A 55,773-nucleotide genomic window follows, 5' to 3' on the forward strand; every position below is an offset into this window, starting at 1 on the left:
GAGGCCGCACAAAAAAATACCCCATATCGAGCCTCACTCCCGCTCGGCCAATTAAGCAAAGCCCTCGCAAGCGGGAGCGGTAAGAACCGCCGCAGCCATCCGGTTGTTATCCGGCCTTATTTTTCCTGCTCTGGACGGAGCCGGCGACCGATGGTTAATCGCGTCTTAACCTCGCCCTATCTATGGTGAACTGAACCGCTTCCCGTCGGCGCCTTGCTGCGACCGGCTGTTCCAAGAGTGCTGGCGTCCAGAATGGCTATGACCGCTTCATCCCGTGCGCCGCAGGACAGTGGAAGCTCCGATAGCGAACGCTCTCCCTTCGTCCGGCTGAACGAGCTGCTGGCACCCCATCAGCCCGGCAAGCCGTTGATTTCGCTTGCCGTCGGCGAGCCGCAGCATCCCGTGCCCGACTTCGTCGGCCCGGTACTGGCCAAGCACATCGCCGATTTCGGCCGTTACCCCGCGAACAAGGGCACCGACCCGTTCCGCAAGGCTGCCGGCGCCTGGCTGTCGTCGCGGTTCAAGCTGCCGCGCACCCTCGATCCCGAGAGCGAGATTCTCGTCCTCAATGGCAGCCGCGAAGGCCTGTTCCTCGCCGCGATCGCGGCTGCGCGCTATGTCGGCCCGCGCCCCGGCAAGCCGGCGATCTTGATGCCGAACCCGTTCTATCCGGTCTATGGCGCCGGCGCCCGCGCCGCCGCTTGCGAGCCGGTCTACCTGCCGACCACCGCCGAGAACGGCTTCCTGCCCGATCTCGACGCCATCGACGAGGCGACGCTGGCGCGCACGGTGGCGTTCTATCTGGCTTCGCCCGCCAACCCGCAGGGCTCGGTCGCCTCGCGCGATTATTTCACGCGCCTGAAGCAGCTCGCCGACCGCTACGGCTTCGTGATCCTCAGCGACGAGTGCTATTCGGAGATCTACACCCGCGAAGCGCCCGGCAGCGCGCTCGAATGCGCCGGCCCTGATTTCACCCGCGTGGTTGCGTTCCAGTCGCTGTCGAAGCGCTCCAACCTGCCGGGCCTGCGCGTCGGCTTCGCCGCCGGCGACAAAAAACTCATCGGCATGTTCCTCGAGCTGCGCAATATCTCGGCGCCGCAGGTGCCGGTGCCGCTCCAGCATGTTGCGACCGCTGCTTACGGCGACGAAGCGCATGTCGAGGAGAACCGCAGGCTCTACCGGATCAAGTTCGATCTCGCCGACCAGATCATCGGCAATCGTTACGGCTATCGCCGGCCCGATGCCGGCTTCTGCGTCTGGCTCAACACGTCCGAAATCGGCGATGACGTGTCTGTGTGCCTGAAACTCTTCAAGGAAGCAGGCGTGCGCGTGGTGCCCGGCAGCTATCTGGCGCGGCTCCAGCCCGACGGCTTCAATCCCGGCGCAGGCTACATTCGCCTTGCGCTGGTGCAGGATGGCGAGACTACGGCGCAGGCGCTGCACCGCCTGGTCGAGACTCTGGGTTAGGCGGGGCCCGTGAGCATGTCGACAATCGAACGTGTCATTCCCTTGGTCGGCCATCTGCCGCCCTCGATCCGCGAGGGGTTGGCGCGGCGCGTGCGCGAGCTCAGCGGTCTCGGCCTGATCGCATTGTCGGGCGTCGCCTCGGCGGCGCTGATGACCTGGTCGGTGCAGGATCCCAGCCTCAGCCACGCAACGTCGCGGCCGATCCGCAACATTCTCGGCTATGCCGGCGCAATCGGCGCCGACCTTGCGATGCAGATCCTCGGGCTCGGCGCGATCATGCTGGTCCTGACGATCGCGGTCTGGGGGTGGCGCATGCTGACCCATCGCCCGTTCGACCGCGAGGCGCTGCGGCTCGGCTCCTGGATTCTCTGCACGGTGATCGCGGCGGGCTTCGTCAGCTGCTGGCCACATGGCGGCGCCTGGCCGCTGCCGACAGGCCTCGGCGGCGTGGTCGGCGATGCCTTGGTTCGCGCGCCCGCGGTGATCTTCGGACCGCCGGGCATGATCTATCGCATCGTGCTCGGCACGATCCTGTTCGCGGCGATGGCGGCGACCTTCCTGATCGCCTGCGGCCTCGGCGCACGCGAGCATGACGACGAACTCGCGGACATCGAGGACGACGACAAGCCGCTCGAACAGGACGAGGACAGCGATCGCGGTTCGGTGTCGCTGGGCTGGCTGTTCCATGCCTTGATGAGCACGAAGGCGCGACTGACCTGGTTGCTTGGTGCGGCCTACCGCTCGCTGGTCTCGAGCGGACCGAAGACCAAGGCCGTTGCATTCAGCCGCCAGGAGCCGAAGCTCGGTGGCGGCCGCACCGCGCCGTCGATCTCGCCCCAATCCGAAGACGAGCACGACGAGGACGAACACGAGGACGACGAGGAGGAGGAAGAGGAGGAGGAGCCGGCCGCGCGCGCGCCACGCAAGAAGGCTGCGCCCAAGGCCGCTTCCAAGAAATCCTCCGACAAGTTCGAGCTTCCGTCCGTGTCGGTGCTGGCCGCGCCGAAGGCCGGCGATCGTCAGCCGCTCAGCAAGGCCGAGCTGGAAGCCAATTCGCGCGCGCTCGAAGGCGTGCTGCAGGATTTCGGCGTTCGCGGCGAGATCGTGAAGGCCCATCCGGGTCCCGTGGTCACGCTGTACGAGCTGGAGCCGGCGCCGGGCATCAAATCGTCGCGCGTGATCGGATTGTCCGACGACATCGCGCGTTCGATGAGCGCGCTGTCGGCGCGCGTCGCCGTCGTGCCCGGCCGCAACGCCATCGGCATCGAGCTGCCGAACGCCCATCGCGAAAAGGTCTATCTGCGCGAGCTGCTGGTCGCCAAGGAGACCGTCGATTCGGTTGCGAAGCTGCCGCTCTGCCTCGGCAAGACCATCGGCGGCGATCCCGTCATCATCGACCTCGCACGCACGCCGCACATGCTGATCGCCGGTACCACCGGCTCCGGCAAATCGGTCGCCATCAACACCATGATCCTCAGCCTGGTCTACCGGCTGCGCCCGGACCAGTGCCGCCTCATCATGGTCGATCCGAAGATGCTCGAACTCTCCGTCTATGACGGCATTCCCCATCTGCTCACGCCCGTCGTGACCGACCCGAAGAAAGCGGTGGTCGCGCTGAAATGGGCCGTGCGCGAGATGGAAGAGCGCTACAAGAACATGGCCAAGCTCGGTGTGCGCAACATCGACGGTTACAACACGCGCTTGCTCGAATTGAAGGCCAAGGGCGAAGAGCCAACGCGCACGGTGCACACCGGCTTCGACAAGGAAACCGGCAAGGCGATCTACGAGGAAGAGAAGCTCTCGCTCGACCCGCTGCCCTACATCGTCATCATCGTCGACGAAATGGCCGACCTGATGATGGTTGCCGGCAAGGACATCGAAGGCGCGGTGCAGCGTCTGGCGCAGATGGCGCGCGCCGCCGGCCTGCACGTGATCCTCGCAACGCAGCGTCCATCGGTCGATGTCATCACCGGCACCATCAAGGCGAACTTCCCGACCCGCATCGCCTTCCAGGTCACGTCCAAGATCGACAGCCGCACGATTCTCGGCGAGATGGGCGCCGAGCAGCTGCTCGGCCAGGGCGACATGCTCTACATGGCCGGCGGCGGTCGCATCAGCCGCGTGCACGGACCGTTCGCGTCGGACGACGAAGTCGAGAAGGTGGTGCGCCACCTCAAGACGCAGGGACAGCCGGAATATCTCGAAGCCGTCACGGCCGAAGAACCCAGCGAGGACGAGGACGGCGCGGTGTTCGACGCCTCCGCCATGGGCGCGGATGGCGGCGGCGATTTGTTCTCGCAGGCCGTTGCGATCGTCAAACGCGACCGCAAGGCCTCGACCAGCTACATCCAGCGCCGCCTGCAGATCGGCTATAACCGCGCCGCATCGCTGATGGAGCGCATGGAACTGGAGGGCATCGTCGGACCCGCCAACCACGCCGGCAAACGCGAGATTCTGGTCGAGGAAGAAGACAGCCATATGTGAGGCGAGCCGCCTCGGACCACCATTTCACGCAAAAACGTTATCTGCTTTTGGCCGAAATCACGCTAAAAGGGCGCCCAGCCACACAGGACGACGCGTTGATCAGACATCCGGACATTCGATTCGCTGCCATCGTCGCCGCGCGAAGCGCGCGCATGGCAGGCGTGATTCTCGTCACCGCCGCGATGGTGAGTGCGGCGTCGTTCGCGCAGACCGTTCCCGTGCCGAAGCCCGCACCGAAGGGCCGCGATGGCAGTCCGGCCGGTGGAGGACCCGCTGTCACCGGCGCGACCCAGACGCCGCCGAATCCAGTGATTCCGGATCCGCGCCGCAACGTGCCGAGCAGCATCTTCCAGACCTTCGATGCGAACCAGAAGGCCCAGGCCGCCAAGGTCAGCGCCTATTTGTCGTCATTGTCGACGCTGGTCGGGAATTTCGTCCAGGTCGGTCCCGACGGCAGCAAGACGCAAGGCGACTTCTACATCCAGAAGCCGGGCAAGGTGCGCTTCGAATATGACGCGCCGAGCCCGATCGACATCGTCGCCGACGGATCGTCGCTGGTGGTGCGCGACCGCAAGCTGGCGACGCAGGACGTCTATCCGCTGTCGCAGACACCGCTGCGTTTCCTGCTGTCCGACCGCATCGACCTGATGAAGGACACCAACGTCGTCAACGTCTCGGCCGACGACGTCTTCGTCAGCGTCACCATCGAGGAGAAGCAGGCGCTGGTCGGCACCAGCCGCCTCTTGCTGATGTTCGGCGCCAAGGACGGTCAGTTGAAGCAGTGGACCGTCACAGATCCGCAGGGCTACGACACCACGATCGCCGTTTATAATCTGGACACGAGCAAGAAGCTCGATCCCGGCATGTTCAAGATCGATTTTACCAATTACGGCCCGTCGCCGGGCTAGGTGCCGTAGGGTGGGTTAGCCGAAGGCGTAACCCACCATCTCGGTCCGCAAATTTGGAAGCATGGTGGGTTACGCTGCGCTAACCCACCCTACGATTCCGCTGCTGTGGACAAGCATTTTCCTCGCGCAAATCCATGCTAAGACGCATCCCTCATGCGTTTTTCCCTGACAACCTGGAACATCAATTCGGTGCGGCTGCGCATCGATCTGGTCGCAAAATTTCTCAAGAGCTCGCGGCCGGACGTGCTGTGTCTCCAGGAGACCAAGTGCATCGACGACGCCTTTCCACTGAAGCGCTTCAAGCGGCTCGGCTACGAGCATGTCGCGCTGAACGGGCAGAAGGGTTATCACGGCGTCGCCATCGTCTCGAAGATTCCGTTCGAGTCGAAGGACATCCGCACCTTCTGCGACAAGGTTGATTCACGCCATATCTCAGTATCGTTCGGTGAGAAGGCCGGGATCGCGAAGCCCCTGGTGGTACATAATTTCTACGTGCCGGCCGGCGGCGACATTCCCGATCCCGCGCTGAACGAGAAGTTCGATCACAAGCTCCGCTTCCTCGACGAGATGAAAGCGTGCGAGCCGTTGCATCCGCGCGGCGAGGATCGCCACATCCTGGTCGGCGATCTCAACGTCGCTCCGCATGAGAACGACGTCTGGTCGCACAAGCAGCTTCTGAAGGTGGTGTCGCACACGCCCATCGAAACCGAGAAGCTGCAAGCCGCGCTCGCCGCCGGCGAATGGGTCGACGTCGCGCGCGACCGCATTCCGATGTCGGAAAAGGTCTACACCTGGTGGAGCTACCGCTCCGCCGATTGGACCCTCGGCGACCGCGGCCGCAGGCTCGACCACATCTGGGTCTCGCGCGCGCTGAAAGACGCGGTCGGCGATTTCAAGATTTTACGCGACGCGCGGAGCTGGGAGCGTCCGTCGGACCATGTGCCCGTGACGGTGACGCTCGAGGTGTGATCTTGTAGCCCGGATGGAGCGTAGCGAAATCCGGGGCAGCTTTTCCGGAGGCACGAATCCCGGATTGCGCTTCGCTCCATCCGGGCTACGGCACTGCTAGCTGGTCAGCTTCGCACCCGCCATCAATATATCGCTGGCGATCTGGCTGGAGCGCACCGCGAATTCATCGCGAAGGCGGACGGCCGCGGCGGGGTCGCTTTCGAGCACACGCTGAAACAGGCTGCGCGCGACGCGGATGACGGAGGCGTGCTCGATCGCGATCGCGCTCGACGGCCGCTTCATCGGCACGATCAGCGCGAGCTCGCCGATCAGCGCACCGGGACTTGCGATCATCTCCGCGCCGGCGCCGTCGTCGACCCGGAAGGCGCCGCGCTGGACCACGAAGCCGGCATCGGCATCGTCGCCGAGATTGAACAAGACGTCGCCGCGGACGAAGTCACGCTGCTCGGAGCCGATCGCCAGCATGCGCAACGAAGTGTCTCCCAACAGGCGCAGTGTCGGGACACGCTCGAGAAGCGCTACATCGTCGTCGATTGACATTCAGGTCCGGGGCTCAAGGGCATGCAATCTAAAACGATTCGCACGCCCCAGAAGCGTATCACGGCACCAGCTTGTAGCCACCGGCTTCCGTGACCAGGATCTCCGGGTTCGCGGCGTCCTTCTCGATCTTCTGGCGAAGGCGGTAGATGTGGGTTTCCAGCGTGTGGGTGGTGACGCCGGAATTGTAGCCCCAGACCTCCTGGAGCAGGGTCTCGCGGGAGACCGGCATCTGACCGGCCCGGTAGAGGAAGCGGAGGATCGCGGTTTCCTTCTCCGTCAGCCGGACCTTGCGCGCGTTGGCGGCGGTCAGCATCTTGGAGCCGGGCCGGAAAGAGTAGGGGCCGACCGAGAACACCGCGTCCTCGCTGGCTTCGTGCTGCCGGAGCTGGGCGCGGATGCGCGCCAGCAGCACGGCGAAGCGGAAGGGTTTTGCGACATAGTCGTTGGCGCCGGATTCCAGCCCCAAAATCGTGTCGGAATCGGTGTCATGCCCGGTGAGCATGATGATCGGAGCCTTGAACCCGCCCTTGCGTAATGAACGCACCACTTCGCGGCCATCGGTGTCAGGCAGGCCAACATCCATCAGGACGAGATCGGGGGCATTGGCCTTCGCGGCGCTCGCGCCCTTGGCGCCGGTATCGACCGCGGAGGCTTCAAATTCTTCGTGCAGCGACAATTGCTCCACCAACGTATCGCGCAGATCGGTATCGTCATCCACGATCAGGATCTTGCGGGCATTGGCCATAGGGGGTCATCCTTTTGGGGTCCGGCGCGGCGCGCATCCATGCTGCACCCAACCGAGAGGGAAGTTTAGGGGTCGCCGTTATTATTATTGTTCGTGTTGAAGTAGTGGGCTGTTACCGATTCACAAGCCAGAACCACTCTAACCCAGAATAGCAGGCCGTTTTGATGAATGTCCTGTAATGAATTCGACATCGCACGTTCACATGAAAAATAAAGCTGCTTCAGCTAGTTACACCATGAACCGACGCGCCGGGCCGCTGTCGGCGATCCGCGTTAAGCCTGCCGCCGGGAATCCGCGCCGGGGCTGGCTGACCGCCGGAGCGCTGACGATTCCGGTGGCGCTCGGACGCGGCGGCATTCTGGCGAACAAGCGCGAGGGCGATGGCGGCACCCCGAGGGGCAGCTTCCGTCCCAGACGATTGTGGTGGCGGGGCGACCGGCACAGCCGCCCGCAGACCTTCCTGCCGGCCCGGATCATCACCGGCAAGGACGCCTGGTGCGAGGATCCCAAGGACCGTCACTACAATCAGGGGATCCGCCTCGGCGAGGGGCAGGGCGGCGACCGGCTCAAGCGGGCCGACCATCTCTATGACTTCATCATCGAAATCGACCACAATACGAGGCCTCGGATCGCCGGCCGGGGCAGCGCGGTGTTTTTGCATCTGGCCCGCGACAATTTCGGCCCGACCGCAGGCTGCGTCTCGATGACCGAAGCGGCGATGCGACAATTGCTGCGGCGGCTGGGACCAAAAACAAAAATCATCATCGGGTGAGGACACATGCTCGACAGGGATCAGATCGCCGCCGCTTCGCAGGTCCTGGTCAAACATTGGCGCGACGGCACCAAGCTTGACGCGCTGGAGCCACCGTTGCGGCCTCAGAACCGCACCGAGGGTTACGCCATACAGGCCGCACTCAGCGGGACTTTGTTCGGCTGGAAGATCGCGGCGACAAGCGAGTCCGGACAGAAGCACATCAACGTCGCGGGACCGCTGGCCGGTCGGATCATGAGCGACACCGTGATCGCCGATGGCGGCACAGTCTCGATGAAGGGCAACGCGATGCGCGTCGGCGAACCTGAGTTCGCTTTCCGCATGGCGCGCGATCTGCCGCCGCGCGCGGCGCCGTATACTGTCGACGAGGTGCTCGCCGCCGTGGACAGCTTGCATCCCGCGATCGAGATTCCCGATTCGCGCTTTGCCGATTTCGCCAGCGCCGGCGAGGCGCAGCTGATCGCCGACAATGCCTGTGCGCATCTGTTCGTGCTGGGCGCGGCGACGCATGCGAACTGGCGTGCCATGGATCTCGTCGAGGAGCGGCCGCAGATCACGCTGCGTGGCCAGCGCTATCTCGGCCACGGCAAGAACGTGCTCGGCGATCCCCGCATTGCCCTGGTCTGGCTGGCCAACGAGCTGCGTGGCCTCGGCATCACCTTGCGGGCAGGAGAGGTGGTGACCACGGGCACGTGCCATCCGCCGCTGCCGATCCAGGCCGGCGATCAGTTTGTCGCGGACTTTGGCGCGCTGGGAAAGGTGGCGGTGGGGTTTGAATAGGCTCTTCCCCACTGTCGTCCCGGCGAAAGCCAGGACCCATACCGCGTGATCTACGCAAAGGGCAGAACGGTCGTTGCCGCGGTCTTCGTCAAACAGACTATCGCGGTAATGGGTCCTGGCTTTCGCCAGGACGACCAAAAACAAATTCGCTTATGATCACCGGTGCCCGAAGATCGCACTGCCCACGCGCACATGCGTGGCGCCGAGCATGATCGCGGTCGCATAATCCGCGCTCATGCCCATCGAGAGCTTCTTCAATCCATTGCGCGCGGCGATCTTGGCGGTCAGCGCGAAATGCGCCGCCGGCGGCTCGTCCACCGGCGGGATGCACATCAACCCCGAGATTGTCAGCCCGTAGGTGTCGCGGCAGCTCGCGATGAAAGCATCGGCCTCGCCGGGGGCGATGCCGGCCTTCTGCGGCTCCTCACCGATATTGATCTGGACGAACAATTCCGGGTGCTTGTCCTGGGATTCGATTTCCTTGGCTAACGCCTGGCAAATGCTCGGGCGGTCGACCGAATGGATGGCATCGAACAGCGCGACCGCCTCTTTCGCCTTGTTGGATTGCAGCGGGCCGATCAGATGCAGCGCGATATCGGGGTAAACAGAAGTTAACGCGGGCCATTTGCTTTTGGCCTCCTGCACGCGATTTTCACCGAATACGCGCTGTCCGGCGTCGATGACCGGGGTAATTGCATCCGCGGCGAAAGTTTTCGACACCGCAATCAGCGTCACGGAGGCACGTTCGCGCCGCGCATCCCTGCAGGCGCGCGCGATTTCGGCTTCGACCGCGGCGAGCGCGTTTGGTGAATGGCCGGTTAGCGGCGCGGCGTTGGCTTCAGTCATGATGTCGCATCGGAGCTGTTGTTGCGGAGCTAGTTCTAATTTTACCGAGTTCAAGAAAGAATTTTTTGAACCCTTTGCTTTACCTTAGCCGCGGGGTGGGCAGCGAAGATGGCAAACGTCAGTTTCAACCGCAAACGAGCGAAACTCAAGCAGGTTCTCGGAATCCGGGCGCGGCTTGCGTTGCTCGCGGTAATTCTGGTGACGCCTTTGATGTTCGAGCGCATCCGTTCGCTCGAAGACACGCGCACGCGGCAGATCGCGCAGGCCACGGCCGAATTCACCACCGTTGCAAGACACAGCGCCGACGCGCAGCGCGAGGTGATATCGTCGGTCGAGACCATCCTGAAATCGGAAGCTTTCATCCGCGCCTCCGTCGGCGGCATCAGCAAGAGCTGTGACGTGCTGCGCGCGAGCCTGCCGTCGAATCTTCCCTGGATCCGCACGCTTCTGATCGCCGGCCAGGACGGGCGCATCCAGTGCGCCACCAACAACATGTATGTCGGCCTCGACCTCGGTGACCGGCCGTACTTCCAGCAGGCGCAGGAAACCGGCCGCTTCGTGCTGAGCGACTTCATCCTGTCGCGCCCGGTGCCGACACCGACCGTCATGGCGGTCTACCCGGTGTCCGCCTTCAGCGGCGTAGCGGATGCCGTCGTGCTCGCCACCGTCAACCTCGACTGGATGTCGAAGGTCATGAGCAATCTGGGTGGCCGCGCCGGCATCACGGCCGTGCTGGTCGACAGCGCGGGCACCGTGCTGGCGGCACCGGCCGACCAGCATAGTGCGATCGGACGTCCGCTCGACAACATGCCGCTGATGTCCGCGATCGCCGACAAGGCGCTGAGGTCTGACCAGGACGAAGGTTCACTCTCCTTCCTCGCCGCGGACGGCTCCCGCCGCGCGGTCAGCTATATCCGCATCGCCGGAACCAATGCCCGCCTGATCGCCAGCATCGACGAGGACAAGGTGTCCGCGGCCGTGAGCCGCGACATCCGCACCGCCTATCTCCAGCTCGCTTTCGTCGTCGTGTTCGTGCTGCTCGGCGCGCTGATCGCAGCCGAGAAACTGGTGATCAAGCCGATCAGGATGCTCGCCGACATGGCCAAGCGTCTGGGCGAGGGCGATCTGTCGGCGCGCGCCGCGCGCAATCGCCTGCCATCCGAGTTCGTGCCGCTGGCCCGTGCGTTCAACGCGATGGCCGCGCAGCTCAGCCAGCGCGAACGCGAGCTGATGGCGAGCAACGACCGGCTCACGGTGATGGCCTCGATCGACATGTTGTCGGGGCTCGCCAACCGCCGCGGCTTCCAGAGCCGCCTCGACTTCGAATGGATGCGCGCGCAGCAATATGGCAGCGACCTCGCGCTGTTGATGATCGACGTCGACCATTTCAAGCTGTTCAACGACACCTACGGCCATCTCGAAGGCGATTCCTGCCTGACCAGGCTCGGCGAGTCGCTGTCCGGCATCGCCGCCGACACGATGGGCTTCGCGGCCCGCTACGGCGGTGAGGAATTCTGCCTGTTGCTGCCGAACACCGACATCGCGCGCGCCGTCGAAATCGGCGAACAGGCGCGCGCGGCCGTGCTGAAGCTGTGCCTGCCGCACATCACCTCCGACCACATGATCGTCACCGTCTCGATCGGCGTTGCCGCGACGAAGCCCAACGAGAGCTTGCGGCCGGGCGACTTGATCGAAGCCGCCGACGCCGCGCTCTACGCCGCCAAGCACCGCGGTCGCAACAACGTCGTCGAACACGGCATCATGGTGATCGACAACGGCGCGGCGGAAATGATGATGGCGGGTTGAGGGCTAACCCGCAGCCCCGGTGGCATCGAGCTCGCTCTCGGTGACCACGCGATTGCGGCCGTTGTTCTTGGCGAGATAGAGCGCGCGATCGCAGCGCTCGATGAGATCGGTGATCGGTCGAGATCGTCGAAGCTGGTGTCCATCGCAAGTCTTCGGGTCCTGGCCACCACCAACCTGGCATCGACCTCTTAATCACACCCCAATGGCGGCCGCACTATTTGCCCGGGACGGTCGCGAAGGTTCCCAAATTGCGGCAACCCATTGACCCCTTGAGGACTTCTATGGCCTAGTCCGCCGTCTTTAGCTGGCCCAGATCCACGAAAACCCAACGATTCCATGACCTCCGAACGCTACAACGCCCGCGACGCCGAACCGCGCTGGCAAGCCGCCTGGGACCAACAGGCGATCTTCGTCTCCAGAAACGACGATCCGCGGCCGAAATATTATGTGCTTGAGATGTTCCCCTACCCGTCGGGGCGCATCCATATCGGCCATGTCCGCAATTACACGCTCGGCGACGTGCTGGCCCGCTTCATGCGCGCCAAGGGTTTCAACGTGCTGCACCCGATGGGCTGGGACGCTTTCGGCCTGCCGGCCGAGAACGCCGCGATCGAGCGCAAGGTCGCGCCGAAGGCCTGGACCTACGACAACATCGCCGCGATGAAGAAGCAGCTCCGCTCGATCGGGCTGTCGCTGGACTGGAGCCGCGAGATCGCGACCTGCGATCCCAGCTACTACAAGCACCAGCAGAAGTTGTTTCTGGACTTCCTGCGCGAAGGCCTCGCCGAGCGCGAAAAGCGCAAGGTGAACTGGGACCCCGTCGACATGACCGTGCTCGCCAACGAGCAGGTGATCGACGGCAAAGGCTGGCGTTCGGGCGCCGTTGTCGAACAACGGGAAATGAACCAGTGGGTCTTCAAGATCACGAAGTACTCGCAGGAGCTGCTGTCGGCACTGGATACGCTGGACCGCTGGCCCGACAAGGTGCGGCTGATGCAGCGCAACTGGATCGGCCGGTCCGAGGGGCTGCTGATCCGCTTCGCGCTCGACGCGGCGACGACGCCGGCCGGCGAGAGCGAGCTGAAGATTTTCACGACGCGCCCCGACACGCTGTTCGGCGCGAAATTCATGGCGATCTCGGCCGATCATCCGCTGGCGCAGGCGGCCGCGGCGAAAAATCAGGAGCTCGCCGAGTTCATCGGCGAGATCAAGCGGATGGGCACGGCGCAGGAGATCATCGACACCGCCGAGAAACAGGGATTCGATACCGGCATCCGCGCGGTCCATCCGTTCGATCCGAGCTGGAAGCTGCCGGTCTATGTCGCGAACTTCGTGCTGATGGAATACGGCACCGGCGCCATCTTCGGCTGCCCTGCCCACGATCAGCGCGACCTCGACTTCGTCAACAAGTACGCTCTCGGCAATACGCCGGTGGTGTGCCCCGAGGGCCAGGATCCGAAATCGTTCGTCATCACCGATACCGCCTATGACGGTGACGGCCGCATGATCAATTCGCGCTTCCTCGACGGCATGACCATCGATCAGGCCAAGGACGAGGTGGCGAAGCGTCTCGAGAGCGAGCTGCGCGGCAACGCTCCGGTCGGCGAGCGTCAGGTCAATTTCCGCCTGCGCGACTGGGGCATTTCGCGCCAGCGCTATTGGGGCTGTCCGATCCCCGTCATCCACTGTCCGAAGTGCGACGTGGTGCCGGTGCCGGATGCCGACCTCCCCGTGGTGCTGCCGGAGGATGTGAGCTTCGACAAGCCAGGCAACGCGCTCGATCATCATCCGACCTGGAAGCACGTCAGCTGCCCCAAATGCGGAGGCAAGGCGCAGCGTGAAACCGACACCATGGACACCTTCGTAGATTCGTCCTGGTACTTTGCGCGCTTCACCGATCCCTGGAACGAGAACGCGCCGACGACGCCAGAGGTCGCCAACCGGATGCTGCCGGTCGACCAGTATATCGGCGGCGTCGAGCACGCGATCCTGCATCTGCTCTACAGCCGCTTCTTCACGCGCGCGATGAAAGCGACCGGGCACATCGCACTGGACGAGCCGTTCGCCGGCATGTTCACGCAGGGCATGGTGGTGCACGAGACCTACCAGAAGGCCGACGGCACCTACGTCCAGCCGGTCGAGGTGAAGGTCGAGACCGGCGCCAACGGCCGCCGCGCCACGCTGCTGACGTCAGGCGAAGACATCCAGATCGGTCCGATCGAAAAGATGTCGAAGTCTAAGAAGAACACGGTCGATCCCGACGACATCATCGAGACCTATGGCGCCGACGTCGCCCGCTGGTTCATGCTGTCGGACTCCCCGCCCGAGCGCGACGTGATCTGGAGCGATGAGCGCGTCCAGGGCGCCTCGCGCTTCGTGCAGCGGCTGTGGCGGCTGGTGAACGACTCGATCGAACCCGGCAAGGCCGCGCCGGCCGCCCGGCCCGCCGGCTTCGGCCCGGACGCCACCGCCTTGCGCAAGGCCGCCCATGGTGCGCTGGACAAGGTCACCACCGGGATCGAACGGCTGCACTTCAACGTCTGCCTCGCCCATATTCGCGAATTCACCAATGCGTTCGCGGAGGTCTTGCAGCGTCCCGGCCAGCCGGCTCCAGATTTGGCTTGGGCGATCCGGGAGGCGAGCCAGATCCTGGTCCAGCTGTTCTCCCCGATGATGCCGCATCTGGCCGAGGAATGTTGGCAGGCTCTCGGCCACAGCGGGCTGGTTTCCGAGGCCAATTGGCCCCAAATCGAACGTGATTTGCTGGTTGAAGACAGTGTGACCCTGGTGGTTCAGGTCAACGGCAAGAAGCGGGGCGAGGTCACAGTTGCAACAGCGGCCGAGAATCCGGAAATCGAGGCTGCCGTTTTGGCCCTCGATGCGGTAAAACTGGCCCTGGATGGCAAGCCCGTCCGCAAGGTGATTATCGTCCCCAAGAGGATCGTGAATGTTGTCGGCTAGGATCCGCATCGCAGCCCGCTTGCTGGCGGTCGCCGCACTGGCGGCCATGACGGCCGGCTGCTTCCACCCGATATATGCCGAGCACACCGACGGTACGCCCGGCCTGCGCGAGAAGCTGATGGGGGTCGATCTGCCCCCGATCTCCAAAGCCAATGCCTCGCGCGAGGCCCGCGTCGGCGTCGAGGTCCGCAACGCGCTGGCCTTCAGGCTCTATGGCACCGCCACCGGCATGCCGCCGACCCACCGCCTGGAGATCCGCTTCTCAAGCAGCAAGTCGTCGCTGATCGTCGATCCCAATACCGGCCTGCCGAGCAGCGAAAACTACGGCCTCGACGCCCAATACAATCTGATCGAGGTCGTCAGCGGCAAGTCGGTGATGACCGGCACCACGTTCTCCCGCGTGTCCTACGACATGCCCGGCTCCTATCAGCGTTTCAGCCGCAACCGCGCAATACGTGATGCCGAGGATCGTGCTGCCAACGAGATCGCCGAGAACATCACGACTCGCCTCGCCTCGTTCTTCACCGCGGGCACTTAATTCATCCCGTCCCCCCGGTTCGCCCGGAATGACGAATCCCAGGCAACATGGTCGCGCTGCGCGGAAAAGAGATCGACGCCTTTCTCGCCCGCCCCGATGTGGGCCGTTCGATCATCCTGCTCTATGGACCTGACGCCGGCCTGGTCCGCGAACGCGCGGATGCGCTGATTGCCTCGGCTGTTGACGATCCCAACGATCCGTTCTCGCTGGTCAAGGTCGATGGCGACGAGCTCTCCGCCGAGCCGTCGCGCCTCGTCGACGAGGCCATGACGGTGCCGCTGTTCGGCGGCCGCCGCGCCATCCGCGTGCGCGCCGGCTCGCGCAGCTTTGCCAGCGCTATCGACACGCTGGCTGAGATGGGCGTGAAGGATTGCCGCATCGTGATCGAGGCCGGCGAGCTGCGCCCGGAATCGCCGCTGCGCAAGGCCTGCGAACGCGCCAAGACGGCCGTCGCGATCGCCTGCTATCCCGATACCGAGCGCGACCTGGCCAAGCTGATGGAAGACGAGCTCCGCATCGCCAATTTGCGCATCGCGCAGGATGCCCGCGCGGCGCTGATGTCGTTCCTCGGCGGCGACCGCCAGGCCTCCCGCAACGAGCTGCGCAAGCTCACGCTCTATGCCCATGGCAAGGGCGAGATCACGCTGGATGACGTGATGGCTGTCGTCGCCGATGCGTCGGAGCTGAAACTCGATCCAATCGTCGATGGCGCCTTCGCCGGCCGGCCCGAGATCGTCGAGAACGAGTTTGCCAAAGCCATGATAGCGGGCACATACCCCGGCGTGATCATCTCTGCGGCGCAGCGTCAGGCGGCGTGGCTGCACAAATCGGCGCTCGCGATCGCCGACGGCACGCCCGCTTCCGCAGTACTCGACAGCGGCTATCCGCGCCTGCACTTTTCGCGGAAGCCCGCGGTCGAAACCGCACTGCGCAATTTCAGCGTAGCGCGGCTCGCCGCCATCATCGAGCAGCTCGCAACCGCCGCGCTCGACACGCGCAAGCAATCCACCCTCGCCGCCGCCATCGCCCAGCGCACGCTGATGGCGATCGCCGCGAACGCGAAGCGGCGGAGCTGAGCACGCCGCTCTGCCCCCCGTCATTGCGAGGAGCCCTTGCAACGAAGCAATCCAGAATCTCTCCGCGGAAAGATTCTGGATTGCTGCGCTCGCGATGACGAGGACGGTGCGTGCCCCTCATCCTGAGGAGCGCGCTCTTGCGCGCGTCTCGAAGGATGCAGGCCGGGCCCTCGCCCTTCGAGACGCCGCTCCGCGGCCCCTCAGCATGAGGGTGAGAGAGCGGAACTAGCGGCTACAGCGCGCCCTTCGCCAGCCGCCGCATCACCTCGTCGAGCTGATCGAGGTTGCGGTAGTTGATTTGGACGGAGCCGCCGGGATCGCGGTGGCTCACCGTGACCTTGAGCCCGAGCGCATCGCTGACGCGCTTCTCCAGGTCGACCGTGTCGGGGTCCTTTTCCTTCGCCCCCGTGCGCGCCTTCTGCGGCTTGCGCTCCGGCACGCCCTCTTCATGCGCCAGCGCCTCGGTCTGGCGGACGTTGAGGCCTTCTTCGACGATGCGCTTGGCGGCCGCGAGCGGATCAGGCACGCCGATCAGCGCGCGGGCGTGACCCGCGGTCAGCTCGCCGCTCGTGATCAACGCTTGCACTTCGGCGGGAAGCTTCGTCAGCCGCATCATGTTGGCGATGTGGCTGCGGCTCTTGCCAACGACTTTGGCGATATCGTCCTGGCTGCGTTTGAACTCGTTGGCGAGCGCGTGATAGCCGAGCGCCTCTTCCATCGGGTTGAGGTCTTCGCGCTGCACATTCTCGACGATCGCGAACTCCAGCGCATCGCTGTCGCTGATGTCGACGGGGACGATCGGCACTTCGTGCAGGCCGGCCATTTGCGAGGCGCGCCAGCGCCGTTCGCCGGCGATGATCTCGAAGCGGTCCTGTGCACCCTTCACCGGGCGCACCACGATCGGCTGGATCACGCCATGCTGCCTGATGGAATCGCTGAGCTCCCTGAGCTCGCTTTCCGAAAAGGTGCGGCGCGGGTTGCGCGGATTGGGCTTGATGAATTCGATCGGCACCTTGCGCTGCGCGCGCGGACGATCGACGTGCTGAGCCTCGCCGCCGACGTCACCGATCAGACTCGCAAGACCCCGGCCCAATCGCGAACGCGCTTCGTCGGCCATCGCCAGCTCCCTTGGATTCACGCTGCAGCACTCCAGAACTGAATATCGAATTGTAGAATCGTAGGGTGGGTTAGCGAAGCGTAACCCACCATCACTTCGTTCGAGGCACCAGACGTGGTGGGTTACGCCTTCGGCTAACCCACCCTACGGGCCGGCGGTGGATCAATGCGTCGTCCGCAGTTCGCGCTCGCGCTGGATCACTTCGGTGGCGAGCCGCAGATAAGCTTCGCTGCCGACGCATTTGAGATCGTAGACCAGCACCGGTTTGCCGTAGGACGGCGCCTCCGAGATGCGCACGTTGCGCGGGATCATGGTCTTGTAGACCTTCTCGCCCATGAACTGCCGGACGTCGGCAACGACCTGGTTCGAGAGATTGTTGCGCGAGTCGAACATGGTCAGCACGATGCCGTGGATCGACAGGTTCGGATTGAGCGTCGAACGCACCTGCTCCACCGTCTGCAGCAATTGCGACAGACCTTCGAGCGCGAAGAACTCGCACTGCAGCGGCACCAGGATCGCGTCGGAAGCCGCCATCGCGTTCACGGTGATCAGATTGAGCGAGGGCGGACAGTCGATCAGCACGTAGGTGTAATCGGCGTCGGGCGAGACGTTGTTGTTGAGCGCGCTGATCGCGTCGCGCAGCTTGTACGCACGACCGGGCGTGGTGCCGAGCTCGAGCTCGAGGCCGGAGAGATCCATGGTCGAGGGCGCGATATGCAGCCGCGGCACCGCAGTCGACACCACCGCTTCCCGCAGGCTCGCCTCGCCGACAAGAACGTCATAGGTCGAGCAGGAGCGATTGCGACGATCGATGCCGAGGCCGGTCGAGGCGTTGCCCTGCGGGTCGAGATCGACGATCAAGACACGCTCGCCGATCGCAGCGAGCGCCGTGCCGAGATTGATCGCCGTGGTTGTTTTTCCCACGCCGCCCTTCTGATTCGCCAGCGCCAGGATGCGCGGATGGCCCTGCGGGACGGCGGCGGTCTGTTCTTGCTGCGGTTCGTCAATCACGCTCATCGCAAATTCCCCACTCGGCCCCTGACGCCTCACCCGCGCCGTTCGACGGAAGCCAGCTCGACGATCCAACCGTCGCCTGTCCGGCTTTGGTGGAGCTGCGGCTGAATATTCCAATATTTAGTGGCTTCGGTCAATTCAGACTCTACATCTTGACCCTTGAGAAACAACGCTTTTGCGCCCTGGCGCATCAGCGGTTCCGCAAAGCCGATGAGTTGGTGTAGCGGAGCCAGCGCACGCGCGGTGACGCAATCGACCGGGCCGGTGATTCTATCCACATTATCCCCGATCTCAGCGAGATGTACGACTCCCGGGGATGTAGTTATGCGGACGGCTTCGCGCAGGAAGGCCGCCTTCTTGGCGATTCGCTCGACCAGATGGACGCTGGCCCCGGCCGTCCCCGCCATGGCGCAAGCCAGCACTATGCCGGGGAAGCCGCCGCCACTGCCGAGATCGGCCCAGCGTTTGGCCGATGGGGCGAGAGCGACGAGCTGAAGGGAGTCGGCGATGTGCCGGGTCCAGAGATGCGGCAATGTCGAGGGCGCGACCAGGTTGGTCTTGGCCTGCCACTCCCGGAGCAGTGCGATGTAGCGATCGAGCCGGGCCTCCGTTTCATGTGAAACGGGCGCAAGCTTGAGCGCCGCAATCTTGTCGGCTGCGATGACGGCGTCCAGCGATCGATCGTTGGCGCTGGCCTTGTCGATCTTCGGTCTGGTCGGCGCCGGTTCGAAGCGACCACCGGCGCCCTCTCCCGCCGAGGGTTTTCCTGATGACGATCTGCCGCTGCCCGGCCCGCGCTGTTTCACGTGAAACCTATGCGATCGCTTTGGACGTCTTCCGCGCTTCGCGGCGGAGATAGGCCGCAAGGATGCCGAGCGCGGCCGGCGTCATCCCGTCGATTCGGCCGGCTTGGCCAACCGTGAACGGACGTGCCTTCTCCAGCTTGGCCCGGACCTCATTGGAGAGACCGGGGACCTGCTGGTAGTCGACGTCCGACAGCACCATCCCCTCATCCCGCCTGAAGGCTTCGACGTCGGCGCTCTGGCGCTCCAGATAGACGTCGTACTTCGCGTCGATCTCAAGATGGGTGGCAATGACGGGATCAATGGCAGCGAGCTCCGGCCAGATCGCACGGACCTGGCTCCAGCCGATGTCGGGATAGGCCATCAGCTCGAAGGCCGACCGCCGCTGGCCGTCCCGGTTCAGGGACAGTCCATGCTTGATCGCTTCGTTCGGGGTGATCGTCAGCGACTTCGACAGCGCTCGAGCCGCATTCAGGGCGTCCATCTTGGCGCGATGATGCACGGTCCGGGCGCTCCCGACGCATCCCAGGGCGATGCCCTTCTCGGTCAAGCGCTGATCGGCATTGTCTGCGCGCAGGGTCAGCCGGTACTCGGCCCTGGAGGTGAACATCCGATAGGGTTCGCTGATGCCGCGGGTGACGAGGTCGTCGATCATGACGCCGAGATAGCCATCGGCGCGGTCGAACACCGTCAGCGCGGCGCCGCTCGCGGCCAATGCCGCGTTCAGCCCGGCCACGATGCCCTGGCCAGCGGCTTCCTCGTACCCCGTGGTGCCGTTGATCTGCCCGGCCAGGAACAGGCCGCGCAGACGCTTGGTCTGGAGGGTCGGATCGAGCTCCCGGGGATCGACGTGGTCGTATTCGATGGCATAGCCCGGCCGGACCATCTTGACCCGCTCCAGGCCGGGAATGGTTGCGAGGATGGCGAGCTGGACCTCCTCCGGCAGCGAAGTGGAGATGCCGTTGGGATAGACCGTGCTGTCGTCGAGCCCCTCCGGCTCCAGGAAGATCTGGTGACCATCGCGATCGCCGAAGCGAACGATCTTGTCCTCGATCGAGGGGCAATAGCGCGGTCCGGAGCTCTTGATCTGGCCGGAGTACATCGGAGAACGATGGACATTGGCCCTGATCACGTCGTGGGTCGCAGGCGTGGTCCGGGTGATCCCGCACTGGATCTGCGGCGTCGTGATCCGCTCGGTCATCACGGAAAACGGCTCCGGAGGCTCGTCCCCCGGCTGCATCTCGACCGCCGGCCAGTCGATCGTGGTGCCATCCAGACGCGGCGGTGTCCCTGTCTTGAGCCGTCCAAGGGTGAACCCGGCGCGCTCGAAGGACGTCGAAAGGCCCATTGCCGGCGCCTCGCCAACCCTGCCGGCCGGCCAGTTCTTCTCTCCGAGATGGATCAGACCGCGGAGGAAGGTGCCGGTGGTGACGACGACAGCCCCTGCCCGAAGTTCGCGGCCATCTGCCAGGCGCAGGCCGATCACCCGTCCCTCGACCACGATCAGCTCGTCCGCCTCGCCTTCGATGACGGAAAGACCCTCGGTCTCCCGGATCGCCGCCTGCATCGCGGCGGCATAGAGCTTCCGGTCGGCCTGGGCGCGCGGACCACGCACCGCCGGGCCCTTACGTCGATTGAGGACGCGAAATTGGATGCCGCCGGCGTCTCCGACCCGGCCCATCAGACCATCGAGCGCGTCGACCTCGCGAACCAGATGGCCCTTGCCGAGACCGCCAATCGCGGGATTGCAGGACATTGCGCCGACCGTGGAGAAACGGTGCGTCACCAGGGCGGTCGCCGCGCCCATCCGGGCAGAGGCAGAAGCGGCCTCACAGCCGGCGTGGCCGCCGCCAATCACGATGACGTCGAAGCTCTCTCGCTCTGTTCGCATGGGCGGACTTCTAACTCAGAGGCGGGCAAGCCGGAAGTGGAAACTGGTCAAGGCAGTTGTTTCACGTGAAACGGGGAAAGCGGAGCCCAAGTGTTTTCCGCGAAAACAACCCCATGCACAGTAGAATGGCCCTTGGAAAGATTATCATTTTTAGTCAGGGGAAATGGAGATTACGAAGGGAAAGCGTGGTCCGTAGGTCGCAACGCCTGAGGACGGACGGTGATCGGAAAGGCCACGGCAGAGCCTACAACCGGCATTGCGGGGTGCCCCTTCCGCCGCTCCTTAAGGCGCCATCGCTCGCAGCGCAGTCACTCCCGAGGGCGACCGAGTGAACCTCAAGGGCCAATGTTTCACGTGAAACAGCTTGAACAGCGGCTGCCGCGTTTCACGTGAAACGGAAGAGGTGGAACAAAGGCTAGTTCTACAATGAAGAACTAGCGCTACTTCCCAACACAGAATTTCTGGAAAATGGCACCCAAGACGTCTTCGACATCCACCCGACCCAACAGCCGGCCCAAGGCATAGGCCGCAGCGCGCAGCTCTTCGGCGGCGAGCTCCTCGCCGTGTTCTACGAGCTCCAGACTCCGGTGCAAGCTGCCTGATGCCCGGCGCAGCAGATCCCGCTGGCGCGCCCGGGTCACCAAGGCGCCCTCGGTCGTTCCGAAGAAGTCGGCGGCGAATTTCACCAAGGCATCGACCAGCTCGGGGATGCCGTCCCCCCGGCTCGCTGCGATTCCGAACTCACCGCGCGGGCCGACGTCCTCGACCCCGCCAAGATCGATCTTGTTGCGTACGATCCAGACCGAGCCGCCGGAGCGACTGCCTGCGTTGCCGGACTTCCCCAGCAGCGGCATCGCGGCCGGATCAACAGCGCGCCCACCCTCCACCAGCCACAACACGAGGTCGGCGTCTTCGGCTCGCGCCCGCGCCCGGCGCACACCCTCCTGCTCGACTGGATCGTCGGTCTCGCGAATCCCGGCCGTGTCGATCACCGTGACGGGATAGCCGTCGAGATCGAGCTGCACCTCGATCACATCGCGCGTCGTACCGGCATGCGGCGAGACGATCGCGACGTCGCGGCGCGCGAGCTGGTTGATCAGCGTCGACTTGCCGACATTCGGCTCGCCCGCGATCGCAACCACCAGGCCGTCTCGCAAACGTTCAGCTTGTCCCTGTGCCGCAAGGACTTCTGTGATTTCGTCGTGCAGCGCACTGATCGCCTTGACCGCAGGCGCCATCAACTCGGCGGGCACATCGCCCTCGTCGGAGAAATCGATGCCGGCCTCGATCAAGGCCGAGGCGTCGATGATGCGCTCCCGCCAGTCGCGCGCGCGATTGCCGAGGAGACCCTGCAGCTGCCGTAACGCCTGGCGGCGCTGGCGGTCGGTGTCGGCGTGAATGAGATCGTCGAGGCCCTCCGCTTCGGTCAGGTCGAGCTTGCCGTTCTCGAAGGCGCGCTGGGTGAATTCGCCGGGCTCGGCGGCGCGCATATTCGGAATTACGGAAATAGCGGCGAAGAGTGCCGCCAGCACCGCGCGGCCGCCATGGACGTGAAATTCGGCGACGTCCTCGCCGGTCGCGCTGGCGGGGCCTGGAAACCACAACACCACCGAATCGTCGATCGGCTGGCCCACGCCGTCATGCAGGAGCCGACGGCTGGCCTGTCTCGGCGCCGGCAGCTTGCCCGCCAGCGCCGTCAGCACCAGGCTGGCGCTTGGCCCGGAGACGCGCACCACCGCGAGCGCACTCGGCGGACGGCCGGACGACAGCGCAAAGATGGTCTGGTCTCGCGGATGCATGGCCTATTTGTCCGGCTGAAAGGGAAAAGGCAAACATCTGTTTCTGCCGACGAACGGCGGGTTTTGCTGCGCCAAATCCTGCAGCAAAACCTATGTTGCAATGCAATATCCAGTGGCAATTGCTGCGAGAATTACTCACTGCGGAATGATAAACGAGCCGGATAATAGATATTACCAAGTAGTATCAAGGCCTTATTACAAAATCCGGTCGAGGCAACAAACACGCCGCCATGCTGCACCTTCGCTGCAGCAAAGCCGCACAAAAAAAGGGCGCCCAGAGGCGCCCTTTGATCATATTGCACCGCAATCAGGTGTTCATCGAGTCGAAGAACTCGGAATTGCTCTTGGTCGAACGCAGCTTGTCGAGCAGGAAGTCGATACCGTCCATCGTCCCCATCGGATTCAGGATGCGGCGGAGCACGTACATCTTCTTCAGGACCACCGGATCGGTGATCAGCTCTTCCTTGCGGGTGCCGGAGCGCGAAATGTCGATCGCCGGGAAGGTCCGCTTGTCCGAAACCTTGCGGTCGAGGATCAGCTCCGAGTTACCGGTGCCCTTGAACTCTTCGAAGATGACTTCATCCATGCGGCTGCCGGTATCGACCAGCGCGGTCGCGATGATCGTCAGCGAGCCGCCCTCTTCGATGTTGCGGGCGGCGCCGAAGAACCGCTTCGGCCGCTGCAGCGCGTTGGCATCGACACCGCCGGTCAGCACCTTACCCGATGACGGCACCACGGTGTTGTAGGCGCGGCCGAGGCGCGTGATGGAGTCCAGCAGGATCACCACGTCGCGGCCATGCTCGACCAGGCGCTTGGCCTTCTCGATCACCATCTCGGCGACCTGAACGTGGCGCACCGCCGGCTCGTCGAAGGTCGAGGAGACGACCTCGCCCTTCACCGAGCGCTGCATGTCCGTGACCTCTTCCGGACGTTCGTCGATCAGGAGTACGATCAGATAGCACTCGGGATGATTATGCGCGATCGAGTGCGCGATATTCTGCATCAGCACGGTCTTGCCTGTGCGCGGCGGCGCGACGATCAGCGCGCGCTGGCCCTTGCCGATCGGCGCGACGATGTCGATCACCCTTGCAGAAAGGTCTTTCCGCGTCGGATCGTCGATTTCCATGCGGAAGCGCTGATTCGGAAACAGTGGCGTGAGGTTGTCGAAATTGACCTTGTGCTTGGCCTTTTCCGGGTCCTCGAAATTGAGCGTGTTGACCTTCAGCAACGCGAAATAGCGCTCGCCCTCTTTCGGGCTGCGGATGTGGCCTTCGATGGTGTCGCCGGTGCGCAGGCCAAAACGGCGGATCTGCGAGGGCGAAACGTAGATGTCGTCCGGACCCGGCAGATAATTCGCATCGGGCGAACGGAGGAAGCCGAAGCCGTCGGAGAGAACCTCGACGACGCCTTCGCCGACGATATCGGTCTCGGCGAGCGCAAGCTGCTTGAGGATGGCGAACAGCAGCTCCTGCTTGCGCATGGTGCTGGCATTCTCGACCCCGTTCTCTTCCGCGAACGAGACGAGCTCGGCCGGCGTCTTCGACTTGAGGTCCTGGAGTTTGATTTCCCGCATTGGGGTGGTCCTGTGGGGTAACCTGGGGAGGGGTGCGAGGAGGCTCTGAAATGCGGACGCGAAAAGGTAAGGTCCGCAGGTCTGGCAAGGAGAGCGCCGGTGAGGCTTCAAACCTGATGGGGTGTCCGGCCTCTGGAAAGCTCAGACACGACCACATCCGCCTGCGTTGGGTGGGATATTGCTAATATAGAAAATCGCCTCTCACTCCGCAAGCAGAAGCACTGAGCGATTGTTCGCGACCCCTGCCTAGAACGGCTTCACGATCACCATGATGACGATCAGAATCATCAGGGCAGTGGGTACCTCGTTGATAATCCGATAAAATTTCTGGCTCCGGGGGCGCCGATCCGCGGCGAAATCCTTCAGCCAGCGCGAAAAAAAGCCGTGGACCGCGGACATCGCGAGGACCAGTGCCAGTTTTACGTGCAGCCAGCCGAAGCTGAACCAATGGCCAGCCCAGGCGAGATAGAGCCCGGCGAGCCAGGTCACGATCATGGCGGGGTTGATGATGGCCTTGAACAGCCGCCGTTCCATGATCTTGAACGTTTCCGACTGCTTCGAGCCGATGTCGGCCTCGCAATGATAAACGAACAGCCGTGGCAGATAGAGCATGCCCGCCATCCAGGAGATGACGGCGATCACATGCAGCGCCTTGATCCAGAGATAGACGTCTTCAAACATGTCTGGGATCCGGATTCCTGCCCAGCCGCGGGGAACGCTGGGGATAGTAAGAACTCGTTAAGGTCTTGCCTGCACACATATCCGTCCGTAGCGCCCTTCTCCAATAAGAATCTTAGATTCTTAAGGTTTGAGTCTATGTGACGGTGAATTGGACTCACACATTTCCGTCCGCCCGTTCACACGCGCTTGTTCACATCCATCAACATATCCCTGATCACTCTGGCCGCCCTCGATAAGGCGGTCAGCTTCAAAGGCTTGCGCGTTTCTGTCGGCAGCTTATCAAGAGGGTTATCGGCACAATCCCGTTTCCCTTTCGACGGGGCGCCGAACTTGTTCTCACGGGCAGTGGTGTGAAGAAAATTGGCACTTGTCCCGCCCCCGGTGTCGCGCATCCCTTTCCGAGGGGTTAAGGTCCACAGAAATCCACAAACCAAACCGGTTTCATACAAAGGGCTTTTGTGCCGACCTCGAACAATTATTTCCATCTGCACCTCGTGTCCGATTCCACCGGTGAGACGCTGATCACGGTCGCGCGGGCCGTTGCCGCCCAGTACGCCAACGTGACCCCGGTCGAGCACGTCTATCCGCTGGTGCGCAGTCAGAAACAGCTCGATCGCGTGCTCGACGAGATCGAGGAAGCGCCGGGAATCGTGCTGTTCACGTTGCTCGAGAAGGATCTGGTCGCCAGGCTCGAGGACAAGTGCAAGGGGATCAATGTTCCGAGCCTGTCGATCATCGGCCCGGTGATGCAATTGTTCGAGGCGTATCTCGGAGCCGCCACGACCGGCCGGGTCGGTGCCCAGCACGTGCTCAACGCCGAATACTTCAAGCGCATCGACGCGCTGAACTACACGATGATCCATGATGACGGTCAGCATGTCGAAGGGCTCGACGACGCGGACGTGGTGCTCGTCGGTGTCTCCCGCACCTCCAAGACCCCGACATCGATCTATCTTGCCAACCGTGGCATCCGCACCGCCAACGTGCCGCTGGTTCCAGGCATTCCGGTGCCGTCGCAGTTGGAAACGTTGACGCGACCGCTGGTGGTGAGCTTGCATGCGACGCCGGAACGCTTGATCCAGGTGCGCACGAACCGCCTGCTCTCCATGGGCGCCGATTCCAGCGGCGACACCTACACGGACAAGCAGTCGGTCGCCGAAGAGGTCGCATTTGCCCGCAAGCTGAGCGCCAAGCACGATTGGCCGCTGCTCGACGTCACGCGGCGCTCGATCGAGGAAACCGCCGCGGCGATCATGAAACTCTACAGCGATCGCCAGCGTAACCGGCCTTCTGAATAGCTTTGGGAATAGTTTCGCGATGGGTCTGTGGCTCGGCAAATCTGCGTTGATCCTGGCGTCGCAGAGCAGCGCGCGAAAGATGCTGCTGGCCAATGCCGGGCTCGAGTTCAAGGCGATCACGGCTGATATCGACGAGCGCGCGATCCAGGCCGCCTCCGGGCTGTCTGGTCCGCGCGAGATTGCCTTGCTGCTGGCGCGCGAAAAGGCCAAGGCGGTCTCGGCTCATCACGCTGGAAGCACCGTCATCGGTGCGGATCAAACGCTGGCGCTTGGCGATCGCATCTTCAACAAGCCTGCGGGCCGCGCCCAGGCGCTGGCGCAACTGCGCGATCTCTCCGGACACAGCCATGAGCTGAATTCTGCCGTGGCGATAGCACGTAATGGTGAGATCATCTTCGAGGACGTCTCGGTCGCCCGCCTCACCATGCGGCAGATGACCGATGCCGAGCTTTCGGCCTATCTCGACGCCGCCGGCGATGCCGTCACCACCAGCGTCGGCGGTTATCAGCTCGAAAGCCTGGGTATCCATTTGTTCGAGCGTATCGAGGGCGACCACTTCACCATTCTCGGCTTGCCGCTGCTGCCGCTGCTTGCGTTCCTGCGGCGCGAGCGGCTAGTTGCGGTGTGATTGGCAGAGATGGCTGGGCGCTGATGCGAATCCTGGGACTGACCGGCTCGATCGGGATGGGAAAATCCACCACCGCGAAATTATTCGCGGAGGCTGGCGTCCCTGTCTACGATGCCGATGCCGCCGTCCATCAGCTCTATGAGGGCGAGGCTGCGCCCGCGATCGAGGCCGCCTTCCCCGGCACCACCGCGAACGGCAAGGTCGATCGGTCGAAACTGTCGGCGCGTGTGGTGCACGATGCTGCGGCCATCAAGCAGCTGGAGCAGATCGTCCATCCGATGCTGGGCGCTTCCCGGAAAAAATTCTTCGCCGACGCCGAAGCCGCCAAGGCGCCCGTCGTGGTGCTGGACATTCCACTGCTGTTCGAGACTGGGGGCGAGACGCGGGTCGATGCCGTAGTCGTGGTGACGACGTCTCCGGAACTGCAGCGCGAGCGGGTGCTGGCGCGCGGCACGATGGACGAGGCCAAGCTCGACGCCATCATCGCCAAGCAGACACCGGACGCGGAAAAGCGCAGGCGTGCCGATTTCGTGGTGGATACGTCCCACGGGCTCGATCCAGTGCGCGCCCAAATCGCGCACATCCTGGCGGAGGTCGTTAAGATGCCGCAGCGGCGCGCCTGATTCGGCGCCTGACACGGCTTCTCAGATCATGCGCGAAATCGTTCTCGACACAGAAACCACCGGCCTCGACCCGCTGCGGGGAGACCGCCTGGTCGAAATCGGCTGCGTCGAGATGCTCAATCGCATGCCGACGGGGCAGAGTTTCCACGTCTATATCAATCCCGAAAGGGACATGCCGGCAGAAGCCTTCGCGGTGCACGGGCTGTCGGCCGAGTTCCTGGCGACAAAGCAGCTGTTTCACGAGGTCGTCGACGATTTTCTGGAGTTCGTCGGCGATGCGCCGCTGGTGATCCACAATGCCTCGTTCGACATCAGCTTCATCAATGCCGAGCTCGACCGGATCAAGCGCCCGGCGATCCCGCGTGAGCGGCTGGTCGATACGCTGCTGCTGGCACGGCGTAAGCATCCCGGCGTGTCGAACCGGCTCGACGATCTCTGCTCGCGCTATGCGATCGACAATTCACGCCGCACCAAGCACGGCGCGTTGCTCGACGCCGAGTTGCTTGCGGAAGTCTATGTGGATCTGGTCGGGGCGCGGCAATCGCAGCTGCTGCTGGCCTCGGAATCCGAGGAGACTCGCGCCAACGGGGCTGCTGATGCGCCACGGCGGCAGCGGCCAGCGCCGCTCGCGCCGCGGATTTCAGACGCCGAGCGCGAGGCCCACCGGGCCTTCATCGCAACGCTCGGCGACAAGGCGATCTGGAACGAGTTCTTGCCCGCTCCAGCTGTCGCTTCGGCTGGTTAGGCCTGACCGCTCGGCTGAGCGGCCATTTGCCGCTCCATGTTCTGACGATAGAGGCCGACGAAGTCGACCGGGTCCAGCATCAAAGGCGGGAACCCGCCGTCGCGCACGGCCGTGGCGATGATCTCACGGGCGAACGGGAACAGCAGGCGCGGGCATTCGATCATGACCAGCGGATGCAAATTGTCCTTCGGCACGTTGGAGATGCGGAACACGCCGGCATAAGCGAGCTCGAACGAGAACATGATCTTGCCGGCGGTCTCGGCCTTGCCCTCGACCGACAGGGTCACCTCGAACTCCTGTTCGCTGAGGTTGTTGGCGCTCACATTGATCTGGATGTTGATCTGGGGCGGTTGGCTCTGCTGCTGGAGCGAGCTGGGCGCATTCGGATTTTCGAACGAGAGGTCCTTGGTATATTGCGCCAGGACGTTGAGCTGGGGAGCCTGGGCCGCCTCGGGAGGGGTGCCGTTACCGTTGGTCATAAGAGTGTCTCCTTACCCGATTGGGCTGAATTTCGCGGCGGTTGGCTAACATAGGGCTACCTCGTTCCACAAGGACGAACGGTCCCGGATGGGGAATTCCGGCCACGGCCACAACTGCGGCGTTCATCCCGCCGATCCAGCGCAACTGCGCCTTAAACGATTGAAGATGCGCGATTTCCGGCCAGGATCGGGTTTCCCCTTAAGCATAAAACGCGCTACACTCGGTGCTGTGCCAAAAGGCGCCATTGGCCGGGCAAGATTTCGTGCCTACATCCCACGGACCTGACGCGCGGACCCGAAATGGTGATGTGGACTTGCCGTTCCGGTATGGAACGGTCTACTGGCCGGATCGATTTTCCCGGCACGACCCTTTCGAGACGGCCCCTTCTACAGACGACCAGAAAGCGAATACGACGTGGACATCTACACCATCATCTTCCTGGCGCTGGCGGTCTTCATCTTTCTGAGGCTGCGCAGCGTGCTGGGGCAGCGCACCGGCAACGAGCGGCCGCCGTTCGACCGTAACGCGCTCCAGGGTGCCCAGGACAAGAACGTCGTCACCATGCCGGGCAAGGTCATCGACCAGGCTCCGTTGGCGCCGACGGCCGAGCCGGCCCCGCCCTCCGACCGCTGGAAGGGCCTGACCGAGCCGGGCACCGTGCTCGCCCAGGGTCTCGATTCCATCGTCGAAAAGGATTCCACCTTCGATCCGCGCCATTTCATCTCCGGCGCCCGCGGCGCCTATGAGATGATCGTGCTGGCCTTTGCCAATGGCGACCGCCGCGCGCTGCGCGACCTGCTGTCGTCGGAGGTCTATGAAAGCTTCGATGCCGCGATCAAGGAGCGTGAGAAGAACGAGCAGAAGACCGAGACGCGCTTTGTCTCGATCGACAAGGCCGAGCTGGTCGGCGCCGAGCTGCGCGACCGCACCGCCCAGCTCACGATCCGCTTCGTCTCGCAGATGATCTCGGCCACGCGTGACAAGGCCGGCAACATCGTCGATGGCAGCGCCGACACCGTCGCTGACATCACCGACATCTGGACTTTCGCCCGCGACATCACCTCTCGCGATCCGAACTGGAAGCTGGTTGGCACCGGAAGCGCGAATTAAGGCTTTCCTGAAGACCAGCGCGACGGCGCTCTGCGCAGGTGCCGTCGCGCTGTCGTCGTTTTCACTTGGCGCCGAGGCGGCGCGGCGCCACTATCGCAGCCATCACCATCATCTCCCGGAATTGCCTGCCGCGCCGCCGCGCGCCTTGCCGTATCCGCAGCTTCCCCTGCCGTTCGAAATTCCCGGCGCGCAATATCTGCCGCTGGCCTGGGCCGACGTGAAGGGCTGGAGCGACGACAATCATCTCGCCGCCTACAAGACCTTTCGCGCGAGCTGCCGTCCGATCAGCGCCCAGACCGGCGCTCCCGAACCGAAGGCTTTGGGCGCCTCTCTGGCCGAACCCTGCCGGGTCGCCAAATCGCTCGAGCTTACCGACGACGCCAGGGCCAAAACCTTTTTCGAGGAAAATTTTGCGCCGCTACGGATCTCTCGCCTCGGCGAGCCGGATGGTTTCGTCACCGGCTATTACGAGCCGGTGCTGGAGGGATCGCGCACGCAGACCGACGTCTACAACGTCCCGGTCTATCGCCGCCCGTCGAACCTGTTCGTGCGCGGCTACAAGCAGGATTCGGTCAGCCTGCCCAACAAGGGCCCGGTCTATCGCAAGATCGGCCGCCGCAAGCTGGTCCCCTATTACGACCGCGCCGAGATCGAGGACGGCAAGATCGCCGGCCGCGGACTCGAGATTGCCTGGCTGAAGGACCCGACCGATCTGCTGTTCGCCCAAATCCAGGGCTCGGCGCGGATCAAGTTCGACGATGGCGGCACGGTCCGGCTCAACTACGACGCCTATAACGGCTATCCCTATACAGCGGTCGGTCGCATCCTGATCGAGCGCGGCATCATTCCGAAGGAAGAGATGTCGATGCAGAAGATCAGGGAGTGGATGGCGCAGACACCAGACGGTGCCAAGGAGCTGCGGCGCCAGAACCGCTCCTACATCTTCTTCCGCGAGGTCAATCTGTCCGACAAGGAGGAGGCCGTCGGCGCGCAGGGCATTCCGCTGACGGCCGGCCGTTCGATCGCGGTGGACAAATCGCTCCACGTCTACGGCACGCCGTTTTTCATCGAAGGCGAGCTGCCGATCGATTCCGAACTCGCGAAGACGCCGTTCCATCGGTTGATGATCGCGCAGGACACCGGCTCGGCCATCATCGGTCCGGCGCGCGCCGATCTCTATTTCGGCGCGGGCCAGGAGGCCGGCCGCGTCTCCGGGCGTCTGCGCCATGCCATGCATTTCGTGATGCTGGTGCCGAAGGGTCTCGATCCGACGGCGCGTGCCGCGCGGCTGCCGGTGCCGGACCCGCGGCCGTCGGAGAAGATCGCGAAGCTGTTTCCGCAAACAGAGCCCGCGAAGGACAAGCCGGCGGCAGCCGAGGCGCAAAGCAGGAGCGAGACGGTCGCTGTCGCCGGTCCAGTCCCGCTGCCGGTGCCGCGTCCCGTGATCGAGCCGGTTCAGGAGCCGCGGCGGCCGGTGAAAAATCGTTCCCATCGGCAGCAATGAAGCGATCGTCCCGTCCGCCCGTGCTGGAGCCTCGTCCCTCGCCGCGCCGTCGCGCGCTGAGCGAAGAAGAGCGCGCGCTGTGGGATACGGTCGCAAAGCAGGTCAAGCCGCTGAGGAAGCCTCGTGCGGTGAAGGCGCAAGCTGCGCCGCGCACTGAGCCTTCCCCCACAGCGCCCGCCACGCGGCTTGCGTCCTCGCCACGTCCGATTGCCGCTGCCCCGGCACCGCGTGCAGCGAAGCCTGCGGTGCCGCCGCTCGCGCCGCTCGGCAAGCGCGAGCGGACAAAACTGTCGCGCGGGCGCAGCGAGATCGAGGCGCGGCTCGATCTGCACGGCATGACCCAGATGCGCGCCCATCGCGCTCTGACCGGATTCCTGCACCGCGCCCATCATGACGGCCTGACCTTCGTGCTCGTCATCACCGGCAAGGGCCGTAGCGGCGGCGAAAGCGGCGTGCTGCGCCGCCAGGTGCCGGAATGGCTGAGCCTGCCGGAATTCCGGGCTTTTGTGGTCGGCTTTGAGGAAGCCGGTATCGGCCATGGCGGCGAGGGCGCGCTTTACGTGCGGATCAGGCGGGCGAGATTCTAACCGCGGGCTCGCTGCAACCTCTCCCGCTTGCCTTTGCGGGAGAGGTTTCGAAGCCCGCGGGACGATCGTCTGCCTCACTATTCTGCTGAAGACGTAGCGACCAATCCATCACTCCCGAATGCTGCACCGCGAACGGAGGACGCCGCTCGCGGCATTCGCCTATTTGACGGCTTCCCTTTTGCCGCGCTTGCCGCTTTCGTTTCGGCCGCTTACACAGTCATGTGAACGTCATATGGCGCTGCTAGCGCAAGCGATCATTTTTGACGGCCCAAGAGAACGGCCAAGGGAGGTTTACTTGATGGCTCTTAGACACTTTGGAGCGGCTGCCGCTATTGCGCTCACGGTTGGACTATCGGCCTCGCCGGCCTTGGCCGCGACCGAAATCCAGTGGTGGCACGCGATGACCGGCGCCAACAACGACGTCATCGTCAAGCTCGCCACCGACTTCAACGCGTCGCAGAGCGACTACAAGGTGATCCCGACCTACAAGGGCAACTATCCCGATACGATGAACGCGGGCATCGCGGCGTTCCGCGCCGGCAACGCCCCGCACATCATGCAGGTGTTCGAAGTCGGCACCGCGACCATGATGGCCGCGACCGGCGCCGTGAAGCCCGTCTACAAGCTGATGGCCGACGCCGGCGAGAAGTTCGATCCCAAGATCTACCTGCCCGCCATCACCGGCTATTATTCGACGTCGAAGGGCGAGATGCTCTCATTCCCCTTCAACTCGTCCTCGACTGTGATGTGGGTGAACCTCGACGAGCTGAAGAAGGCGAACGTGGAGATTCCGAAGACCTGGCCCGAAACGTTCGAGGCCGCCAAGAAGCTGAAGGCTGCGGGTCACGACACCTGCGGCTTCTCCGGCTCCTGGGTCACATGGGTCAATCTCGAGCAGCTCTCGGCCTGGCACAACGTGCCGCTCGCCAGCAAGGCCAACGGCCTCGACGGCTTTGACACCGTGCTCGAGTTCAACGGACCGCTTCAGGTCAAGCATCTCGAAACCCTTGTCGAGCTGCAGAAGACCAAGACCTATGACTACGCCGGCCGCACCAACACCGGCGAAGGCCGCTTCACCTCCGGCGAATGCCCGATCTACCTGACCTCGTCGGCGTTCTTCGGCAACGTCAAGGCGCAGGCCAAGTTCAACTTCACCGCCGTGCCGATGCCGTATTATCCCGACGTCAAGGGCGCGCCGCAGAACTCGATCATCGGCGGCGCTTCGCTCTGGGTGATGGGCGGCAAGTCGGCCGAGGAATACAAGGGCGTCGCGAAGTTCCTGACCTTCCTCTCGGACACCGATCGCCAAGTCTATATCCACAAGGCCTCGGGCTATCTGCCGATCACCAAGGCGGCCTATGCCAAGGCGAAGGAAGAGGGCTTCTACAAGGATCAGCCCTATCTCGAAACGCCGCTGCTCGAGCTGACCAACAAGGAGCCGACCGAGAACTCGCGCGGTCTGCGCCTCGGCAACATGGTGCAGCTCCGTGACGTCTGGTCGGAAGAGATCGAGCAGGCGCTGGCCGGCAAGAAGACCGCCAAGCAGGCGCTGGATTCCGCCGTCGAGCGCGGCAACACGATGCTGCGGCAGTTCGAAAAGACCGCCGTCAAGTGAGGCAATGAGCGGCAGGCCGCGACCCGGCCTGCCGCTCTGCTGGCATCATGCAAAAGCAAGCCATTTTCCAGTCAAGGCTGTTACCGTACGCGCTGGTTGCGCCGCAGCTCGCGATCGTCCTGATTTTCTTCTATTGGCCGGCCCTGCAGGCGGTGATCCAGTCCTTCCTGCTCCAGGACGCCTTCGGTCTGTCGACCACCTTTGTCTGGTTCGAGAATTACATCGAGCTGTTCAAGGACGCGGCCTATTTCGAGGCGATCGTCCGAACGTTCTTCTTCTCGTTCGCGATCGCCGTCTCGTCGCTGTCCTTTGCGCTGCTGCTCGCCGTGATGGCGGACAAGCCGCTGCGTGGCTCGATGCTCTACCGCACGCTCCTGATCTGGCCCTATGCGGTGGCGCCGCCCGTGGTCGGCGTGCTCTGGATCTTCATGCTGCATCCCTCGCTCGGCGTGCTATCGCGTTATCTTCGCAACATGGGCGTCGACTGGAATCCGCTGCTCGACGGCGATCAGGCCGCGGCGCTGATCATCCTCGCCGCCGCGTGGAAACAGATCTCCTATAATTTCCTGTTCTTTCTCGCCGGCCTGCAGGCGATCCCGAAGAGCGTGTTCGAGGCCGCCGCGATCGACGGCGCACGCCCGATGCGGCGGTTCTGGACCGTGACCTTCCCGCTGCTGTCGCCGACCATCTTCTTCCTGCTGGTGGTCAACATCGTCTACGCCTTCTTCGACACGTTCGGCATCATCGACACGATGACCCGCGGCGGACCCGGAACGTCGACGGTCACGCTGGTCTACAAGGTCTATTCCGACGGCCTGCTTGGCGGCAATCTCGGCAGCTCGGCGGCGCAGTCGGTGATCCTGATGGTCATGGTCATCGTGCTCACCGGAATCCAGTTCCGGTTCGTCGAACGCAAGGTGACCTACTGATGGTCGAGGAAGAGGGCTTCCGGCGCTACATCGCCCATATCATCCTCTGGATCGGGATCGCGATCGTCGCTTTCCCCGTCTACATCGCGTTCGTCGCTTCGACCCAGGACAACGCGCTGATCGCCAACGGACAGATGTCACTGCTGCCGGGCGGTCATTTCTTCGAGGTTTACTACCAGACCATTTTCGTCGGCACGAGCGGATCGACCCGCGAGCCCGTCGGCAACATGATGCTGAACTCGCTGGTGATGGCCTTGCTGATCGCGGTCGGCAAGATCGCAATCTCGATCATCTCGGCCTACGCGATCGTCTATTTCCGCTTTCCGTTCCGGATGCCGATCTTCTGGATCATCTTCATCACGCTGATGCTGCCGGTCGAGGTCCGCATCTATCCGACCTACAAGATCGTCGCAGATCTGCACATGCTCGACAGCTATGCGGGCCTGTCGCTGCCGCTGATCGCCTCGGCCACCGCGACGCTGCTGTTCCGCCAGTTCTTCATGACGGTGCCGGACGAGCTGCTGGAGGCCTCGCGCATCGACGGCGCCGGTCCCCTGCGCTTCTTCTGGGACACGCTGCTGCCGTTGTCGCGCACCAACATGGCGGCGCTGTTCGTGATCCTCTTCATCCTCGGCTGGAATCAATATCTCTGGCCGCTGCTGATCACCACCCGCGACGACATGCAGACCATCCAGGTCGGCATCCGCAAGATGATCACCACCACTGACGCGCTGACCGAATGGCCGATCGTGATGGCGACCGCCGTGCTCGCGATGCTGCCGCCGGTGTTCGTCGTCGTCGTAATGCAGAAATTGTTCGTGCGCGGACTCGTGGAGACGGAAAAGTAAATCCCATGGCTAACGTCACTCTGCGCAACGTCCGCAAGACCTATCCCGGCGGCTTCGAGGCCATCAAGGGCGTCAACGTCGATGTCGGCGACGGCCAGTTCTGCGTGCTGGTCGGTCCCTCCGGCTGCGGCAAGTCGACATTGCTGCGCATGGTCGCAGGCCTCGAGACCGTCACCGGCGGTGAGATCGACATCGGCGGCCGCATCGTCAACCAGATCGAGCCTGCCGACCGCGACATCGCGATGGTGTTCCAGAATTACGCGCTCTATCCGCATATGAGCGTCTTCAACAACATGGCCTACGGCCTGCGCAACCGCGGCATGAAGGAGGCCGAGGTCAAGAGCCGCGTCGACGAAGCCGCGCGCGTGCTCGAGCTCACCTCGATGCTGGAGCGCAAGCCGCGCCAGCTCTCCGGCGGCCAGCGCCAGCGTGTCGCCATGGGCCGCGCCATCGTGCGTCAGCCAAAAGTGTTTCTGTTCGACGAGCCGCTGTCCAACCTCGACGCAAAACTCCGCATCGCGATGCGGGTCGAGATCCGCAAATTGCAGCGCCGGCTCAACACCACGTCGATCTACGTCACCCACGACCAGCTGGAGGCGATGACGCTCGCCGACATTCTCGTGGTGATGAATGGCGGCCAGGTCGAGCAGGTCGGAAATCCGCTCGCGATCTACGAGAAGCCGGCGACGACCTTCGTCGCCTCCTTTATCGGCGCGCCGCCGATGAACCTGATGTCGATTCGCGCCGATGAAATCAAATCGCAGCTCGGCAGCACTAACGCCGGCATCCTCGGCATCCGCCCGGAAGACTTCGTCATCACCGACCAGACCCCGGCCGGCGGTGTTGCCTTGCCCCTCACCGTGGAAGCGATCGAGCGCGTCGGCGCCGAAACCTTCGTCTACGGCACGCGGGCTCAGGACGAGCAGCGCATCGCCGCCAATCCCGGCGAACTGCCGCCCGGCGAGGTCATCGTCCGCATTCCCGGCTCCGAGGCGCCGCCGATCGGCGCGAAGATCCGCGTCGCAGCGATGCGCCAAAAGCTGCATCTGTTCAGCGGCGACGGCCGGACGCGGCTCGAGGCCTGACCGGGTTCCACGGGGCCGCCGATTAAAAAACGCGAAAACAACCCCATGCATGCACACAGTAGAAGGGGGTTTGTTTTCGTTGAGAAAAATCGCGCCGCAATTTCGTCGTGCCGGGCTTGTCGCAGGCGTTTCGCGCCATGACGACAAGTCGGCATTTGTGCATGGCAGAGTGGGTGAGCTGCCAATCCACAGCCCCGGCTACGTCCTTGAACCTACAAGCGGATATGCCCATATTGCTGATCAAGGGGTGCCTGTACGGGCCCTGATGCACCAAAGTCGCTTCGAGAGGACTTTGTAAACTATGTCTCGTGTTCCCACGCTTTCCAGTCCGTTCCTTCTGGGCTTCGACGAGATCGAGCGCGTGCTCGATCGGGTCGTCAAAGGCGCCGACGGTTACCCTCCCTACAATATCGAGAGGTGCGACCGATCGGAGGGCCAGCCCGAGCGGTTGCGGATCACGCTGGCGGTCGCCGGATTCACCCGCGACCAACTCGATGTAACCATTGAGGAAAACCAGCTCGTCATTCGCGGACGGCAGCAGGACGACAAGACCCGGCAATACATCCATCGCGGCATTGCCGCGCGCCACTTCCAGCGCACTTTCGTGCTGGCGGAGGGGATGCTGGTGCTGGGTGCGGATCTGAAGAACGGATTGCTGGCGATCGATCTTGCCCGGCCGGAACCGGAGAGGATCGTTAAGACAATCGCTATCAATGAGCACGAATAATGGAACGAGTAGCGGACTCGACCGCTTAGTTTCTGTGAAGGAGTCGAGACCATGAGTGAAGGTCACGTTGCGTTCGAATACGAAGCCAAGAACGTCTCGCCCGAGACGCTGGCAACCCTCGGCGAAGGCCATATCGCCTATGTGAAGCAGATCCGCTCTGAGGATGTGCCGGGCCTGTTTCCCGAAGCGCCGAAGATCGCGCCGGGCCTCAAGCTCTTCGCGCTCCACGCCGCCGATGGCACGCCGATCATGCTGACCGACAGCCGCGAAGCCGCGATCGCCAACGCCTGGAGCAACGAGCTGCAAGCGGTGAGCGTGCACTGAGCACGCGCGCGTCGCACGAATAGAGTTTCAAGCGGGCATGCCTTCGAAGGAAGGCGTGCCCGTTTTTATTTCGACGACGGATCGCTGCAATCCCCACGTCATTGCGAGCGAAGCGAAGCAATCCAGAATCTCTCCCCGGAGAAATTCTGGATTGCTTCGTCGCTTTGCTCCTCGCAATGACGGAGTGTGAGGCTAAGGCGTGCCCAGCTCTCGTGTCCCGGACGCGGAGACGCTTTACGCCGCAGTCGCCGGCGGCAGCGCGAGCACCGAATAGATCGCCTGGGCATCGCGCGAGGCGCGGAGTTTTTTCGCGATGTCCTGGTCGCGCAGCAGGCGGGCGATGCGGGCTAGTGCCTTCAAATGATCGGCGCCGGCGCCTTCGGGGGCGAGCAGCAGGAAGACGAGATCGACCGGCTGGCCGTCCATCGATTCGAAATCGATCGGACGATCGAGGCGCGCGAACAGTCCGAAGATCTTTTCCAGCTTGGGCAGCTTGCCGTGGGGAATGGCGACGCCGTAGCCGACAGCGGTGGTGCCGAGCTTCTCGCGTTGCAGGAGCACCTCGAACACGGAACGCTCGTTCTGCCCGGTCAGCTCGGCGGCCTTGGCCGCGAGTTCCTGAAGCGCCTGCTTCTTGCTGTTGACCTTCAATGCCGGGAGAATCGCCTCGGGCGCGACCAGATCGGTAATCGGCATGGAAGTCTTCCGAGGTGAATGAAAACGTCAGGTTCCGAATTGGCCAGCCTGGACAAAGAACCTGGGCGGGCCGACGTCAAGAAGATGAAGCAGGAGGCGGACTTAGCTCGCCCCTGATGTGGGGGGCTTCTACTCCAACGCAATCCCGGTGCCAACTCCCGCGTGCAGCTTTGCCCCGGTCATTGTTAAGGCGGAAAGGAGCCCCCGCGCCGGGCCGCAGGGGCGTCGTCCGACAGCCTCAGGCCTTGCCAGCCACCTTGCCGTCCGCCTTGACCCCCGGGGGGTCGATCCAGCCGACATTGCCGTCGGCCCGGCGGTAAATGATGTTCACCCGGCCCGAGGAGCCGTGCTGAAACACCAGGCAGGGCGCCCCGCTGAGGTCGAGTTCCATGACTGCTTCGCTGACGGACAGCGGCTTCAGCGAGGTGGTGGCCTCGGCGATGATGACGGGGCTGTAGCCGGTGATTTCGTCCTCGTCCTCACCTTCGCCCGGCGCCTCCAGCACGTAGCTGGTGGCATCCATGGCGGCCAACGCCGCGGAGGCGACATGGGCCTTGCGGGCGGAGCGGTCCTTGAGCCGGCTCTTGTAGCGCTTGAGCCGCTTCTCGATCATCAGCAGCGCCTGGTCGGCACTGGCATAGGCATCCGGTGCGTTCGAATCGGCCTCAAGCGTAATTCCCGAATCAAGATGCAGCGCACAGTCGGTGCGGAAGCCGAAGCCGTCCTTGCTCAGCGTGATGTGGCCGGAATAATTACCGTCGAAATATTTGCGCAGGACCTCTTCAGTCCGGTCGGTGACGCGGCCGCGCAGGGCCTCGCCGACGTTGACGCTCTTTCCCGAGATGCGGAGAGTCATGTGAACCTCGCTTGGTTCGTGCCTGGCCAGGATCGGGCCCGATAGCGGATCGAGAGTAGCGCGATTTGGCGCCGACGCAATCAGGCCGGTTCGGGATTGCGGGAGCGATCGGCCATGGCGGTGGAGAGGACGTTACCAAGAGCGCTCTGCTTGTCGCGACGGCGTTGCACCGAGGAAGGAATGCGCATGGCTTCGCGGTACTTCGCGACCGTGCGGCGGGCGATATCAATGCCCGAGCCGCGCAAGCGTTCCACGATGGTGTCGTCGGACAGGATCGCGGACGGCGCCTCCGCATCGATCAGCAGCTTGATGTGGTGACGCACGGCTTCGGCCGAATGCGCCTCGCCGCCATCGGCCGAGGCGATCGAGGCCGTGAAGAAATATTTCAGCTCGAACGTGCCGCGATTGGTCGCCATGTATTTGTTGGCGGTGACGCGCGACACCGTGGATTCATGCATCTGGATGGCGTCGGCGACGGCCTTCAGATTCAGCGGTCGCAGATGCGCCACGCCATGGGTGAAGAAGCCGTCCTGCTGGCGCACGATCTCGGTTGCGACTTTCAGGATGGTGCGAGCGCGCTGGTCGAGCGCACGCACCAGCCAGGTCGCGTTCTGAAGCGCGTCGGTGAAATACGATTTGTCGCCGTCCTTGCCGATCTTCTTCGAGAGCTGCGAATAGTAGGTCTGGTTGACCAGCACGCGCGGCAAGGTGTCGCTGTTGAGCTCGACATGCCAGCCGCCATCGGGGCCCGGGCGGACATAGACATCGGGCACCATGGTCTGGAGCCGGGCTGTACCGAACTTCATGCCGGGCTTGGGATTGAGCCGGCGGATCTCGCCGATCATGTCGGCGATGTCCTCGTCGTCGACGCCGCAGAGCTTGCGCAAGGCCGCGACGTCGCGCTTGGCGAGGAGATCGAGATGCTCGACCAGGGCCTGCATCGCGGGATCGTAGCGGTCGAGCTCGCGGAGCTGGATCGCCAGGCATTCGCTCAAATTGCGCGCGCAGACGCCGGGCGGATCGAATTTTTGCAGCACGGCAAGAACGTTCTCGACATCCTGCTGCGATGCGCCCAGCCGTTCGGCGGCCTGGCCGAGATCCGGGGGCAGATAGCCGGCCTCGTCGACGAGGTCGATCAAATACTGGCCGATCATGCGCTGCGCTGCGCCGGTGAAGGCAACCGAGAGCTGCTCGGCGAGATGGTCGCCGAGCGTGGTCTCCGCGGCGACGAAGGCTTCGAGATTGTAGTCCTCGTCACCGGAGGCGCCGCCGCCCCATTCGGTATAGGTGGTCGGCGCCGCATCCTGGGAGTTGCGCGCGGCCGCTTCGGCGGGTTCCTCGGAGAAGACGTTGTCCAGCCCGGTGTCCATGGTCTGCTCGATCTCGGCGCGGGTGCCGAGATCCTTGCTCATCCACTCTTCCTGGCCGGGCTCGAAGGCTTCGCCCGGGCCGCCGCCCGGCTCGTCGTTGTGGCCGCCATCGCTGTCGTTGAACTGGCCGGTCTCGGCCGGGCCCTCGCCCACGGGCGGCTCGTCGTTGGCCCGTTCCAGCAACGGGTTACGCTCGAGTTCCTCTTCGACGAACGTCGTGAGATCGAGGTTGGACAATTGCAGCAGCTTGATCGCCTGCATCAACTGCGGCGTCATGACTAGCGACTGCGATTGCCGGAACTCTAATCTCTGCGAAAGCGCCATGAAGCAAGAACCGATCCCAAAAAGTTGGTCCGATTTTTGCTTATCTTAGTCCGAGCCCGATGTACACGTCTTGACGAAATGGAAAAACGGGCTAGAGGCGGAATTCCTCGCCAAGGTAAAGGCGGCGCACGTCCGGATCGGCGACGATCTCATCCGGGCTGCCCTCGGTCAGGATTTCCCCGGCATAGACGATGTAGGCGCGATCGGTGAGGCCGAGCGTCTCGCGCACATTGTGGTCGGTGATCAGCACGCCGATGCCGCGGTTGGTGAGATGGCGGACAAGGTCCTGGATGTCGCCGACCGCGATCGGATCGATGCCGGCAAAGGGCTCGTCGAGCAGCATGTAGTTCGGACGCGTCGCCAGCGCGCGCGCGATCTCGACGCGGCGCCGCTCACCGCCGGACAGCGCGATCGACGGCGATTTCCGCAGGCGCGTGATGTTGAATTCGTCGAGCAGCGAGTCGAGCTGCTGCTCGCGCTTCTTGCGCGAGGGCTCGACCACTTCGAGCACGGCGCGGATGTTCTGCTCGACGGTGAGACCGCGGAAGATCGAGGCTTCCTGCGGCAGATAGCCGATGCCGAGCCGTGCGCGCTGATACATCGGCAGCTTGGTGACGTCGTGGCCGTCGAGCTCGATGGCGCCGCGATCGGCCTTGATCAGGCCGGTGATCATGTAGAACACGGTGGTCTTGCCGGCGCCGTTGGGCCCGAGCAGGCCGACCGCTTCGCCGCGGCGCACATAGATGCTGACGCCGCGCACGACTTGGCGGCTGCCAAAACTCTTTTCCACGCTATGCACAGCCAGGAAGCCCGGCCGCTTCAAGAGCTGAGGCCCGCCGGAACCGTTGGCCCTGCCGGCAGCCCTCACGGGATGAACCGCCTGGGCCCGGGGCGGCTCGGCCTCATAGTCGCCTTGGAACTGATCGGGCGCATGCATCGGCTGGTTCCGGGCGATCGACGGCGCGTCCCTGACTGGGCTGGCCACGAGGCCGCCGACGCTGTCACCGAGCGCGGTGATGTCCTGGCGCGCAAATCCTGGCCGGCCGCGTTTGGCGGGGCGCCGACGGAACATGCTGAAGAGATCGACCATCCCCGCCTTCTAGCCTTTCGCGACGATCCTGCGCGGTTTTCGCGCGATCTGCCCGCGCCGGCCTCAGGATTCGCCGACGCAGCATGAATGAAGGCATGTCTCATGCCCAGTGAAACACGCCCGAAAAGCGGCGAACCCCGCTTCGAAAGCCCTTCGCGCTAGATACAGTCTCGGCGGGCAAGCTTCAACCTCGGATCGGGATCATCCAGATCAAGGCGTTGAAATCGCGAACGGAATTTACTTTGGCTTGTTTCCGCCGGGCAACTGCAAAGGCGGGGCCGCGCCCGGGGCCACCGGCGTCCCGCATTTGCCGTTCTGTCCGCCCTGGGACTGGATGAACAGGCCTTGCACCCTTCCGCTGTCCGACTCCACTCTGGAGACGCCGGTGGTCATGTCGACCAGGAGGCGGTCGCCGCGCAGCACGTTCTGGCACTGCGTCAGCACGACCTGGCTCCCAGCTCCGCCGAGCATGGTGATGAGATTGGTCTTCGTATCGAACACCGCGGTCTCGCCGGTCACCACCTGGTCCTTTTGGGTGACCACGACATTGCCGCGTGCCTCCAGCCGCTTGATCGAGGAGCTACCGCCCGGGCCCGGTGTCGTCGACTGGATCGGCGCGGCCTTCGCACCCTTTGCTGCCGCAGGCTGCGGCGTCGCCGGCTTGTCGCCGCCCGAGTCGTAGAACACCACCAGCGTCTTCGAGGTCATGGTGGTATCGCCCTGCACCACCTTCACGTTGCCCGAGAAGGTCGCCTCCTTTTTCTTATCGCGCATCTCGAGCGATGCAGCGTCGATCTGGATCGGCTGATCGCGGTTCTGCGAAAAACCCTGCATCGCGTTGGGCACGCTCGCCGAGCTCTGTGCGTGCGCCGCATCTGCAGTGAGCAGCAAGAGACCGGAGACAAGCGTCGCTACACTGACAGCAATGCGACGCTTGCTCAGATGAAGATGGGTCATGAGAATCATTTTGAATTCGCGGATTTGTTCTTGGACTTCGCCGCCGGCGGCGGCGTGGGCTCGACCGGCGCGGGCGCGCTGGCGGCGGGATCGTCCAGCTTGTCGAGGTGCATCACCACATTGCCTTCGAAGCGGATGACGTCGCCGCCCTCCGTGATCCGCAGCCGATCGGCGTTCAGCGTTCCGTTGGTCAGCTTGACGTCGACATGCTCATCCGAGGAGACCGTGCCCTTGCCCATGTCGACGAAGGCCGAGTTCAGCCGCGCCTCATAGCCGGTCGAGGTGCGCAGGAAGATGTCCTTGTGCAGGTCGAGCTGCTGCTGCTTGTTGTCGAATCTTCCGGTGCGGGCATCGAGAAACAGGGTCGATTGGTCTTCCATCAGCACTTTCGCGCGCAAATCATGGAGATCGACATGATCGGGATCGGTGATGTCCTGGGTCGCGGTCTTGGCCCAGAGCTCGTAGGGCCGTTGGTCCGGAGTAAAGCCGGACATATGCGGCGATTCCATCGTGATCTTGGTGCCTGTGACCACGAGATTTCCGGAGTCGAGCTTCACGGGGATCTGGAACGGGTTGAAAATGGTCGAGATAAGGACGAGCAGACCCATTGCCGCAGCCACTGTCGCCGGCACCGCGACGCGCAGAATCCGCACCAGGCGGCTGTGGCGCGCCGCGCTGGCGAACTTCGCCGCAAGCGCGGCATCATAGGTGACATTATGGGCCGAATTCACCTGGGCTCCTGAGGTGTCGCTCGCCTGGTCCGGCTGGCGGGCGCCCCATTGTAGCCGGCAACGCCAAAATATGCAGCCAGCGACAGGCCGTTACGAAAGTGTCTGAAACGGGGCGACCGCCCCAACCCGGCCGCGACGCGAAACGCTAGGAATGCGCGAAAATGTCCTCTTCGGCCCAACCCTGGAGGTCGAGCAAAGCACGGGTCGGCAGGAAGTCGAAACAGGCCTTGGCCAGCGCGGTGCGGCCTTCCCGCGCCAGCATGGCATCGAGCCGCTCGCGCAAGCCGTGCAGATGCAGCACGTCGGAGGCGGCGTAGGCGAGCTGCGGCTCGGTCAGGCTGTCGGAACCCCAATCGCTCGATTGCTGCTGCTTGGAGAGGTCGACATTGAGCACCTCGCGCACGAGGTCCTTGAGGCCATGGCGGTCGGTATAGGTGCGGATCAGGCGGGAGGCGATCTTGGTGCAGTAGATCGGCCCGGTCATGACGCCAAACGTCTGGTACAGCACCGCGACGTCGAACCGCGCAAAGTGGAAGATTTTCGTGTTCGCTGGATTGGCCAGCAGGGCCTTCAGGTTCGGCGCGTCGGTATGACCCTTGGGGATCTGCACCACGTCCGCGCTGCCGTCGCCGGACGAGAGCTGCACCACGCAGAGCCGGTCACGATGCGGGTTCAGGCCCATGGTCTCGGTGTCGATCGCCACCGCTCCGGTGTAGCGGGACAGATCGGGCAGGTCGCCGCGGTGCAGGCGTACGGTCATGGCGTTTCAAACCTCAATCGAATCGGTGCGCTTTTGCAAGCTAATCCCCGGGACAGATGCTGGCGAGGGCCGGCCGCGATGTATCCGCTGGCAGCCGCCGGCGCAAGCATCAGGCGCGGCTAGTAATTCAGGCGCACGAGCACGTCGTTGGTGGCGAACGGGCTGGCGGGCGCATCGCAAGCGCCGCGTCGAGCGAAGACGCAGGCCGGCTTGTCATCGCTCATCATCGCGCAACTTCGTTGCGAGAAATCCGCCGGCAATTCGCTGGCCACGCTCGCCGGCCCGATGATGCGGTTGAACCCGGCCCGGTGCGTCTGCACCATAGCTGGAAGACGCCCCTTGGCCAGGGGGTCGTCCCGATAAAAGGAATAGATCGGCCGGCGGGCCGCGAGCTGCCCGCGTCCGGGCGCAAAGGGATAGTTGATCGCGTAGAGGGCCAGACCGCAGGCTTCAGGATCGGCCTCGAGCTCCGCCATCAACTGGGCCACGCCGATGCCGCGCATCCAGTTGTCACGCATGATGAGCGTAGCGCCCGACAGACCGAGCGAGAGCAGCAGCCAGCCGCCACATACGACGGCGAGTGCCCGGGAGCGCCACGCGCTTTGCCGGCGCATCATCTCGACCCAATCGGCGGAGCCAAGCGCCGCCGCGATGATCAGCAGAGCGATCGACAGGAAAATGAAACGGTATTCCTTGTGCACGATCATGCTGTGAAACGCGACGTTCACGACGGCCGCAACGATCAGCAGGGGGGCATGTCGCCAGCCGCGCCAGAGCGCCAGCAGCATCAGCAGCGTCGCGCCCGACCACAGAATTGAAGCCTGCAGAACGTACGCGGCCGCCGGCGCGTCACCGAATTCCGATGCCCGGTCATGCAGGAGGTTTTGCTGAATATTCCGGACGAGCCACGCAAACGGCGCTGAGCCGTGGGCCAGGTCGAGGGCGCCGGACAGCGCCAGGACGATGCAAGCGCCCGCGACCAGCGCAATCGCGTTTCGCAGGTCGCGCCAGCACGCCGCCAACGCAAACACCGCACAAGCCGGTACATATTGAAAGCGCCAGACACAGGCGAGAGCAAGCAGTGCGCCTGCGGTGAAGAGCCGGTTTCGCGCGAGTTCGCCCGTCAGCAGATAGGCCGCCGGCAGGATCACGGCCGTCGCGAGCGGTTCGCTCAGCGTGTGGGGCGCGTAGTAGACCAGCTCAAACCAGACCGCGGCGGCAAACGCCGCGACGACGGCATGCGATCTGGAGATGCGTTCGCCGAAATGCCAGGCCGTCACGACGATCGACAACGAGGCAAGCCCGACCACCAGGCGAGGCACGACGAAGGCGCCCCACCCGCCCGGCGCAAGCCAGTCCCCCAGAGCGACCGGCCCTGCGAACAAGGTCGGCAGAAACCAGCTCCGGATACCGTCGCGCCATTCCCAGGTGACGACCCCCTGGTGGCCAAGCAGGCGCCAGGCCGGCTCGAGATATTGATACAGCTCGTCGACGTGAACAATGTTCGGCCAGAAGGCGAGCGGCAGCCGGACTGCCGCAGCCAGCAGCAGCAATGCGCACAAGGCACCGTACCGCGTCGCGAAGCTCTCGGCTCTGACGGCGGGCGCGATGTCGGGCAGAGCCGCGGCGCTGGTGGTCATTGTCGTTTGGTGTCGCCGGCCAAACCGGAGTGGGGCCTGACGTAAACGGTCTCGTAAGCGCCGGTGTATTGCTCGCGCCAGCCTCGCCGCTTCACCAGAAACTCCCGCAGCTGTTGGTGCGCCTTGACCCACAGCACGGCGTCGATCCGGTATTTATCGAGCACCATGTCCCACGCGGCTTCGTCGATCTCCCAGCTCACCAGCTTGAAATAGTCGCGCAGCAAATCGTCCGGATAGGCGGTCGCGGCGCGACCATCGACGAATGGGGGGACGGTGCCGTGCGTCGCGAAGATCAGGTAGCCGCCGACGTTCCAATTGTTCAGGACCCGCCGACCTGCGAGATGCTCTCGCAGATAGCCGGCATCTTCGCTCGACAGCATCGGCGGAAGCGCGAGCGCCGGCGCAACGCGCAAATAGACAATCGGCAGGGTGCCGAGACCGACGATGCCCGCGGCCAGCAACGGTCCACGCACGTCAAGCGCAGTGAGACGCCGAGGCAGCAAGCGGCTGAGGTGAAGCGCCATCGGTGCGGTCGAGAAGATGAAGAAGAAAGCGATGTACCTGAACTGATACAGCCCCAGAATCAGGAACAGCCAGGACATCAATCTCGGCTCGAGCGGGATGGGCCTGGAGTTTCTGTAGCGGAGCTCGAGCGCGACAAAGGCCAACATGTACAGGATGCCGGGAATGCTGCCCGGCATTTCCATGTTGTGATAGTAGGACAGCCATTCGCCGATATTGCCCTGGACGAAGTGCCCCATCGTTGCGGCGGCACCGGCATAGATATTCCAGCCGAGCGGATTGACGAAGGTCGCGGCAAGGCACGCGATGCCCGCGAGAGCAAGGATCCTGAGGTCGGCCCAGGCCCCTCTAAGCACGGCGGCGCCGCAGAAGACGCCGATCACGAAAAAGCCGAGCAGGAAACCGCCGTGCAGATTGGCCCAGAGCACCATCAACAGGGGAAGCACGAACCATCGCGTTCGTCTCAGGCATTCGCGATAGAAGACGACACAGAACAACATCGTGCATGTATTCGGCGAGACCGCGAGATACATGTTCGGCGAGGCTTCGTATGCGGGATAGAGCAGGCAGGCCAAGAAGACCGAAACGCAGACCGCGATCGCCGACGCGCCGTAGCCGAGAGAGATCGCGGTCAGGATGCCGACGATCGCCGCGCCGCAGGCCACCGTCAGCAGGACGAGGCCGCCAAAGCCTGCGTATTGAAATGTCGCACTGGCAAGCGCGTCCCAGAGCCAGGACAGATTGAGCCATGGCTTGTCGCCATGGGTGAACGACCATGGGTCCTCGAGCGGGAGTGCGTTGCGTTCCCGGATGAGATCTCCGGCCGCCAGATGCCAGCCCAAATCGTAGTGACCGAGCAGAAGCGCCGCGTTCAAGACGTAGAACAGGCAGATGAAGGAGATCAGGAACAGATAAATCCCCGACCTCAGGAGGAACGGGCTGATCGCGTTCGCAACCTTCTGGACTGCCGGCTCGTGCCAGACCTGGTGCTGATCCACCGCTTCCCTCACGACAAAGCGAGCCCGATGGCTCCGCGCTCGCCGACGGCCGGATGCGAGCCTGCCGGCTGACTTAGGGCCAGTTTGTCTAAAGTGGGGTAAATTCGGACGGTGCAATCGACGGGGTTTGGCGGAATAAATTCGGCTGGAGGGCGGGCTTCCGAAGCTTTCAAGCAGCTGTTTAGACTTGAAAATTCCAGCGTCCAATAATAGTTATTAGAGGTCGAACGGAGGTTCCGGTATGGCTGTGAGCGCCGATTTAGGAGAGACGCTCGAGAGCGTGATGAACGAGCTCGTGGCGTCCGGTCGATACCATTCCAAGAGCGAGGTGCTGCGTGAGGGCGTACGCCTCGTCCAGGAAAGAGAGGCCAGGCTGGCCGCCCTGGACGCTTCGATTGCACGCGGACTCTCAGATGCCGACGCAGGCCGGACCAGAGCGGGCTCTGACGTGTTCGATCGGCTCGAAGCCAGATTGGCGGTCCAGACGGACGGCAAGTGATCCTCACCGTCGTCGCTGAGGCAGAGGCCGATCTCGAACAGATCGTGGCATATGTCGCGGAGCAAAGTCCTGCGAGCGCCCTCAAGCTCGTTCGCACGCTACGAGAAAAATGTGAGTCTTTGCTGGACGCCCCACGCGCCTATCCCTTGGTGCCGCGCTACGAGCAATTTGGCGTGCGCAGGCGTCCGTTCGGTCAATTTCTGATTTTCTATCGTGTGGGTGACGACGCGGTTGAAGATCATTCACATCCTCCACAGCGCGCGCGACTACGAGGCGTTGCTGTTCCCTGAGGAGTAGTTCGCGATCGCCGCTTGCTCAACGTCGGGCAGATAGCCCGACAAGCAATTTCAATCGCTTAGGGAAAAGATGGTGCCCAGGAAAGGACTCGAACCTTCACGGCCGTTAAGCCACTGGCACCTGAAGCCAGCGCGTCTACCAATTCCACCACCTGGGCATGCCGGTTAGGCACGGAGGCGGTTACTACGGTTCGGTGACGCGGTTGTCAATTCATGCTTGAACCCCGCTTCGGGATGCGGATTGCGCATCGCAAACCGGCCCGATACAAGCCTGACGAGACGCACTCTTCCCGCAGGAACGACCCCAGGAATGGATCCCATGGCATCGAATCTGGACACGCTCGTCACGGTTTTCGGCGGATCGGGGTTTTTGGGCCGAAATGTCGTCCGCGCACTGTGCCGGCGCGACTACCGGGTCCGGGTCGCGGTGCGGCGGCCGGAGTTGGCCGGGTACCTCCAGCCCTCCGGCAAGGTCGGGCAGGTCCACACCGTGCAGGCCAACGTGCGCTATCCGGCCTCGATCGAAGCGGCGCTGCGTGATTCGCAGGTCGTGATCAATCTGGTCGGCATCCTCGCCGAGGGCGGCGCGCAGAGTTTTGATGCTGTCCAGGCCAGGGGCGCCGAGACCGTCGCCAAGGCGGCCGCGGCCGCTGGGACACAGCTGATCCATGTCTCGGCGATCGGCGCCGATGCGGAATCGCCCTCGCGCTACGCCAGGGCCAAGGCGGCTGGCGAAGCGGCGGTGTTGGCCGCGGTGCCGTCGGCCACGATCTTCCGCCCCTCCGTGATGTTCGGTCCCGAAGACCAGTTCACCAACCGCTTCGCGGCGCTGGCCCGGATGTCGCCGGTGCTGCCGCTGATCGGCGGCGACACGAAAATGCAGCCGGTCTATGTCGGCGACGTCGCCACCGCGGTCGCGGATGCCGTCGACGGCAAGGCCAAGGCGGGCGCGATCTACGAGCTCGGCGGCCCGGAAGTGCTGACCATGCGCGAGATCATCGAGGCCATTCTCGAGATCGCCGATCGCAAGCCGATGCTGATGCCGCTGCCGTTTGGCCTCGCCCGCTTCAAGGCCAACTTCCTGCAATTCGCGCCGGGCGCGCTGAAGCTGACGCCGGACCAGGTCACGCTGCTTGCGCGCGACAATGTCGTGTCGGACGCGGCGAAGGCCGCTGGGCTAACGCTGGAAGGCCTCGGCATCACGCCCGACTCGCTTGAAGCGATCGCCCCGCAATATCTCTGGCGCTTCCGCGCCGCCGGGCAATTCCAGCGCAAGAGCGCGTAGGTATTTTTCACCTCTCCCCGCTTGCGGGGAGAGGTCGGATCGCCCTTGCGATCCGGGTGAGGGGGTACAGGTCCCACCGCGATCTCACGTGTGGAGAGAGGCCCCTCACCCCAACCCTCTCCCCGTAAGAACGGGGCGAGGGAGTGCACCGCGGGCTTGGTGCGAATCTCACAGTCGCGAGAATCTCCGCTTCTTAGCGCGTCGACGTCCTCGGAAGTTTACCGCCCCAGCGCCAGCGCGATCAGGCCGAGCGTGCCGACGATCACGCGCCACCAGGCGAACACCACGAAGCCGTGGCGGGTGACGTATTCCAGGAACGTCTTCACTACGATGATCGCGGTGACGAACGACACCACGAAGCCGATCGCGACGATGCCCATGTGGTCCATCGTCATCTCGGAGCGGTTCTTGTAGAAATCGTAGGCGAACGCGCCGATCATGGTGGGAATGGCGAGGAAGAACGAGAACTCCGCCGCCGCGCGCTTGTCGGCCCCCAGGAACATCGCCGCGACGATGCTGGCACCGGAGCGCGACACGCCCGGGATCATCGCGATGCACTGCGCGATGCCGATATAGAGATACATCAGCAACGGAAACCGGGTGGCGTCGTGCTCGCGCGCCTTGAGATCGAGCTTATCGACCCAGAGCAGGATGGCGCCCCCGACGATCAGCGAGAAGCACACCACCCATGGATTGAACAGCATGCTCTTGATGTATTTGCCGGCGACGAGACCGACGACGACCGCGGGCAGGAACGCCACCAGCACGCCGAGCACGAAGCGGCGTGCATAGGCGTCGCCCGTGAACATGCCGATTGCGACGTCCCACAATTTCTTGAAGTACAACACGACGATCGCGAGGATCGCGCCGAGCTGGATCAGGACCGTAAACGAATCCCAGAACGCGCCTTCGCCGAGATGGAAGAAGCGTTCCGCGAGCAGCAAATGGCCTGTCGAGGACACGGGAAGGAACTCGGTCACACCCTCGATGATGCCGAGGATCACTGCCCGGATTGCATCTGACATATTTACGGTCCATTTCGGCTGGAAAAGCGGGGATCTTCTCGCCCATCCGCTCCCTTGCTGCAATCGCAAAATGCGGCGTCGCGCCCTTGCTTCGCGGTTTTGAATGACTAGTGTGGCGCCGCACAAAACATTGATGGATTCTTAAGCACCATCACATAGTCAAAGGCTTCATGTTTACGCTGTTTCATCATCCGTTCTGCCCGCACTCGCGGTTCATCCGCCTGATCGCGGGAGAATACGGGCTTGAGCTGAAGTTGATCGAAGAGCGCAGCTGGGAGCGGCGCGAAGCATTTCTGCTGCTCAATGCGGCGGGCACGACGCCCGTCCTGGTGGACGACGAGCAGCCGCCGATCCCGGGCGCGGCGATCGTCGCCGAATATGTCGACGAGGCCTATGGCTCCGAGATGGGACTGAAGCGCCTGATGCCGGACACGATCGGCGAGCGCGTCGAGGTCCGCCGGCTGATGGCCTGGTTCAACGAAAAGTTTTTCGAGGAAGTCTCTCACCCGCTCGTCACCGAGCGCATCTACAAGCGCTTCATGAGCGAGGACAACGGCGGCGGACCGCCCTCGGCCGACGTGATGCGCGCCGCCAAGGCAAATGTGCGCTATCATCTGGCCTATATCGGCTGGCTGGCGCAGACGCGTAATTTCCTCGCCGGCGACCGGCTCAGCTACGCGGATCTCGCCGCCGCGGCGCACCTCTCGGCGATCGACTATCTGGGCGACGTGCCATGGAGCGAGGACGACGCGGCAAAGGCGTGGTACGCACGGGTGAAATCCCGCCCGTCGTTCCGTCCGCTGTTGAGCGAATGGCTGGCCGGCGTGCCGGCGTCGCGGACCTACGTGGACCTCGACTTCTGAATTCCGATCCGACCGAACTGAAGACGGCGCTTGCAAACGAGGCACGTGCGCTCGGCTTCGATTGCATCGGCATCACGGAGCCCGGCACGATCGAAAGCGCCGGAAAACATTTCCTCGAGTTCATCGCATCCGGCGGCCATGGCGACATGGACTGGCTCGCCGCGCAGCCGGAGCGCCGGGTCGATCCGCGCGGGCTGTGGCAGGACGTGCGCAGCGTCATCATGCTCGGCGTCAATTACGGACCCGATCAGGATCCGCTCGCGATCCTGCAACAGCGCACGCGCGCGGCGATCTCGGTCTATGCGCAGGGCGACGACTATCACGACCTCATCAAGAAGCGCCTGAAGGCACTGGCGCGATGGCTGGTCGCGACCTCAACTTGTGAGGTGAAGCCTTGCGAAGTGAAGGTGTTCGTCGACACCGCGGCCGTGATGGAGAAGCCGCTGGCGCAAGCCGCGCATCTGGGCTGGCAGGGCAAGCATACCAATCTGGTCTCACGCGAATTCGGCTCCTGGCTGTTTCTCGGCGCGATCTACACCACGCTGGAACTGCCGCGCGACGATTCCGAGATCGATCATTGCGGCTCGTGCCGGGCGTGCCTCGACATCTGCCCGACCGCCGCCTTTCCCGCGCCCTACAGGCTCGATGCAAGGCGATGCATCTCGTATCTCACCATCGAGAACAAGGGACCGATCCCGCGCGAATTTCGCAAAAACATCGGCAACCGCATCTATGGCTGCGATGATTGCCTCGCCGCCTGCCCCTGGAACAAGTTCGCGCAGGAGGGCCGCGAGGCCAAGCTCGCCGCACGTGACGTTTTGCGCGCGCCGGGTCTCGCCGAGCTCGCACGGCTCGACGACGCTGCGTTTCGTGCGCTGTTCACGAAGTCTCCGGTGAAGCGCATCGGCCGCGAGCGCTTTTTGCGCAACGTGCTGATCGCGATCGGCAACTCCGGCGATGCGGCACTGGCGGACGAGGCGCGGCGATTGCTGGAGGATGAGAGCGCGCTGGTGCGCGGGGCTGCGGTGTGGGCGCTAGGGCAGTTGATGCCGCGGGATGAGTTCGAAACGATCAGGACGAATGCGATTGTTGGCGAGCGCGACGAAAGCGTGCATGAGGAGTGGCGCACCGCCTCCTAGTTCCTCCGCTGTCATGCTCCGCGAAAGCGGGGCATCCAGTACGCCGCGGCGTCTCGACTGAACCACAGCCGTCTCGGAGTACTGGATCGCCCGGTCAAGCCGGGCGATGACACCGTTGTTGTGATGAGAGCGCTTCGCGCCTCCTCACCATGAGGATTGAGCATCTTGATTTCCCCGCAGCTTCCCGCAAAGTCGCGCGTCATGACAAACATGCCTTTCTTCACCCGCGACGGCGACACATTCCATCCGACGGAAGTCGCCAACGGCCCGTGGGATCCGAAATCGCTGCACGGACGCGTCATCATCGGCCTGCTCGGCTTCGCCATCGAGGAGCGCCATTCCGGCCCCGAATTCGTGCCGGCGCGGCTGACCGTCGATATGTTTCGGCTTCCGACCATCGACAAGCCGATCGAGATGACGACACGTCTGGTGCGCGACGGGATGCGCATCCGCGTCGTGGAAGCAGAGTTCTTATCCGGCGGCGTCGGCATGGCGCGCGCTTCGTGCCAGCTGTTGCGGCGAACGCAGAATCCGGACGGCAATGTCTGGTCGCCGCCGAACTGGGACGTGCCGAAGCCGGCCGACATTCCCAAGCCGACCGATCCCAGGCTCGGCATGAACGGCAAATGGACCACGCGACCGATCGTCGGCCACATGGGCTCGCTCGGGCCACGAAAGCTCTGGATGAGCGAGGTGCGCGAGCTGGTCGCGGGCGTGCCGATGACGCCGTTCGTCCGTGTCGCTACCGGCGCAGACTTCGCCAGTCCGTTCGCGAACGCCGGCGACAAGGGGCTCGGCTACATCAACAGCGACGTTACGATCTATCTGCACCGCCTGCCGGTGACGAACTGGATTGGCTTCGAGGTGGTGAACCACCAGGCCACCGATGGTGTGGCGATCGGCGAGTGCTGGCTGTACGATGAAGCGGGCCCGATCGGCACCGCCACAGTTGCGGCGCTGGCGCAGCGCAAGCCGATGGTAAACCCGTCGAAGCGGTAGGTGCGCAACAACGACGGTTAACCCAAGTGCCGCTGCATTTCCGGCCGCGCCTTGAGTTCCGCGCCCTGCCTGGCGACGATCTTCGCGATTCTATCAGGTGCAAACTTCAAATCGACAAACGCCGGCGCGGTGTTCGCGACCTCGTGATAGCTGACGATCCTGCCGTCTCGAAGCGTCATGATCGCCACGCCCTCGAACATCGCCCGCGCGCCATTCGCCTCCGGCAAGGTCGAGCGATAGCTGAACGTGTAGCGCGCATAGAGCGTGGTGCTGTTCGATACCGGGTCGTGCATGTCCCAGCGGAAGTCGGTCGCCGTGCGGTAGAACCAGTCGTCGATCATCGCGGCGATCTTCTCGCGGCCGGCGAAGGCGCCATAGAACACGTCGTGATAGACGCCGTCCTCGGTGAAGAGATCAGCGAAGGCTTTTCCGTTGCGTTGTTCGACCGCGTCGCAGAAGGCGCGCAGCATGGCGGTGGTGGTCATCGGCGATTCTCCCCTCCCATTCTCAGTCATGCCCGGGCGTGACCGGGGCATCCAGTACGCCGCGGCTTCTCGGCTTGAGCACGAGCGCCTCTGGAATACTGGATCGCCCGATCAAGTCGGGCGATGACACCGAGTGCTAGGTCGCGATTTCACCCGATCTCGGCCACCGCGGCAAGAATGCGGGCGATGTCCTGCGGGCGCGAGAGGCGGTGATCGCCGTCCTGGATCATGGTCAGCACGACATCGTCGGCGGGCAGGCGATGAGTCAGCGCGAACGCGTGCTGCCAGGGCACGTCAGGATCCTGCGCTCCTTGCAGGATGCGAACGGGACAGCCGAGGTCGATGGCGCTGCCGAGCACGAGATGGTTGCGCCCCTCCTCGATCAGATTCCGCGTGATCGGATAGGGCGAGCCGTCGCCATAATCCGATGGTCTCAGCCAGACGCCTTTGGTCTCGATCTCCTTCTTCACCGCGGCCGAAAAATTCTTCCACATCAGCTCCTCGGTGAAATCGGGCGCCGGCGCGATCAGCACCAGGCCCGCCAGCGAGGCTTTGGCTTGCTGTGTCTCTTGCCGCTTTTTGATTTCGCGCGCGAGCAACAGCGCCATCCAGCCGCCCATGGACGAGCCGATCAGGACTTGCGGGCCGGCGCAGAACCGCTCGAACACCGCGACGCTTTCCTCGAGCCAGCGCCCGATGGTTCCGTCGACGAAATCCCCGCCGGATTCGCCGTGGCCGGAATAATCGAACCGGACCAATGCACGGCCGTGATCCCGGGCCCATTCGTCCAGCGCCACGGCCTTGCTCCCCTGCATGTCCGATTTGAACCCGCCGAGCCAGACCAGTCCCGGTCCTTGAGCAGATTCTTGACCAGATTCTTGCGCTGCGCGGCGGCGCACTGCGATCCGGCGTGCGGACGGGCCCTCGCCCACATCGATGAAGTCGAGCACGGCATCGGGAATTGCAGGGGTCATGGAACGTTTACTCTGGCTGTGCAGTTTGAGCTGTCCGGACGCGCTCCGCAGCGCAGCCGGACGTCGGCATTTGCCCTTTGGGACGCTTGCGGAACGGAAGCAAGGTGTCTATGTCCCTCTGCGTGCCCCGCCGTGGCCAAAATGCCTCGCATTTGAGGTTTTTTCGACCGCCGCACGAGCGATTGCTTGCCGGCAACCGTATCTTCCTGCAAAATAGCCGCCTCTTTTCATAACTTTGGAGAACCACCCATTCGCCGTCCCAATAAAGCCCCGCCCACTGCCGCCAAAGACGGGCCGCGCATCAATGACGACATTCGCAATGCGCAGATCCAGCTGATCGATCAGACCGGTGACAACAAGGGCACCATCGAGACCGTCGCGGCTATCCGCCTGGCCCAGGAAGCCGGCATGGATCTGGTCGAGATCTCGCCGAACGTCAGCCCTCCCGTCTGCAAGATCATGGACTACGGGAAGTATAAGTATTCCGCGCAGAAAAAAGCCGCCGAAGCCCGCAAGCGGCAGAAGATCGTCGAGATCAAGGAGATCAAGCTCCGCCCGATGATCGACGACCACGATTACGAAGTGAAGATGCGCGCCATGCAGCGGTTCTTCGAAGAAGGCGACAAGGTCAAGATCACCCTGCGCTATCGCGGCCGCGAAATGGCGCACCAGGAGATCGGCACCAAGCTGCTCGACAAGATCAAGACCGACGTCGCCGAGCTCGCCAAGGTGGAGCAGGACGCGCGGTTCGAGGGCCGTCAGGTCGTCATGGTGCTGGCGCCGCGCTGACGCGAGTTGTTCAGGATTGAGAGTTCAACGGCCCGTCCGGCTTTCCGGCGGGCCGTTTTGTTTTGGCCGAGGAAGAAGGGGAGGGAGCGCATCGAATGCTTGGCGACTAACTCCTCGTCGCCTGCCAGGTGCCGCTGCACTGATCGCCGGAGATGATACCCCTCCACGAACCGGCGCCGTTCACGCCGGCAAGCCGACCGCC

General features: G+C 63.7%; 55 protein-coding genes, 1 tRNA gene and 1 pseudogene (1 of these 57 only partly in view). 30 read left to right on the plus strand and 27 right to left on the minus strand.

Annotated elements, in window-relative coordinates:
- The first annotated feature begins 252 nt into the window (after positions 1-252).
- The 4 genes from AC0L30_RS30460 (at position 253) to xth (ending at position 5,828) form a co-directional block, all read left to right on the plus strand.
- Positions 253-1,467 (plus strand): aminotransferase class I/II-fold pyridoxal phosphate-dependent enzyme, encoded by a 1,215-nt coding sequence (locus AC0L30_RS30460; RefSeq protein ID WP_473405893.1) that lies wholly within the window; start codon positions 253-255, stop codon positions 1,465-1,467.
- A 9-nt stretch (positions 1,468-1,476) separates the two neighbouring features.
- On the plus strand, positions 1,477-3,951 hold the full coding sequence (locus AC0L30_RS30465) for a DNA translocase FtsK (RefSeq protein ID WP_035993868.1): 2,475 nt from the start codon (positions 1,477-1,479) through the stop codon (positions 3,949-3,951).
- A 152-nt stretch (positions 3,952-4,103) separates the two neighbouring features.
- On the plus strand, positions 4,104-4,859 hold the full coding sequence (locus AC0L30_RS30470) for an outer membrane lipoprotein carrier protein LolA (protein WP_035995361.1): 756 nt from the start codon (positions 4,104-4,106) through the stop codon (positions 4,857-4,859).
- Between the two features lie 153 nt (positions 4,860-5,012).
- Positions 5,013-5,828 carry an exodeoxyribonuclease III gene (gene xth, locus AC0L30_RS30475; RefSeq protein ID WP_007598633.1) on the plus strand — a complete coding sequence of 272 codons (816 nt, stop codon included), beginning with the start codon at positions 5,013-5,015 and terminating at the stop codon, positions 5,826-5,828.
- A gap of 96 nt (positions 5,829-5,924) precedes the next feature.
- On the opposite strand, the gene AC0L30_RS30480 is transcribed toward xth, so the two are convergent.
- Complete coding sequence (locus AC0L30_RS30480) at positions 5,925-6,368, minus strand: cyclic nucleotide-binding domain-containing protein (RefSeq protein ID WP_007604089.1); 444 nt, start codon at positions 6,366-6,368, stop codon at positions 5,925-5,927.
- 58 nt (positions 6,369-6,426) lie between these two features.
- A complete protein-coding gene (locus tag AC0L30_RS30485; protein WP_007598630.1) occupies positions 6,427-7,113 on the minus strand; it encodes a response regulator transcription factor in 687 nt (228 codons plus the stop codon).
- Positions 7,114-7,348: 235 nt separating this feature from the next.
- Here AC0L30_RS30485 and AC0L30_RS30490 point away from each other — a divergent pair, with 235 nt between their 5' ends.
- Entirely contained in the window at positions 7,349-7,885 is a 537-nt protein-coding gene (locus AC0L30_RS30490; protein WP_473405894.1) for a L,D-transpeptidase family protein, read from the plus strand.
- A 6-nt stretch (positions 7,886-7,891) separates the two neighbouring features.
- Positions 7,892-8,665: a 2-keto-4-pentenoate hydratase gene (locus AC0L30_RS30495; RefSeq protein WP_473405895.1), complete on the plus strand. Its 774-nt coding sequence runs from the start codon at positions 7,892-7,894 to the stop codon at positions 8,663-8,665.
- A gap of 156 nt (positions 8,666-8,821) precedes the next feature.
- On the opposite strand, the gene AC0L30_RS30500 is transcribed toward AC0L30_RS30495, so the two are convergent.
- Positions 8,822-9,511 carry a YggS family pyridoxal phosphate-dependent enzyme gene (locus AC0L30_RS30500; protein ID WP_219681890.1) on the minus strand — a complete coding sequence of 230 codons (690 nt, stop codon included), beginning with the start codon at positions 9,509-9,511 and terminating at the stop codon, positions 8,822-8,824.
- 108 nt (positions 9,512-9,619) lie between these two features.
- On the opposite strand from AC0L30_RS30500, the gene AC0L30_RS30505 reads away from it, so the two are divergent.
- Positions 9,620-11,317, plus strand: coding sequence for a diguanylate cyclase domain-containing protein (locus tag AC0L30_RS30505; protein WP_007598626.1), 1,698 nt, complete (start codon positions 9,620-9,622; stop codon positions 11,315-11,317).
- 3 nt (positions 11,318-11,320) lie between these two features.
- On the opposite strand, the pseudogene AC0L30_RS30510 reads toward AC0L30_RS30505, so the two are convergent.
- Positions 11,321-11,428 (minus strand): annotated as a pseudogene (locus AC0L30_RS30510) (GGDEF domain-containing protein); the annotation flags it as partial.
- Positions 11,429-11,653: 225 nt separating this feature from the next.
- Between AC0L30_RS30510 and leuS the strand changes: the two are divergent.
- From leuS to holA, 3 genes are read left to right on the plus strand one after another with little or no spacing between them, the layout of a single operon-like run.
- On the plus strand, positions 11,654-14,278 hold the full coding sequence (gene leuS / locus AC0L30_RS30515) for a leucine--tRNA ligase (protein ID WP_473405896.1): 2,625 nt from the start codon (positions 11,654-11,656) through the stop codon (positions 14,276-14,278).
- Positions 14,265-14,816 (plus strand): LPS assembly lipoprotein LptE, encoded by a 552-nt coding sequence (gene lptE / locus AC0L30_RS30520; RefSeq protein ID WP_473405897.1) that lies wholly within the window; start codon positions 14,265-14,267, stop codon positions 14,814-14,816. The genes leuS and lptE overlap by 14 nt, the downstream gene beginning before the upstream one ends.
- A 47-nt stretch (positions 14,817-14,863) precedes the next feature.
- Positions 14,864-15,892, plus strand: coding sequence for a DNA polymerase III subunit delta (gene holA / locus AC0L30_RS30525; RefSeq protein WP_473405898.1), 1,029 nt, complete (start codon positions 14,864-14,866; stop codon positions 15,890-15,892).
- A 232-nt stretch (positions 15,893-16,124) separates the two neighbouring features.
- Here holA and AC0L30_RS30530 read toward each other — a convergent pair whose 3' ends face one another.
- The 8 genes from AC0L30_RS30530 to AC0L30_RS30565 form a co-directional block, all read right to left on the minus strand.
- Entirely contained in the window at positions 16,125-17,009 is an 885-nt protein-coding gene (locus AC0L30_RS30530) for a ParB/RepB/Spo0J family partition protein (protein WP_219681892.1), read from the minus strand.
- Positions 17,010-17,171: 162 nt separating this feature from the next.
- Complete coding sequence (locus tag AC0L30_RS30535) at positions 17,172-18,026, minus strand: ParA family protein (RefSeq protein WP_007598621.1); 855 nt, start codon at positions 18,024-18,026, stop codon at positions 17,172-17,174.
- Positions 18,027-18,055: 29 nt separating this feature from the next.
- Entirely contained in the window at positions 18,056-18,829 is a 774-nt protein-coding gene (gene rsmG, locus AC0L30_RS30540) for a 16S rRNA (guanine(527)-N(7))-methyltransferase RsmG (RefSeq protein WP_473405899.1), read from the minus strand.
- 7 nt (positions 18,830-18,836) lie between these two features.
- Positions 18,837-20,717 (minus strand): tRNA uridine-5-carboxymethylaminomethyl(34) synthesis enzyme MnmG, encoded by a 1,881-nt coding sequence (gene mnmG / locus AC0L30_RS30545; RefSeq protein ID WP_473365424.1) that lies wholly within the window; start codon positions 20,715-20,717, stop codon positions 18,837-18,839.
- Between the two features lie 440 nt (positions 20,718-21,157).
- A complete protein-coding gene (gene mnmE, locus AC0L30_RS30550; protein ID WP_473405900.1) occupies positions 21,158-22,516 on the minus strand; it encodes a tRNA uridine-5-carboxymethylaminomethyl(34) synthesis GTPase MnmE in 1,359 nt (452 codons plus the stop codon).
- A gap of 307 nt (positions 22,517-22,823) precedes the next feature.
- Entirely contained in the window at positions 22,824-24,089 is a 1,266-nt protein-coding gene (gene rho, locus AC0L30_RS30555) for a transcription termination factor Rho (protein ID WP_007598612.1), read from the minus strand.
- A gap of 246 nt (positions 24,090-24,335) precedes the next feature.
- Entirely contained in the window at positions 24,336-24,770 is a 435-nt protein-coding gene (gene hemJ / locus AC0L30_RS30560) for a protoporphyrinogen oxidase HemJ (RefSeq protein ID WP_473365422.1), read from the minus strand.
- A 176-nt stretch (positions 24,771-24,946) separates the two neighbouring features.
- Positions 24,947-25,162, minus strand: coding sequence for a hypothetical protein (locus AC0L30_RS30565; RefSeq protein ID WP_007598608.1), 216 nt, complete (start codon positions 25,160-25,162; stop codon positions 24,947-24,949).
- Between the two features lie 66 nt (positions 25,163-25,228).
- Here AC0L30_RS30565 and AC0L30_RS30570 point away from each other — a divergent pair, with 66 nt between their 5' ends.
- Genes AC0L30_RS30570 through dnaQ form a run of 4 tightly spaced genes read left to right on the plus strand, consistent with a single transcriptional unit; the run spans position 25,229 to position 28,064 of the window.
- Entirely contained in the window at positions 25,229-26,068 is an 840-nt protein-coding gene (locus AC0L30_RS30570; protein WP_007598606.1) for a pyruvate, water dikinase regulatory protein, read from the plus strand.
- Positions 26,069-26,087: 19 nt separating this feature from the next.
- The gene (locus AC0L30_RS30575) at positions 26,088-26,696 is read left to right on the plus strand and encodes a Maf family protein (RefSeq protein ID WP_473405901.1); all 609 of its coding nucleotides are present in this window, start codon (positions 26,088-26,090) and stop codon (positions 26,694-26,696) included.
- Between the two features lie 23 nt (positions 26,697-26,719).
- Positions 26,720-27,319 (plus strand): dephospho-CoA kinase, encoded by a 600-nt coding sequence (gene coaE / locus AC0L30_RS30580; RefSeq protein ID WP_007598603.1) that lies wholly within the window; start codon positions 26,720-26,722, stop codon positions 27,317-27,319.
- A 28-nt stretch (positions 27,320-27,347) separates the two neighbouring features.
- Positions 27,348-28,064, plus strand: coding sequence for a DNA polymerase III subunit epsilon (gene dnaQ / locus AC0L30_RS30585; protein WP_354168466.1), 717 nt, complete (start codon positions 27,348-27,350; stop codon positions 28,062-28,064).
- Here the strand turns inward: dnaQ and secB are convergent.
- Entirely contained in the window at positions 28,061-28,543 is a 483-nt protein-coding gene (gene secB, locus AC0L30_RS30590) for a protein-export chaperone SecB (protein WP_007598595.1), read from the minus strand. The genes dnaQ and secB overlap by 4 nt on opposite strands.
- Before the next feature lie 415 nt (positions 28,544-28,958).
- Between secB and AC0L30_RS30595 the strand changes: the two genes are divergently transcribed.
- The 9 genes from AC0L30_RS30595 (at position 28,959) to AC0L30_RS30635 (ending at position 37,273) form a co-directional block, all read left to right on the plus strand.
- Entirely contained in the window at positions 28,959-29,654 is a 696-nt protein-coding gene (locus tag AC0L30_RS30595; RefSeq protein ID WP_007598593.1) for a Tim44/TimA family putative adaptor protein, read from the plus strand.
- Entirely contained in the window at positions 29,632-31,158 is a 1,527-nt protein-coding gene (gene mltA / locus AC0L30_RS30600; RefSeq protein WP_473405902.1) for a murein transglycosylase A, read from the plus strand. The genes AC0L30_RS30595 and mltA overlap by 23 nt, the downstream gene beginning before the upstream one ends.
- Positions 31,155-31,745, plus strand: a complete 591-nt coding sequence (locus AC0L30_RS30605; protein ID WP_473405903.1) for a Smr/MutS family protein — start codon at positions 31,155-31,157, stop codon at positions 31,743-31,745. Before mltA ends, AC0L30_RS30605 begins: the two co-directional genes overlap by 4 nt.
- 298 nt (positions 31,746-32,043) lie before the next feature.
- Positions 32,044-33,360, plus strand: coding sequence for a sn-glycerol-3-phosphate ABC transporter substrate-binding protein UgpB (ugpB, locus tag AC0L30_RS30610; RefSeq protein WP_219681901.1), 1,317 nt, complete (start codon positions 32,044-32,046; stop codon positions 33,358-33,360).
- Between the two features lie 47 nt (positions 33,361-33,407).
- On the plus strand, positions 33,408-34,289 hold the full coding sequence (gene ugpA / locus AC0L30_RS30615; protein WP_473405904.1) for a sn-glycerol-3-phosphate ABC transporter permease UgpA: 882 nt from the start codon (positions 33,408-33,410) through the stop codon (positions 34,287-34,289).
- Entirely contained in the window at positions 34,289-35,137 is an 849-nt protein-coding gene (gene ugpE, locus AC0L30_RS30620) for a sn-glycerol-3-phosphate ABC transporter permease UgpE (protein WP_007598587.1), read from the plus strand. Before ugpA ends, ugpE begins: the two co-directional genes overlap by 1 nt.
- Positions 35,138-35,142: 5 nt before the next feature.
- The gene (locus AC0L30_RS30625) at positions 35,143-36,222 is read left to right on the plus strand and encodes a sn-glycerol-3-phosphate import ATP-binding protein UgpC (RefSeq protein WP_473405905.1); all 1,080 of its coding nucleotides are present in this window, start codon (positions 35,143-35,145) and stop codon (positions 36,220-36,222) included.
- A gap of 301 nt (positions 36,223-36,523) precedes the next feature.
- Complete coding sequence (locus AC0L30_RS30630; RefSeq protein ID WP_007598583.1) at positions 36,524-36,949, plus strand: Hsp20 family protein; 426 nt, start codon at positions 36,524-36,526, stop codon at positions 36,947-36,949.
- A 51-nt stretch (positions 36,950-37,000) separates the two neighbouring features.
- A complete protein-coding gene (locus tag AC0L30_RS30635; RefSeq protein WP_007598581.1) occupies positions 37,001-37,273 on the plus strand; it encodes a BQ00720 family protein in 273 nt (90 codons plus the stop codon).
- A 234-nt stretch (positions 37,274-37,507) separates the two neighbouring features.
- On the opposite strand, the gene ptsN is transcribed toward AC0L30_RS30635, so the two are convergent.
- From ptsN to AC0L30_RS30680, 9 genes are all read right to left on the minus strand, one after another.
- The gene (ptsN, locus tag AC0L30_RS30640; RefSeq protein WP_027514736.1) at positions 37,508-37,969 is read right to left on the minus strand and encodes a PTS IIA-like nitrogen regulatory protein PtsN; all 462 of its coding nucleotides are present in this window, start codon (positions 37,967-37,969) and stop codon (positions 37,508-37,510) included.
- Positions 37,970-38,207: 238 nt separating this feature from the next.
- Complete coding sequence (hpf, locus tag AC0L30_RS30645; protein ID WP_007598572.1) at positions 38,208-38,825, minus strand: ribosome hibernation-promoting factor, HPF/YfiA family; 618 nt, start codon at positions 38,823-38,825, stop codon at positions 38,208-38,210.
- An 80-nt stretch (positions 38,826-38,905) separates the two neighbouring features.
- Positions 38,906-40,519, minus strand: a complete 1,614-nt coding sequence (rpoN, locus tag AC0L30_RS30650) for an RNA polymerase factor sigma-54 (protein WP_473405906.1) — start codon at positions 40,517-40,519, stop codon at positions 38,906-38,908.
- Between the two features lie 91 nt (positions 40,520-40,610).
- On the minus strand, positions 40,611-41,609 hold the full coding sequence (lptB, locus tag AC0L30_RS30655; protein ID WP_354200321.1) for an LPS export ABC transporter ATP-binding protein: 999 nt from the start codon (positions 41,607-41,609) through the stop codon (positions 40,611-40,613).
- A 237-nt stretch (positions 41,610-41,846) separates the two neighbouring features.
- Entirely contained in the window at positions 41,847-42,575 is a 729-nt protein-coding gene (locus tag AC0L30_RS30660; protein WP_473405907.1) for an LptA/OstA family protein, read from the minus strand.
- Complete coding sequence (lptC, locus tag AC0L30_RS30665; RefSeq protein WP_473405908.1) at positions 42,572-43,297, minus strand: LPS export ABC transporter periplasmic protein LptC; 726 nt, start codon at positions 43,295-43,297, stop codon at positions 42,572-42,574. The genes AC0L30_RS30660 and lptC overlap by 4 nt, the downstream gene beginning before the upstream one ends.
- Positions 43,298-43,442: 145 nt before the next feature.
- A complete protein-coding gene (locus tag AC0L30_RS30670) occupies positions 43,443-44,057 on the minus strand; it encodes a ribonuclease D (protein WP_473405909.1) in 615 nt (204 codons plus the stop codon).
- 119 nt (positions 44,058-44,176) lie between these two features.
- Positions 44,177-45,610 (minus strand): glycosyltransferase family protein, encoded by a 1,434-nt coding sequence (locus AC0L30_RS30675; RefSeq protein WP_473405910.1) that lies wholly within the window; start codon positions 45,608-45,610, stop codon positions 44,177-44,179.
- Positions 45,611-45,693: 83 nt separating this feature from the next.
- Complete coding sequence (locus AC0L30_RS30680; protein WP_473405911.1) at positions 45,694-47,217, minus strand: hypothetical protein; 1,524 nt, start codon at positions 47,215-47,217, stop codon at positions 45,694-45,696.
- A gap of 241 nt (positions 47,218-47,458) precedes the next feature.
- Here AC0L30_RS30680 and AC0L30_RS30685 point away from each other — a divergent pair, with 241 nt between their 5' ends.
- Positions 47,459-47,716 (plus strand): type II toxin-antitoxin system ParD family antitoxin, encoded by a 258-nt coding sequence (locus AC0L30_RS30685; RefSeq protein WP_007598561.1) that lies wholly within the window; start codon positions 47,459-47,461, stop codon positions 47,714-47,716.
- Positions 47,713-48,006: a type II toxin-antitoxin system RelE/ParE family toxin gene (locus AC0L30_RS30690; RefSeq protein ID WP_473405912.1), complete on the plus strand. Its 294-nt coding sequence runs from the start codon at positions 47,713-47,715 to the stop codon at positions 48,004-48,006. Before AC0L30_RS30685 ends, AC0L30_RS30690 begins: the two co-directional genes overlap by 4 nt.
- 77 nt (positions 48,007-48,083) lie before the next feature.
- Here the strand turns inward: AC0L30_RS30690 and AC0L30_RS30695 are convergent.
- Positions 48,084-48,170: transfer RNA gene (locus AC0L30_RS30695), tRNA-Leu, on the minus strand.
- A 161-nt stretch (positions 48,171-48,331) separates the two neighbouring features.
- On the opposite strand from AC0L30_RS30695, the gene AC0L30_RS30700 reads away from it, so the two are divergent.
- The gene (locus AC0L30_RS30700; protein ID WP_473405913.1) at positions 48,332-49,297 is read left to right on the plus strand and encodes a complex I NDUFA9 subunit family protein; all 966 of its coding nucleotides are present in this window, start codon (positions 48,332-48,334) and stop codon (positions 49,295-49,297) included.
- Positions 49,298-49,515: 218 nt separating this feature from the next.
- Here AC0L30_RS30700 and AC0L30_RS30705 read toward each other — a convergent pair whose 3' ends face one another.
- Positions 49,516-50,322, minus strand: coding sequence for an undecaprenyl-diphosphate phosphatase (locus tag AC0L30_RS30705; protein WP_007598554.1), 807 nt, complete (start codon positions 50,320-50,322; stop codon positions 49,516-49,518).
- A 170-nt stretch (positions 50,323-50,492) separates the two neighbouring features.
- Between AC0L30_RS30705 and AC0L30_RS30710 the strand changes: the two genes are divergently transcribed.
- The 3 genes from AC0L30_RS30710 to AC0L30_RS30720 all read left to right on the plus strand — a co-directional run bounded on the left by AC0L30_RS30710 (position 50,493) and on the right by AC0L30_RS30720 (position 53,323).
- Positions 50,493-51,185, plus strand: a complete 693-nt coding sequence (locus tag AC0L30_RS30710; RefSeq protein WP_007598553.1) for a glutathione S-transferase family protein — start codon at positions 50,493-50,495, stop codon at positions 51,183-51,185.
- A complete protein-coding gene (gene queG / locus AC0L30_RS30715) occupies positions 51,134-52,324 on the plus strand; it encodes a tRNA epoxyqueuosine(34) reductase QueG (RefSeq protein ID WP_473405914.1) in 1,191 nt (396 codons plus the stop codon). Before AC0L30_RS30710 ends, queG begins: the two co-directional genes overlap by 52 nt.
- 201 nt (positions 52,325-52,525) lie before the next feature.
- Positions 52,526-53,323, plus strand: a complete 798-nt coding sequence (locus AC0L30_RS30720) for an acyl-CoA thioesterase domain-containing protein (RefSeq protein ID WP_354168507.1) — start codon at positions 52,526-52,528, stop codon at positions 53,321-53,323.
- Positions 53,324-53,340: 17 nt separating this feature from the next.
- Here the strand turns inward: AC0L30_RS30720 and AC0L30_RS30725 are convergent, their stop codons facing one another.
- On the minus strand, positions 53,341-53,808 hold the full coding sequence (locus AC0L30_RS30725) for a nuclear transport factor 2 family protein (protein WP_007598549.1): 468 nt from the start codon (positions 53,806-53,808) through the stop codon (positions 53,341-53,343).
- 149 nt (positions 53,809-53,957) lie between these two features.
- On the minus strand, positions 53,958-54,782 hold the full coding sequence (locus tag AC0L30_RS30730; protein WP_354200311.1) for an alpha/beta hydrolase: 825 nt from the start codon (positions 54,780-54,782) through the stop codon (positions 53,958-53,960).
- A gap of 249 nt (positions 54,783-55,031) precedes the next feature.
- Here AC0L30_RS30730 and infC point away from each other — a divergent pair, with 249 nt between their 5' ends.
- Positions 55,032-55,571: a translation initiation factor IF-3 gene (gene infC / locus AC0L30_RS30735; RefSeq protein ID WP_085349942.1), complete on the plus strand. Its 540-nt coding sequence runs from the start codon at positions 55,032-55,034 to the stop codon at positions 55,569-55,571.
- Positions 55,572-55,677: 106 nt separating this feature from the next.
- On the opposite strand, the gene AC0L30_RS30740 is transcribed toward infC, so the two are convergent.
- Positions 55,678-55,773: the end of a hypothetical protein gene (locus AC0L30_RS30740; RefSeq protein ID WP_007598546.1), read on the minus strand. The gene runs 309 nt beyond the window's last position; the window shows 96 of its 405 coding nt (coding positions 310-405); its start codon lies beyond the right edge, outside the window; its stop codon occupies positions 55,678-55,680.

It is taken from the genome of Bradyrhizobium sp. MI1.11 (assembly GCF_055811255.1).

Bases quoted from the DNA above. Each gene is read 5' to 3' on its own strand.
- leuS (WP_473405896.1), top strand. From the start codon at position 11,654: ATGACCTCCGAACGCTACAACGCCCGCGACGCCGAACCGCGCTGGCAA.
- coaE (WP_007598603.1), top strand. From the start codon at position 26,720: ATGCGAATCCTGGGACTGACCGGCTCGATCGGGATGGGAAAATCCACC.
- AC0L30_RS30565 (WP_007598608.1), bottom strand. From the start codon at position 25,162: ATGCGCGACACCGGGGGCGGGACAAGTGCCAATTTTCTTCACACCACT.
- AC0L30_RS30700 (WP_473405913.1), top strand. From the start codon at position 48,332: ATGGCATCGAATCTGGACACGCTCGTCACGGTTTTCGGCGGATCGGGG.
- AC0L30_RS30625 (WP_473405905.1), top strand. From the start codon at position 35,143: ATGGCTAACGTCACTCTGCGCAACGTCCGCAAGACCTATCCCGGCGGC.
- AC0L30_RS30725 (WP_007598549.1), bottom strand. From the start codon at position 53,808: ATGACCACCACCGCCATGCTGCGCGCCTTCTGCGACGCGGTCGAACAA.
- ugpB (WP_219681901.1), top strand. From the start codon at position 32,044: ATGGCTCTTAGACACTTTGGAGCGGCTGCCGCTATTGCGCTCACGGTT.
- AC0L30_RS30630 (WP_007598583.1), top strand. From the start codon at position 36,524: ATGTCTCGTGTTCCCACGCTTTCCAGTCCGTTCCTTCTGGGCTTCGAC.
- ptsN (WP_027514736.1), bottom strand. From the start codon at position 37,969: ATGCCGATTACCGATCTGGTCGCGCCCGAGGCGATTCTCCCGGCATTG.
- AC0L30_RS30605 (WP_473405903.1), top strand. From the start codon at position 31,155: ATGAAGCGATCGTCCCGTCCGCCCGTGCTGGAGCCTCGTCCCTCGCCG.
- mnmE (WP_473405900.1), bottom strand. From the start codon at position 22,516: ATGCATCCGCGAGACCAGACCATCTTTGCGCTGTCGTCCGGCCGTCCG.
- rho (WP_007598612.1), bottom strand. From the start codon at position 24,089: ATGCGGGAAATCAAACTCCAGGACCTCAAGTCGAAGACGCCGGCCGAG.
- AC0L30_RS30575 (WP_473405901.1), top strand. From the start codon at position 26,088: ATGGGTCTGTGGCTCGGCAAATCTGCGTTGATCCTGGCGTCGCAGAGC.
- mnmG (WP_473365424.1), bottom strand. From the start codon at position 20,717: ATGCGAACAGAGCGAGAGAGCTTCGACGTCATCGTGATTGGCGGCGGC.
- queG (WP_473405914.1), top strand. From the start codon at position 51,134: ATGGCTGGCCGGCGTGCCGGCGTCGCGGACCTACGTGGACCTCGACTT.
- AC0L30_RS30490 (WP_473405894.1), top strand. From the start codon at position 7,349: ATGAACCGACGCGCCGGGCCGCTGTCGGCGATCCGCGTTAAGCCTGCC.
- AC0L30_RS30730 (WP_354200311.1), bottom strand. From the start codon at position 54,782: ATGACCCCTGCAATTCCCGATGCCGTGCTCGACTTCATCGATGTGGGC.
- lptE (WP_473405897.1), top strand. From the start codon at position 14,265: ATGTTGTCGGCTAGGATCCGCATCGCAGCCCGCTTGCTGGCGGTCGCC.
- hemJ (WP_473365422.1), bottom strand. From the start codon at position 24,770: ATGTTTGAAGACGTCTATCTCTGGATCAAGGCGCTGCATGTGATCGCC.
- lptB (WP_354200321.1), bottom strand. From the start codon at position 41,609: ATGGTCGATCTCTTCAGCATGTTCCGTCGGCGCCCCGCCAAACGCGGC.
- AC0L30_RS30470 (WP_035995361.1), top strand. From the start codon at position 4,104: ATGGCAGGCGTGATTCTCGTCACCGCCGCGATGGTGAGTGCGGCGTCG.
- AC0L30_RS30460 (WP_473405893.1), top strand. From the start codon at position 253: ATGGCTATGACCGCTTCATCCCGTGCGCCGCAGGACAGTGGAAGCTCC.
- AC0L30_RS30500 (WP_219681890.1), bottom strand. From the start codon at position 9,511: ATGACTGAAGCCAACGCCGCGCCGCTAACCGGCCATTCACCAAACGCG.
- secB (WP_007598595.1), bottom strand. From the start codon at position 28,543: ATGACCAACGGTAACGGCACCCCTCCCGAGGCGGCCCAGGCTCCCCAG.
- AC0L30_RS30685 (WP_007598561.1), top strand. From the start codon at position 47,459: ATGGCTGTGAGCGCCGATTTAGGAGAGACGCTCGAGAGCGTGATGAAC.
- AC0L30_RS30485 (WP_007598630.1), bottom strand. From the start codon at position 7,113: ATGGCCAATGCCCGCAAGATCCTGATCGTGGATGACGATACCGATCTG.
- AC0L30_RS30505 (WP_007598626.1), top strand. From the start codon at position 9,620: ATGGCAAACGTCAGTTTCAACCGCAAACGAGCGAAACTCAAGCAGGTT.
- AC0L30_RS30530 (WP_219681892.1), bottom strand. From the start codon at position 17,009: ATGGCCGACGAAGCGCGTTCGCGATTGGGCCGGGGTCTTGCGAGTCTG.
- AC0L30_RS30705 (WP_007598554.1), bottom strand. From the start codon at position 50,322: ATGTCAGATGCAATCCGGGCAGTGATCCTCGGCATCATCGAGGGTGTG.
- AC0L30_RS30535 (WP_007598621.1), bottom strand. From the start codon at position 18,026: ATGAGCGTGATTGACGAACCGCAGCAAGAACAGACCGCCGCCGTCCCG.
- rpoN (WP_473405906.1), bottom strand. From the start codon at position 40,519: ATGGCGCTTTCGCAGAGATTAGAGTTCCGGCAATCGCAGTCGCTAGTC.
- AC0L30_RS30495 (WP_473405895.1), top strand. From the start codon at position 7,892: ATGCTCGACAGGGATCAGATCGCCGCCGCTTCGCAGGTCCTGGTCAAA.
- ugpA (WP_473405904.1), top strand. From the start codon at position 33,408: ATGCAAAAGCAAGCCATTTTCCAGTCAAGGCTGTTACCGTACGCGCTG.
- AC0L30_RS30480 (WP_007604089.1), bottom strand. From the start codon at position 6,368: ATGTCAATCGACGACGATGTAGCGCTTCTCGAGCGTGTCCCGACACTG.
- AC0L30_RS30660 (WP_473405907.1), bottom strand. From the start codon at position 42,575: ATGATTCTCATGACCCATCTTCATCTGAGCAAGCGTCGCATTGCTGTC.
- AC0L30_RS30720 (WP_354168507.1), top strand. From the start codon at position 52,526: ATGACAAACATGCCTTTCTTCACCCGCGACGGCGACACATTCCATCCG.
- hpf (WP_007598572.1), bottom strand. From the start codon at position 38,825: ATGACTCTCCGCATCTCGGGAAAGAGCGTCAACGTCGGCGAGGCCCTG.
- AC0L30_RS30710 (WP_007598553.1), top strand. From the start codon at position 50,493: ATGTTTACGCTGTTTCATCATCCGTTCTGCCCGCACTCGCGGTTCATC.
- AC0L30_RS30635 (WP_007598581.1), top strand. From the start codon at position 37,001: ATGAGTGAAGGTCACGTTGCGTTCGAATACGAAGCCAAGAACGTCTCG.
- dnaQ (WP_354168466.1), top strand. From the start codon at position 27,348: ATGCGCGAAATCGTTCTCGACACAGAAACCACCGGCCTCGACCCGCTG.
- holA (WP_473405898.1), top strand. From the start codon at position 14,864: ATGGTCGCGCTGCGCGGAAAAGAGATCGACGCCTTTCTCGCCCGCCCC.
- ugpE (WP_007598587.1), top strand. From the start codon at position 34,289: ATGGTCGAGGAAGAGGGCTTCCGGCGCTACATCGCCCATATCATCCTC.
- AC0L30_RS30670 (WP_473405909.1), bottom strand. From the start codon at position 44,057: ATGACCGTACGCCTGCACCGCGGCGACCTGCCCGATCTGTCCCGCTAC.
- xth (WP_007598633.1), top strand. From the start codon at position 5,013: ATGCGTTTTTCCCTGACAACCTGGAACATCAATTCGGTGCGGCTGCGC.